The organism is Oerskovia sp. USHLN155 (genome assembly GCF_037145535.1).
Classification (GTDB): Bacteria; Actinomycetota; Actinomycetes; order Actinomycetales; family Cellulomonadaceae; genus Oerskovia; species Oerskovia rustica.
This window is the reverse complement of sequence record NZ_JBBCXG010000001.1, coordinates 458129-514809: the sequence shown is the minus strand read 5'-3', so window position 1 is coordinate 514809 and position 56681 is coordinate 458129. Positions and strand designations below refer to the sequence as shown.

The window sequence follows — 56681 nt, the reverse complement described above, 5'->3', positions numbered from 1 at the left end:
GAGGGCCCCCGCGAAGTCGTAGCCCGAGCCCTCGACGCCGTGACGCTCGAGCGCGTCCTTGTGCTGGAGATACTCGGGCCCGCCGGGAGAGTAGATGATGCTCGAGCTCGCGTCGTGGGTCACGAGCAGGACCGGGGCGAGGTCGGCGAAGTCTGCTGAGGTTGCCATGACCGCGATGCTAGCGAATCGCACCGACACGACCTCGCCCCGGGGTGCGGGTCCTCAGGACCAGCCGGGCGCCGGTACCTGCAGAGGCGCCGGCACGCCGTCGGTCGCAGCACGCTGGCCGGCGGACACCTCACGGACGATCTTGGCCCACAGCAGCGCCGCCACGACGACCGCTGCCGCTGCGACGCCGTCGAACACAGGCAGCGCGACCCAGACGTCCGGGTTGTCGGAACCCAGGAGCCGGGCGCTGGCGTTGGTCGCGAACCCGAAGGCCAGCCATGCCGCCCACCACCCGCCCGGGCCCTGCCCCTGCACGCGCAGCGTCGCAGCACGCACGTCCCGCACGACCTGGTACGGGAACCAGAAGGCCACGACGGGCACGAACCACCCGAGCCACACCCAGACACGTGATCGCGCATGGGGCCACCCGGGGCTCACCGTCTCGGCGAACGTCCGGCTCTTCCAGAGCCACACGATCGTCACGACCGCCGCAGCGATCTCGAGGACGACGACGAGCGTCGACAGGTTGTCGTAGGCGTCGAGCACCCCGGTCGACACCTGCTCCCCGGCGACGAGCGCCTGGAGCGTCGAGACGGCCGGGACGGACACCAGGAACTGGACCACGACCACCAGGGCGACGAGCGCGGCCAGCACGAGTGACGCCGTGCCCAGACCGGACGCGACAGGTCGCGGCGGCACCTGCCCCCAGGCCGCCGTGGGCGGCGGGTACCCGCCGGAGTACTGCGGGGCCGGGTGGGCAGGGAAGCCCGGCGGTGGCGGGTAGCCGCCCGGAGGCCGAGGTGCCGGAGGCATCCCCTGGTAGCCCTGCGACGGCGGGACGTCGGCAGGTTGCTGGTAGGACAAGGCGGCCTCCTGAGGCTCGGACGGAGCGCCAGGATAGCGCTCCGCCCGAGCCCGTCGGGCGCATCGTCCGGGAGGGACGACGCGCCCGGAAGGACCGTCAGGCCTCGACGACGACCGGGACGATCATCGGGCGACGACGAAGGCGGTTCGACACCCAGCGGCCGACCACGCGGCGCATGACCTGCTGGAGCTGGTGGACGTCCGTGGCACCCCCCGCGATCGAGTCCTCGAGGGCCTGGACGACCTGCGGGCGGACGTCCTCGAACACGGCGTCGTCCTCGGCGAAACCGCGCGCGAGGATGTGCGGGCCGGCGATGACCTTGCCGGTCGCTGAGTCGACCACGGCGAACAGCGAGATGAAGCCCTCCTCGCCGAGGATCTGACGGTCCTTGAGCTCCGCGTCCGTGAGCTCGCCGACGCTCGACCCGTCCACGTACACGTAGCCGCACGGCACCGCGCCCACGACCGAGGCCTTGCCGTCGACGAGGTCGACGACCACGCCGTCCTCGGCGAGGACGACACGGTCGGCAGGCACGCCCGTCTTGACCGCGAGCGCGCCGTTCGCGACGAGGTGACGGACCTCGCCGTGCACCGGCATGACGTTCTTGGGCCGCAGGATGTTGTAGCAGTAGATGAGCTCGCCCGCGCTCGCGTGGCCCGAGACGTGCACCTTGGCGTTGCCGCCGTGCACGACGCGCGCGCCGAGGCGCGTGAGGCCGTTGATGATGCGGAAGACCGCGTTCTCGTTGCCCGGGATGAGCGACGACGCGAGGATCACGGTGTCGCCGTGGCCGACCGAGACCTTGTGGTCGCCGTTGGCCATGCGCGACAGCGCGGCCATGGGCTCGCCCTGCGAGCCCGTGCACATGAGCACGATCTCGTCGTCGCGCAGCGAGTCGACCTTCTTGAGGTCGATGAGGACGCCGTCCGGCACCTTGAGGTAGCCGAGCTCGGCCGCGATGCCCATGTTGCGGACCATCGAGCGACCGACGAGCGCCACCCGGCGCCCGTGGTTGTGCGCGGCGTTGAGGACCTGCTGGACGCGGTGCACGTGCGAGGAGAAGGACGCGACGATGATCCGCTTGTCCGAGGCGCCGAAGACGCTGTCCAGGACGGGGCCGATCTCCACCTCGGGGGTCACGAAGCCCGGGACCTCGGCGTTGGTCGAGTCGACCATGAACAGGTCGACGCCCTTCTCGCCCAGGCGCGCGAAAGCGCGCAGGTCCGTGACGCGGCCGTCGAGCGGCAGCTGGTCCATCTTGAAGTCGCCCGTGTGCAGGACCGTGCCGGCCCCCGTGGTGACCGCGACCGCGAGGGCGTCCGGGATGGAGTGGTTGACCGCGACGAACTCGCAGCTGAAGGGGCCGAACGCGACCGTCTCGTCCTCCTTGACCACGCGGGTCACGGGGGCGATGCGGTGCTCCTTGAGCTTGGCCGAGATGAACGCGAGCGTGAGCTGCGAACCCACCAGGGGGATGTCGCGGCGCAGGCGCAGCAGGTACGGCACGGCACCGATGTGGTCCTCGTGGCCGTGCGTCAGGATGATCGCCTCGATGTCGTCGAGACGGTCCTTGATGTAGTCGAAGTCCGGCAGGATCAGGTCCACGCCGGGCTGGTTGTCCTCGGGGAAGAGGACGCCGCAGTCGATGACGAGCAGACGCCCGTCGTACTCGAGGACGGCCATGTTGCGTCCGACCTCGCCGAGCCCGCCGAGGGCGACGATGCGCAGGGCACCTGCCTGCAGCGCGGGGGGAAGGGACAGTTCGGGGTGAGGGTGGCTCACGGGGCCTCCTGGCCTGTAGTTCAGCTTGTTCAGCGTGGCCGCGGGGTCGCCGGGTCCAGCAGGCCGGAGGCCTCCAGACCGGCGCGGACGACGGCGACCTCGTCGTCCGTGGCTGCGACGTACGGCAGCCTGAGGTATCGGTTCTCGGTGACTCCGAGGAGCTGGAGCGCGGCCTTGGCCATGACGGCCTGGAAGCCCGCTCCGTTGATGGCGTCGATCGTGGGGATCGCGGTGCGGAAGGCCGCGAGCGCGCCCGCGTGGTCGCCGGCGTCGAAAGCCGAGACGACCTGGGCGAAGCGCGAGCCGACCGCGTGGGCGGACACGGAGACGATGCCGACCGCGCCGTGCGCGAGGAACGACAGCAGCATGCTGTCGTCGCCGCTGTACCAGGCGAGCCCGGTCGACTCGATGAGCCTGGCCGCGGTGTAGACGTCGCCCGAGGCGTCCTTGTTCGCCACGATCCGCTCGTGCGCGGCGAGGCGCTCGATCGTCGCGGGGGCGATGCGGACGCCTGAGCGACCGGGCACGTCGTAGATCATGACGGGTAGCGGCGTGGCGTCGGCCACGGCCGTGATGTGGCGGTACAGGCCCTCCTGGGAGGGGCGCGAGTAGTAGGGGCTCACGACGAGGAGCCCGTGGGCGCCCGCCTCCGCGGCCTGCTCGGCCATGCGGACGGCGTGCTGGGTGTCGTTCGAGCCAGCGCCCGCGATCACGTGCGCGCGGTCCCCGACGGCGTCGACCACCGCGCGAACCAGCTCCGCCTTCTCCGGTGCGTGCGTCGTGGGCGACTCCCCCGTGGTCCCGCTCAGGACGATCCCGTCGTTCCCGTTGTCCACGAGGTGCTTCGCGACCTTGACCGCCGCGTCGAGGTCGACCTCTCCGGCGAGGGTCATCGGGGTGACCATCGCGGTCAGGACGGCGCCGAACGGTCGGGCCTGCGTGGGGGGAAGTGCCATGTGCACAAACTACCGCGCGCGCGACCGAAACGGCGTGTCGGTCCACGGGTCGCGCGGGCCGGGCGCGAGGTTCTGCGGTGTTCGAGGCACAGGTCACCTCGGCGGGTCGCCGACGGACGAGAACCCGTCGATGCGAACCCGCGCCGCGCGCGTGATACTCGAACCATGTCGCCCGCCACGAACGCCCTGTCCCCCGCCCTGGTCTCGCACCTGCCGACCGGGCTGCTGATCGGTGGCCAGTGGGGCCCGGCCGAGGACGGTCGGACGTTCGAGGTCGCCGACCCGGCGACCGAGGAGGTCCTGTTCGACGTCTCGGACGCGAGCCCCGCGGACGGTCTGCGCGCGCTCGAGGCCGCGCACGCCGCGGCCCCGGCCTGGCGTGCTGTCGCGCCGCGCGAACGCTCCGAGCTGTTGCGCGCGGTCTTCACGACGCTGACGGCCCGCGCGGACGACATCGCCGCGCTCATCACGGCCGAGTGCGGCAAGCCTCTCGCCGAGGCCCGCGCCGAGGTCGTGTACGGCGCCGAGTTCCTGCGCTGGTACGCCGAGCAGGCCGTGCGCACCGACGGCCTGGTCCGCACGGCACCGGGCGGGGCGAACCGGCAGCTCGTCTCGCGTCGCCCCGTGGGTCCGGCGCTGCTCATCACGCCGTGGAACTTCCCGATCGCGATGGCCACACGAAAGATCGGCCCGGCGCTCGCCGCGGGCTGCACGGTCGTGATCAAGCCCGCGCACCTGACCCCGCTCACGACGTCCCTGGTCGCGGAGATCATCCGTGGGCACCTGGAGGACCGTGGCCTGCCGGCGGGCGTGGTCAACGTCGTGCCGACGTCGTCGGCGTCGGAGGTGACCACTCCCCTGCTCGCGGACCCGCGCCTGCGCAAGCTCTCCTTCACGGGGTCCACGGGCGTGGGCCGCACGCTCCTCAAGGGGGCCGCGGACCAGGTCCTGCGGACCTCGATGGAGCTCGGCGGCAACGCGCCGTTCCTCGTCTTCGCGGACGCCGACCTCGACGCCGCGGTCGAGGGTGCGCTCGTCGCCAAGCTCCGCAACACGGGTCAGAGCTGCGTCGCGGCCAACCGCTTCCTGGTGCACGACGCGGTCGCGCGCGACTTCGGCCAGCGCCTCGCCCGGGCGTTCGGGGAGCTGCGCGTCGGGCCGGGCAGCGAGGAGGGCGTGCAGGTCGGGCCGCTCATCGAGGCCAAGGCCGTCGACAAGGTCGACGAGCTGGTCTCGGTCGCCTCCGACGAGGGCGCGCAGGTCCTCACGGGCGGCGACCGTCCGCGCTCGCCCGGGCACTTCTACTCCCCCACGGTCCTGACCGGTGTCGATGCCGGCTCGCGCGTGGTGACCGAGGAGATCTTCGGCCCGGTCGCCCCGATCGTGGCGTTCGCCGACGACGACGAGGGCATCGCCCTGGCCAACGACACCGAGTACGGCCTCGCGGCCTACGCCTACACCCGGGACCTCGCACGCGCCGTGCGCGTGGGCGAGGAGGTCGACGCCGGGATGATCGGGATCAACCGCGGCCTGGTCTCGGACGCGAGCGCACCCTTCGGCGGCATGAAGCAGTCCGGGCTCGGGCGCGAGGGCGGCGAGGCAGGGCTCGAGGAGTACCTCGAGACCGTGTACGTCGCGCTCTGACCCAGGTGACGATCTCTTCCGGGGCCGACTCACCCCTGCGCGCCGAGCCCCCGGCTAGACCCGACGAACGCACCGAGGTGCGTGCCGCCGTCCGGCAGGCCGTGTCCGTCTCGGTCGCCACGGGCCTGTACGGCATCTCGTTCGGGGCGCTGTCCGTGGTCGCCGGGCTGGACCTGCCGCAGACCATGGTCCTGAGCCTGCTCATGTTCTCGGGCGGCTCGCAGTTCGCGCTCCTCGGCGTCGTGGCCTCGGGCGGGACGTCGGCCGCCGCGGTCACGACTGCGGGCCTGCTCGGCCTGCGCAACACCCTGTACGGCGCCCAGCTCTCGCCGCTGCTCGCGCTGCACGGCTGGCGGCGCGTGCTCGCGGCCCACGTCACGATCGACGAGTCGACGGCCGTCGCGACCGCGCAGCGCAGCAAGGCGGCCTTCCGGGCGGGGTTCTGGTGGACCGGGATCGGGATCTTCGTCGTGTGGAACCTGCTCACGCTCGTCGGCGCTCTCGCCGGGGACGCGATGGGCGACCCCAAGGCGTGGGGCCTCGACGCCGCGGCGGGCGCGGCGTTCCTCGCGCTCCTGTGGCCCCGCCTCGCGAGCCGCGTCATGCAGCTCACCGCCGCGCTCGCGGTCGTCGTGGCGGTCGCGCTGCTCCCGTTCGTACCGCCCGGGGTCCCCGTGCTCGCGGCGGCCGCCGTGGCCATCGTGGTCGGGCAGGTCGCCCGGCAGCCGCGCCAGCCCGTGACCGTCACGGCGTACGTGCCCGACGGCGCCGCTCCCTCTTCGCCCGCTCCCTCACCCGAGGCTCCGCCCGCCAGCACGCGTCCGGCCGACCCGGCCGGACAGGGTGATCCATCCACCCCGACCGACCCGCCCACGACCGACCGCACCGAGGAGCCCTGATGTCCGACGCCGCCCTGTGGGCCACCGTGATCGCGGCCTCGCTCGTGTGCCTCGGGCTCAAGCTCGCGGGGCACCTGATCCCCGAGCACTGGCTCGCGTCCGACCGCGTCGCGCGCACCGCTGCCCTCGTCACGGCCTCCCTGCTCGCAGCGCTCGTCGCGGTCCAGACCGTCGGGGACGGTCAGGGGATCACGCTCGACGCGCGACTCCCGGCGCTCGGCGTCGCGGCGGTCGCGCTCGCCCTGCGGGCGCCGTTCCTCGTCGTCGTGATCCTCGCGGCGGCGACCGCCGCGGGGCTGCGGGCACTCGGCCTCGCGTGACGAGCCTCCCCGGCCACGGCCTCGGGTAGGGTCTGGCGAATGGCCCTCTTCAGCGAGTCGGCGGACGTCTCCGTCCGTCCGGCAGTCCCCGGCGACGAGGTCGCGATGACCGCGATCCAGATCGAGTCCTGGCGCACCGCGCACGCCGACGTGCTCGGTGCGGCCGTCCTCGACGCGCTCGACGTCCCCCGGATGCAGGAGCAGTGGGCCGGGGCGGTGTCCTCCCCGCCGGGGCCCGGCTTCGCGGTGCTCGTGGCCCTCGCTGCGGACCGCGTCGTGGGCTTCGCAGCCGTCGCCCCGGGCCAGCTCGTCGCGCTCGAGGTCCTGCCTGCTCACCAGCGCGGGGGGCACGGCTCGCGGCTGCTGTCCGCGGCCGTCGACCGGCTGCGCCAGGACGGCTCCGCGGAGGTCGTGGCCTGGATCCTGGACGGCGACACCGCGCGCGAGCAGTTCCTGGGCGGCGCGGGCCTGGGCCCTGACCAGCGGACCCGGACGCTGGCGACCGGGGTGCGCGACGTCGTCGAGCACCGGTGGAGCGCCACGATCTGAGGCGGTTCCGTAGGTCACCCGCGCGGGGTCCACGCCACCGTGCCCGACGGCGTACCCCACCCGGCCTTGCCGCTCGGCCGGGTGCGTCCCGTCCTAGCGGGAGGCCTTGCGCTCGGCCCGGTACATGCCCGCGGCCTTGCGCAGCATGGCGCGTGCCCGCTTGCGGTCCCCCGACGCGTCGTACGCGAACGCCACGTGGTACCAGGACCGCCAGTCGTCGGGGTGCTCCTCCGCGTGGGCCCGGTGCTCCTCGAACGCCGCGTCGGCCGCGGCGCGGTCGATGCGTCCGCCCGGTGAGCGCGGCAGGTCGTCGACGGGCAGCTCGCCCGCGGCGGCGAGCTCGTCGGCCATCTTCTGGACCGTGACCGCGAGCCAGAACTCCCACGCGATCAGCCCGATCACGAGGAGCGGGATGAGCAGGACGCCGATCCCGATCGCGATCCCCACGGGCTCGCCCGTCCCCACGAGCGCCTGCGCACGGCCCAGGATCGCCCACACGTAGATCGCGAGCAGGGCCGTGACGACGACGGCCCCGATCAGGCCCTTGCGTGACCTCACGAGAGGTCCATGACGTTCTCGAGCCCGACCGTCAGACCCGGGCGCGAGACGACCTCACGGATGCCGAGCAGCACGCCGGGCATGAACGACACGCGGTCGAACGAGTCCTGGCGGATGATGAGCTGCTCGCCCTCGTTGCCGAAGAGGATCTCCTCGTGCGCGACCAGGCCGCGCAGGCGCACCGCGTGCACCCGGACCCCGTCGACGTCGGCGCCGCGCGCCTCCCAGCCGGACTCGGTCGCGTCGGGGCTCGCGCCCAGCCCCGCCTCCGCACGGGCCTTGGCGATGGCGCCCGCCGTGTGCGTCGCGGTGCCGCTGGGGGCGTCGACCTTGTTCGGGTGGTGCAGCTCGATGACCTCGGCCGACTCGAAGTAGCGCGCCGCCTTGGCCGCGAACGTCATGGCGAGCACGGCCGACAGGCCGAAGTTCGGGGCGATCAGCACGCCGACGCTCGTACCCTCGGTCGCCTTGCGCCCCAGGTGCGCGACGAGGCGCCCGCGGCTCACGTCCGTCCATCCCGTGGTGCCCACGACCGCGTGCACGCCGAGGTCGATGAGAGCGTGCACGTTGTCCTCGGTGACCGCGGGGACCGTGAAGTCGACCGCGACGTGGGCGCCCGCGGCGGCGACCTGCGCGAGGTCGTCCCCCGCGTCGATCCGGGCGACGAGCTCCATGTCCGGGGCGGCCTCGACCGCCGCGCACACCGTGGCACCCATGCGCCCGGCCGCGCCGAGGACGGCGACCTTGATCGGTGTCGGGGCAGCGGTCTCGCGGGAGGGCTGGGGGGAGCTCTGAGGGGTCACGTCGTTCGAGGTCACGCGTCAACCCTAGCCGCAACGCGAGGAGGGCCGGGGCGCGTGAGGCGCACCGGCCCTCCTCGTTCACGCTGTGAGACTCAGTCCCCGAAAGGACCGACGCGCACGGTCGAGCGCGGGCGGGAGGCGAGCTCCTCCGCGAGCTTGCGCACGTCGTCGGACGTCACCGAACGGATCCGTTCGAGCGACTCGGCGACGCTCAGCAGCTCGCCGAACACGAGCTCCGACTTGCCCAGGCGGCTCATGCGCGAGCCCGAGTCCTCCAGGCCCAGCACCAGCCCGCCGGAGAGCTGACCGATGCTCCGGTCCAGCTCGGCCTGCGTGATGCCCGACTCCGCGAGCTTCTCGAGCTCGCTCGTCATGAGCTCGGTGACCTGGTCGACCTTCGAGGGCGCGCAGCCCGCGTACAGGCCGAACGTCCCGATGCCGCCATGCCCCGACGCGAACGAGTACGTCGAGTACGCCAGACCCCGCTTCTCGCGGATCTCCTGGAAGAGCCGCGAGCTCATGCCGCCACCGAGGACGGCGCTGAGCACCGAGAGCACGAAGCGGCGGTCGTCCGTCGCGGACAGGCCCGTGCCGCCGATGATGACGTTGGCCTGCTCGACGGTGCGGCGGATCGTGAGCTCGACGCCCTCGATCCCCACGCCCTGCACGTCCGCGTTGTCGCGGCGAGCGCGAGGCGTGCCCGCAGGGTCGAGGTCCCAGCCACCGGTCGTGAGCGCGGTCGCGACCTGCTCGCACAGCGTGTCGTGGTCGACCCCACCGGCCGCGGCGACGACGAGCGTCTCCGGGCGGTAGTGCCACTGGTAGTGCTCCCAGACGGCGCTGCGCGGCACGGCGTTGATGGTGTCCGGCGTGCCGCCGATCGGGCGCCCCAGGGGGTGCCCGGCCAGGACGGCCTGCGCGAACTCCTCGTGCACGACGTCCGACGGGTCGTCGTCGTTCATCGCGAGCTCTTCGAGGATCACCCCGCGCTCGGTCTCGAGCTCGTCCTCGTCGAGGCGCGCCGAGGTCACCATGTCGGTGATGACGTCGACCGCCATGGGCAGGTCGGAGTCGAGCACGCGGGCGTAGTAGCAGGTGTGCTCCTTGCCGGTCGCGGCGTTGGCCTCACCGCCGACGGCGTCGAACGCCTCGGCGATGTCCATCGCGGACCGGCGGGCAGTTCCCTTGAAGAGCAGGTGCTCCAGGAAGTGCGTGGAGCCGAAGTGACCGTCGGTCTCGTCGCGCGAGCCGACGCCGACCCATGCTCCGACGGTCGCCGAGCGCAGGCCCGGCATCGACTCGGTGAGGACCCGAACCCCGCCGGGCAGGACCGAGCGACGAATCGTCGCCCCGTCCTGCCCGGCGGTCAGCTCACCCTCGGGCGAACCCGAGGGGACGAGCGGAAGGTTCCAGGGCACGTCAGGCGTCGTCCCCGGCAGGTGCCTCGGCGTCGGCCGGAGCGTCGTCCGAGCCCTCGACGACCGCGTGCAGCGAGAGCTTGCCGCGCGGGTCGATCTCGCCGATCTCGACCTGGACCTTCTGGCCGATCGACAGGACGTCCTCGACGTTCTCGACGCGCTTGCCACCGACGAGCTTGCGGATCTGGCTGATGTGCAGCAGACCGTCCTTGCCCGGGGACAGCGAGACGAAGGCGCCGAACGACGTGGTCTTGACGACCGTGCCGACGAAGCGCTCGCCGATCTCGGGGACGTGCGGGTTGGCGATCGCGTTGATCGCCGCGCGGGCGGCCTCTGCGGAGGGGCCGTCGGTGGCACCGATGTACACGGTGCCGTCGTCCTCGATGGAGATGTCCGCGCCCGTCTCCTCCTGGATCTGGTTGATCATCTTGCCCTTGGGGCCGATGACCTCGCCGATCTTGTCCACGGGGACCTTGACCGCGATGACGCGAGGAGCGTTGGGGCTCATCTCGTCCGGCACGTCGATGGCCTCGTTGAGGACGTCCAGGATGGTCAGGCGTGCGTCGCGTGCCTGGGTCAGCGCGCCGGCCAGGACCGAGGCGGGGATGCCGTCGAGCTTGGTGTCGAGCTGGATGGCCGTGATGAACTCACGCGTACCGGCGACCTTGAAGTCCATGTCGCCGAACGCGTCCTCGGCACCGAGGATGTCGGTCAGCGCCGCGTAGCGCGTCTCGCCGTCGACGGTGTCGGAGACGAGGCCCATCGCGATGCCCGCGACCGCTGCGCGCAGCGGCACACCGGCGTTGAGGAGCGAGAGCGTCGAGGCGCACACGGAGCCCATCGAGGTCGAGCCGTTGGACCCGAGGGCCTCGGAGACCTGACGGATCGCGTAGGGGAACTCCTCGCGGCTCGGCAGCACCGGCACGATCGCACGCTCGGCGAGGGCGCCGTGCCCGATCTCGCGACGCTTCGGGCTGCCCACGCGGCCGGTCTCGCCGGTCGAGTAGGGCGGGAAGTTGTAGTTGTGCATGTAGCGCTTGCGCGTCTCCGGGGAGAGCGTGTCGAGCTGCTGCTCCATGCGGAGCATGTTGAGCGTGGTGACACCCAGGATCTGGGTCTCGCCGCGCTCGAAGATCGCCGAGCCGTGCACGCGGGGCAGGACCTCGACCTCGGCCGAGAGGGTGCGGATGTCCGCGAGCCCACGACCGTCGATGCGGAAGCCGTCCGTGAGGATGCGCGCGCGGATGAGCTTCTTCTGCACCGAGCGGTACGCGGCGGAGATCTCCTTCTCGCGGCCCGCGAAGTCACCGGCGAGCTCGGCCTGGATCTCGGCCTTGATCTCGTCGAGACGGTTCTCGCGGTCCTGCTTGTCGGCGATGCTCAGGGCCTCGCCCAGGCGGGCCGTCGCAGCGGCCTCGACCGCGGCGTAGACGTCGTCCTGGTAGTCCGGGAACGTCGGGAAGTCCTGCACGGGCTTGGCGGCCTTGGCCGCGAGCTCCTGCTGCGCCTCGACGAGCACGCGGATGAAGGGCTTGGCGGCCTCGAGGCCGCCTGCGACGACCTCTTCGGTCGGGGCGCCGACGCCCTCGTTCTTGATGAGGTTCCAGGAACCCTCGGTGGCCTCGGCCTCGACCATGGTGATCGCGACGTCGTCACCCACGACACGACCGGCGACGACCATGTCGAAGACGGCGCGCTCCTTGTCGGAGTACTTGGGGAACGCGACCCACTGGCCGTCGATCAGGGCGACGCGGACGGCGCCGATCGGGCCGGAGAACGGCAGGCCGGAGAGCTGCGTCGAGATCGACGCGGCATTGATGGCCAGGGTGTCGTACGCGTCGTCCGGGTGGATGGCGAGCACGGTGATGACGACCTGGACCTCGTTGCGCAGGCCCTTGACGAACAGGGGGCGCAGCGGGCGGTCGATCAGGCGGCAGGCCAGGATCGCCTCGGTCGAGGGGCGACCCTCACGACGGAAGAACGAACCGGGGATCTTGCCGGCGGCGTACTGCCGCTCCTCGACGTCCACCGTCAGGGGGAAGAAGTCGAACTGGTCCTTGGGGTGCTTGCCGGCCGTCGTGGTCGACAGCAGCATGGTCTCGCCGTCCAGGTAGGCGGCGGCGGAGCCACCGGCCTGGCGCGCGAGGCGTCCGGTCTCGAACCGGACGGTACGGGTTCCGAAGCGACCGTTGTCGATCGTTGCTTCGGTGAATTCGATCTCGGGACCCTCCACGGGTGCCCTCCTCACTCTCGAAGTGCCGCCTTCGGTGCCTGTCGAGGGTGCATCCACTCGACGCTCGGCGGTCTTCGATCGAGGCCCACGGTCTTCCCGCTCTTGGCGGGTTCCGGGAGCCACTACCGAGGACCGAACGAAAGGCTGGCGGCGTGGGTTTTCTTACGGGTGCTTCACACCGGACCAGCCCGGCCCCGTCCGGGGCCGGGCTGAGTCAGGGAATGTCAGCGACGCAGGCCGAGGCGCTCGATGAGGCTGCGGTAGCGGTTGATGTCGACCTTCTGCAGGTAGCCGAGGAGACGGCGACGCTGGCCGACGAGGAGCAGCAGGCCACGACGGCTGTGGTGGTCGTGCTTGTGCTCCTTGAGGTGCTCGGTCAGGTCCTTGATGCGCTGCGTCAGCATCGCGATCTGGACCTCGGGCGAACCGGTGTCGCCCTCGCTCGTGGCGTACTCGGTCATGATGCGCTGCTTGGTGGCAGTGTCGAGGGGCACGGCTCTCCTTGTAGTGTTCGTTGCGCGGCGCGCCAGGGCTTGATCCCTGGGCTCTTCGGCAGGCTTACCAGCCTCCGCGGCCGTTCTGACGGCGCCCATAGTCTAGCAGGGTTGCCCGGGGCACGGCCCTGACCTCGCGGGACGGCGAGCCCGGTACCTGGACGAGCGTACCGGTACGCGCCCACGGGACATCGGGGCTCACTCCCCCAGCAGCCCCCGCCTGCGCGCCTCGGCCACCGCGGCCGTGCGCGAGTCGACCCCGAGCTTCTCGTACACGTGGACCAGGTGGGACTTCACGGTCGCCTTCGACAGGAACAGCCGGCGCGCGACCTCGTCGTTCGAGCACCCCTGCGCGACGAGCCCGAGGACCTCGAGCTCGCGCAGCGACAGCGAGACGCCCGGTGCCCGCATGCGCCCGAGCAGCCGACGCTGCACGCTCGGCCCGAGCGCGACCTGCCCACCCGCCGCCGCGCGGATCGCGGCGGTCAGCTCGTCGGTCGGCGCGTCCTTGAGCAGGTAGCCGATGGCGCCGGCCTCGATCGCCGCGAGGATCTCCTGGTCGGAGTCGTAGGTCGTGAGGATCAGGACGGGCGGGCCGCCCAGGCGCGTGACCTCGCGCGCGGCCTGCGCACCGCCCATGCGCCCCTCGCCGAAGCGCAGGTCGAGCAGCACGACGTCGGCCTCGAGCCCGGCCCCGACCCGGCGCACGAGCTCCTCGGCCGTCGCGAGCTCGTCCACCACCTCCATGTCCCCCTCGGCGTCGACGACGGCCCGCAGGCCCGCGCGGACCACGGGGTGGTCGTCGGTCAGGACGACGCGGACGGTCGCCGGTCCTTGTGTCACCGAGTCTCCTGGGGGTCGAGCGGAAGGTGGACCGCGAGCGCCGTCCCGGCGCCCGGCTCGGTCTCGAGAGAGAACGTGCCGCCGAGCTCGGCGACGCGCGAGCGCATCGCGGTCAGGCCGAACCCTGAGCGAGGCGGGGGCGTCGCCGCTCCTGTCGCGCCGTCGCCACGCTCCTCCTGCCCGACGGCGGAGCCCCCGTCCGCGCCCGGGCGCGGTCCGGGGAGCGCGAGCGGGTCGAACCCGCGACCGTCGTCGACCACGTCGAGCGCCACGGCGTCCCCGAGGAAGCTGAGCGTGACCGCGGCCCGCGAGGCTCCCGCGTGCTGGACGACGTTGGCGAGAGCCGACTGCGCGATCCGCAGCAGCGCGGTCTCGACGGGCACGGGCAGCGGACGAGGTCGCCCGGACACGTCGACGGTCACGCGCAGGTCGTCGCCCGAGGCCAGCGCCGTGCGCTCGGCGACGCGCTCGAGCGCCCCGACCAGGGTCGCCGACTCGAGGTCCGCGGGTGCGAGGTCGCGCACGAAGCGCCGGGCCTCGGCGAGGTTCTGCTGCGCGGCGACCCGTGACCGGGTGACGTAGCCGCGCGCGGTGCGTGCCGCCGTCGGGCCGGGGGCTCCCTCGGCGAACGCTCCCGGCGCCTCGACCTCCGCCAGGGCCGTGTCCGCAGCGCGCAGCAGCAGCTCGATCGACGAGAAGCCCTGTGCGAGCGTGTCGTGGATCTCGCGCGCGAGGCGCTCGCGCTCGGTCGCGACCGCAGCCTCGCGCTCGGAGACCGCGAGGTCCGCGCGCGTGCGGACCAGGTCGTCGATGAGCTCCTGGCGGCCCTGCGACTCGCGCACGATCGTCTCGAAGCCGAGGACGACGGCGATCGCGACGAGGCCGCCGAACGTCGGGCCCAGGATCGAGCCCACGAGCTGCTGCCCGCCCAGGATCGCTCCGCCGATCGCGCACGCCGTGGTCGCGGCCACGGCCACGATCCCGCGGCGCGGGCCGAGGACGTGCATCTCGAGGAACATGAGCGGGAACGCGATCCACAGCGCGACCGGGGTCAGGAGCAGCAGGAGGGCCCACCCCACGATCAGCGCCGCGACCCACGCTCCCGTGGGCCACCAGGCGCCGCGCGGGGCGTCGACCGCGGTGTCGCGCACGTTGATCCGCGAGCGCCCCACGCCGTAGACGAGCAGGAGTCCCAGGCCGCACGCGAGCGCGCCCCACGCCCCGGCGTCCAGTCCCCCGTCGCTCAGGGCCTCGGCCCAGCGGGAGCCGACCGCGAGCCCGACGAGGGCCACCAGGAGCACGTCGAGCGCGATCTGGAGCCCGAGGGCGGCGGAGATCACGGCGCGAGGCTTCACATCGCCACCCTAGCGACGCGGCGGGCGCGCCGTGCCGCGCGCGATCCATCGAAAGGTTGATCCTCGGACCCACCCTGCGGCCACCGGAGAGCATCCACGGGCCCGATCCGCGCGAGCCCCTCCGGCGGGAGGCTGGACGCAGATCGATTCCACGCCAACCACCGGAGGCTCTTGATGTTCGTCGCGCTGCGCGACCTGCGCTTCGCCCGGGGACGCTTCGTCCTCATGTCCACCGTCATCGTCCTCATCACGTTCCTCGTGGGCTTCCTGGCCTCGCTGACCGCGGGACTGGCCCGCGCGAGCACCTCGGGCATCACCGACCTCCCGGTCGACAGCCTCGCGTTCACCGTCACCGGGGATGCGAAGCCCTCCTTCACCGAGTCCCAGGTCGACGCCGCGCAGTGGGACGCGTTCGCCGCTGTGGACGGTGTCTCCTCGGCCGAACCTCTCGGGATCGCGACGACGCGCGCGTCGGTCACCGCAGGCGCCGACGGCGAGGCAGGCACCACCGCCGCCGTCACCGCGTTCGGCTCGCGCCCCGGCTCGGGCCTCGTGCCCGACGGCGCCGAGGCCGCCCCCGGGACCGTGCTGCTGTCGAGCGGCGCGGCCGACGACCTGGGCGCCCAGAAGGGCGACGAGGTCGCCCTGGGCTCGCTGACCCTGACCGTCGCGGGCGTGCTCGACACACAGGCCGACTTCTCGCACACACCCGTCGTCTGGATGGACCTGACCGACTGGCAGACCGTCGGAGCCCGCGGCGGCGGCGCGTCCGGTGACGAGGTCGCGACCGTCGTCGCCATCACCGGGGACCCCAGCGACTCCGCCCTCGCCGCAGCCGAGTCCGAGACCGGCACCGCGACCCTGACCCCGATGGGCGCCCGCGCCGCGGTCAGCTCGTTCTCGGCCGAGAACATGTCCCTCACGATGATGCAGGGATTCCTGCTCGCGATCTCCGCCCTCGTCGTGGGCGCGTTCTTCACCGTGTGGACCATCAACCGGGCCGGCGACGTCGCGGTGCTCAAGGCGCTCGGCGCCTCGACCTCCTACCTGCTGCGCGACGCGATCGGCCAGGCGCTCGTCCTGCTCGTGCTCGGCGTCGGCATCGGGACCGCGCTCGCAGCCGGGGCCGGGGCGCTTGCAGCCCAGGTCATGCCCGTCGTCGTCTCCCCCGCCACGACCCTCCTGCCCGCGCTCGTCCTCGTGGTCCTCGGGACCGTCGGCGCCGTCGCGGCGATCCTGCGGATCACGCGCATCGACCCGCACGCGGCGCTCGCGGCCCGCTGAGGCGTCCGCCTGCTCGCCGCTCCTGCGGCGGGGTTGGCGCTCGCGACCGCTCCCCCTTGCTCCTGAAAGCTGCTCCTGAAAGGCACACCATGGACCTCACCCTCGACCACGTCACCCTCGTCTACCCCGACGGCGAGTCGACCGTCACCGCGGTCGACGACGTCTCCCTGACCGTCCCCGCCGGGACCACGACCGCGGTGCTCGGCCCGTCGGGTTCGGGCAAGTCGAGCCTGCTCGCAGTGGCGGCGACCCTCACGACCCCGACGTCCGGGGAGGTGCGCATCGGCGACGACGTCGTCAACGCGCCGGCGTCGTCAGCTGGTTCGGCCGTGTCCTCGAACGCGGCGCGGCTGCGGCGCGACCGGATCGGGATCGTCTTCCAGCAGCCGCAGCTCATCGCGTCGCTCACGGCGCTCGAGAACCTCGAGCTCATGAGCCACCTGCGCGGCGAGCGGCCCTCGGCGCACCGTGACCGGGCGCTCGAGCTGCTCGACGCCGTCGGGCTCCGGGACGTGGCCGCCAAGCGACCCGGCCAGCTCTCCGGCGGTCAGCGCCAGCGCGTCGCGATCGCCCGGGCCCTCATGAACCACCCCGAGGTCCTGCTGGTCGACGAGCCGACCTCGGCGCTCGACCACGAACGCGGCGTCCAGATCATCGAGCTCGTCACCCGGCTCACCCGGGAGACGGGCGCCGCGACCATCGTCGTGACCCACGACGAGGCCACGCTCGACACGGTCGACGCACGCGTGCACCTGGCGGACGGGCGGCTCCTGGAGGCGGACGAGGTGGCGACGCTCGGGGCCTGACCCGGCATCGGCGGACCGGGGCGTGGCGTCTCGACGTGGAGGCGCCGCCTCAGGACAAGCTCTGCCGGGCGAGCAGCGCCGTCCGGCCGAGCTCACGCCCCCACTCGCGCGCCCGCTCGACCTCGCCCGGGCACAGCGGTCCTTCCATGCCCTCCACGTAGAAGGAGTGCGGGGAGTCGGCAGGCGAGAGCCCGCGCCGGCGAACCACCCGGTCGGCTGCTCGGGCAGCGCTGCCCGGAAGGTGCTTGACGGACTTCACGCGGGTGTCGAACGTCGCGCCGAACCGCCCGGAGGCGTCGTCGACCAGGGCGTCGAGCCATTCGCGGATGCCCCGTTCGACGGTCGGGCTCCCCGGGCGCCGACCGGCCGCCTCCTCGCGTGAGGCCAGTCGTGACATGCCGAAGGCGTGCGTGGGTCCGCCGACCACGATGAGGTCTGCCCCCAGGACGTCGTCGGCCGGCGCTGTCGCGGACACCTCGACCGTCCGCACGGCCACCTGCTCGGACAGCCCTTCGGCCACCGCCCGCGCGATCTCGGCGGTGTTCCCGAACATCGACTCGTAGATCACGACTGCTTCCATGGCTCCCACTCCTGTCGTCAGGACCAGGTTGCTCGCGGAGCACCACCACCGCCAGTATCTTTGGTCCGGACGCCACGGGTCCTTCGACCCGGTCTGCCACGGTCCGCCTCGGCCAGCCCCGGTCAGCCCAGCAGCGGCTTGGCCCCCGTGGCCCGCACGTGCGAGGCCACGGCCAGCGCGATCCACACCGCGATCCCCTGGAACAGGACGAGGGTCAGGGTGGGCGCGCCCACGAGGAGGCAGATACCGAGCGGGATCGCGCTCAGCACGGCGACGTCGGGCCCCTGGGCGATCATCGACGCCGCGCCGGTCGGCAGCGCACCGGCGGGGGTCGCCACGAGCGGGCCGGACCAGTTCGGTGGCTTGCGGTAGGCGCCGCGGATCGCTGCCGCGCCCATGCCGACCGCGACGACGACCACCAGGGCGAACCACAGCCACTCCCCCGTGCCCAGCACCAGCGGCACGATCCCCACCACGAGCGCGAGGAGCGCGGTCAGCGTCGGCACGACGGTGCGGGCGAGCCGCGCGTCGCGCGCGGAGAGCGGCATCATCGCGTCGAGCGCGGGCACCATCTCCGCGGTGCGCGCGCCCTCGGCGCCGAGCTGGGCACCCCTGAACCCCGCGACCACGAGCAGGACGAACAACCCGAACCCGCCCTCGAACGCAGGGACCTGCTGGGCCACGATCACGAGCGCCGTGAGTCCCACGAGCTGGGCGACGGCCGACGGGCTGCGCCGCAGGAGCGTGAGGTCGGCAGCGACGAGCGCAGAGACCGGCCCTCGGACGGTCGCGAAGCGTGAGGCCCTGCGGGCCCTGCCGCCGCGGGTCGAGCCCGCGCGGCTCAGCGCACGGCCGAGCTCTCGCGTGTCGAGCGACAGGATCGCTCCGCCCGCCTGGTCGGCGACCGCGCTCTGCGTGCGCAGGACCTGCGCCCCGAGCGCCTCGAGCCGTCGCCACCACACGACCGCGAGGGCCAGCGCACCGGCTCCGACGACGACGACCACCCACGGGGGGACCGACAGCTCGCGCAGGTCGGACCAGCCCGCCGCCACGAGCACGACGCCGGCGACCGGGACCGCGGCGATGAGCACGTCACTCACCCGCGCGACCGTCGCGGCCACACGGGTCCGCGGCTGGATGAGCCCGGCGAGCCCCACGAGCAGCAGGCCCGCCGCGCCGCCGAGGGCCGCGCTGCGCCCGGCCACACCCGGGTCGGCACCGGAGGCGAGCGCGATCGCCGCGAGCCCTCCTGCGCCGACGACGACCGCGACCGCGACCCCGCGCCAGTACGACGGCGTGAGCAGGCCGCGCCGGTCGACGGGCATCGGGACCCACCAGCGCACGCCCGCGCTGCCCGTCCCGAGCGGCCCCAGCCGCACGGCCATGCCCGTCATGAGGGCCAGGAGCGCGACCGACGCGAGGGCCTGGATCGTGGCTGCCGTCAGGACCGGGGCACGCCCGTCGACGGGGTCGACGAAGATCGTCTCGCGGAGCACGTTCGCTGCACCGATCACGAAGCCGATCGAGATCGCGATCGACACCACGACGTAGGCGACGTTGCCGAGCAGCTCGCCGGGGCCCGCGTCGGCCCGTGAGGCCGTGACGCGTGCGGTGAGGCGCCGGATCTCCCGGCCGGAGAACTCCTCGTCCGGGTCGGCGACGAGCAGCGGCAAGGGAGCGTGCTCGACCACGGGCTCAGGCGTCACGGGTTCGGGCGCGGCGGGACCGCCCGGTGCAGCCGCGGCGTCGCGGGATCCCGGCTTCGCGCCGTGCGGGCGCTTTCTGCCCCTGCCCTGCGCCGCGTTCATCGCCGCGTCCTCAACGGACCTGGGCGAGCGCGGTGAGCGCGGCCTGGTGCCCGAGGCGCACGCACTCGTCGTCGCCGACGAGCAGCCCGCGGGCCCCGGTACGCTCGACGAGGTCGGGGTCGTGGGTCGCGAACACGACGGCGGCTCCGCGCCCGGCCTCCTCGACGAGGATCCGTGCGAGGTCGGCGCGCATGCCGGGGTCGAGGCGTTGTTCGGGCTCGTCGAGCACGAGGACCTCGCGGGGACGGGCGAACCCGGCCGCGAGCAGGAGACGTCGGCGCTGCCCCGAGGACAGCTCGGTCGGCATGGCTCCCGACTGCTCGCTCAGGCCGAAGCGGTCGAGGAGCTGGTCGACGACCTCGCCCGCCCCGGCGACGCCGTGGCCGCGCGCGGTCAGGACGAGGTGCTCACGGGCCGTGAGCCCGGGGAAGTAGGCGTCGTCGTCGAGGATACCGACGACCTTGGCGCGGAAGTCACGCTCGCGCTCGTCGACGTCCCGGCCGAACGCCAGGACCTTGCCCGACAACGGGGCGAGCACGCCCAGGAGCGCGCGCAGGAGCGTCGACTTGCCGCTGCCGTTGGGCCCGATGATCGCCCACAGCTCACCGGGGCGGACGGCCAGGTCGACGGGCGCGCACACGGGCGCCTCGGCGTACCCGACGCGCAGGGCTCGGGTCTCCAGGACGGGCTGCTTCTTGACCGACACGACTACTCCTCCGCCTCGGCCGGCGACACGTCCGGGTCCGGCCCGGCCGACCCCGCACCCGAGGCGAGGATCGCGCGGGCGCGCGCGACGTCGTCGTGCATGGTCTCCACGAGCGCCTCGATGCCGTCGAAGCGCAACGTGGGGCGCAGGTGCTCGACGAACTCCAGGACGACCTCCTCGTCGTACAGGTCGAGGTCGGTGCGGTCCAGGACGTAGGCCTCGACGCGGCGCTCGACGCCGTCGAACGTGGGGTTGGTGCCGATCGAGATGGCCGCGGGCAGCACGCCGTCGCAGTTCCCGGGCGCCGCCGCGAGGAGCTGGGGGCGACGCAGCCAGCCCGCGTACACGCCGTCGGCCGGGACCATGCCGGTGATCGCACCCAGGTTCGCGGTGGGGAACCCGAGCTCGCGGCCGCGCGCGTCGCCGTGGACCACGACGCCGCGCAGGCGGTGGTGCCGTCCCAGCAGCGCCGCGGCCTCGCGGACCTTGCCGTCCGTGAGCAGGCCGCGGATCTCGGTCGAGGACCAGCGCCCGCTGGGCACGCCGGCGTCCACGGCGACCGACGCGACCGTCCCGACGTCGTCGATCGCGCGGACCTCGAAGCCGTGCGTCCGGCCGAGCTCGATCATGGTCGCCAGGTTGCCCGCGTTGTCGCGCCCGAAGCGCACGTCGTGCCCCACGACGACCGTTCGGGCGCCCAGACCCTCGACGAGGTAGGTCCGCACGAACTCCTCGGGCGTCTGCTGCGCGAAGTCGAGCGTGTACTCGACGAGCAGCACCGCGTCGAGGCCCGTGGCCTCCAGCAGCTCCATGCGGTCGGCGATCCCGGTCAGGAGCTCGGGCGCCTGCTCGGGCCGGTGGACCGTCGCAGGGTGCGGGTGGAAGGTCACGGCGACCGCCTCGGAGCCGGACTCCCGGGCGAGGGACACGATGCGGCCGAGCACCTCGGCATGGCCGCGGTGGACGCCGTCGAAGTTGCCGATCGTCACGACCGACGGTCCGAATCCCGGCGGAACCTGGTCCAGGTCCGTCCACAGGTGCACGCGTACTCCTCGAGATATGTGTGAGGCGGGTCCGCTCAGGAGGCCCGACGACGGCGCGCACCCACGGCGCGCCTGGTCAAGGTTGCCACGACTCGGCCCCGGGTTCCCCATCGAACCGGACTGCGGTCGCCCGCTGTCCGCGCTCGTGCTCACGCCGGGGCGAAGACGATCACCGGCTTGGCCTTGTGCCTTCCCTCGCGCACCACGTTCTCGAGCAGCGCGACGAGGGAGCCGTCGTCACCGATCGCGGCCGTCGTGGCGTCCTGCGCGGACGGGTCGATCCACTTGCCGTAGGACAGCGCGGTGCGCTCCTCGGGCGTCAGGTCGCGCGCCGGGAACGTCGCGCGGGCCGCAGCGGCGAGCGGGAGCGTCGCGAGGACGCCGTCGCGCTCGACCTGCGCCTCGAGCTCGTCGAGCGTCGAGGCCCCGTCGAGCGCGTAGCCGCCCACGCGGGTGCGGCGCAGCACCGTGAGGTGTCCCCCGACGCCGAGGCCCGCACCCAGGTCGCGGGCGAGCGCCCGGACGTAGGTCCCCGAGGAGCACACGACCGTGACGTCGACGTCGAACGCGGGGACGTCGTCGGGCTCCACGGCCGGGACCGGTCGCACGTCGTGGACGTCGAAGCGCGAGATCGTCACCGGGCGGGCTGCGAGCTCGACCTGCTCGCCCGAGCGTACGAGCGCGTACGCGCGCTGCCCGTCGACCTTGATCGCCGACACCGAGCTCGGCACCTGCTCGATGGGGCCGGTCAGGAGCGCGACGCCCGCGTCGATCGCCTCGCGCGTGACGGCCGAGGCGTCCGTGCGTGAGGTGGTCTCGCCCTCGGCGTCGTCCGTCGTGGTGGCGGCGCCCAGGCGGATCGTCGCCGTGTACTCCTTGTCCGCACCCACGACGTACGTCAGGAGCTTGGTCGCGCGCCCGATCCCCAGGACCAGGACGCCCGTCGCCATGGGGTCGAGCGTGCCCGCGTGGCCCACCTTGCGGGTCCCCGCGAGCCGACGCAGGCGGCTCACCACGTCGTGGCTCGTGAGGCCCTGGGGCTTGTCGACGACCACGAGGCCGTCGGGGGCGGTGGGGCGGCGCTCGCGCACCGGCTTCTGGTCGTGCGTCATCGTGGTCCTCGTGCTCGGGGGTCGGAAAGAGAGGGCGTGCGGGTGGGTCGCGTCAGCGCCGGGAGGACTCCGGCCGCGGCGCGGCCCGGCCCGTGTCCGGTGCCTCCTGGGCGGCCGGGTCGACCGCGGGCAGCGCGTCGCCGAACGCGCAGAGCATGAGCTCGGCCAGGCGCGGGTCGTCCCCGAAGTGCTCGGGGGCGCCGATCGCGAGGAGGGTGTTGAGCAGCATGCCCTGGGCGAGGAAGTCGCGCGCCTGCTCGAGCGTGCCGCCCGTGCGGTCCTGGTAGATCTCGAAGATCTGGACGAAGATCTCGCGCGAGCGTGCCCCGAAGACCGGGTCCGCCCCGGCCGCGAAGCCGTGCATCAGGACGAGCAGGAGGTTGCGGTCGCCCAGGAGGCGGACGTAGGCCGCGCCGAGCTCGGCAGAGGCCTCAGTGCCTCGGGGCACCTGCGAGAAGGCCCCGACGATGCGCCTGCCGATGCGGTCGAACACCTCGGCGAAGAGCTCGTGCTTGGTGCCGAACATCCGCACGACGTAGGGCTGGGAGACTCCTGCGGCTCGGGCGACCTGGTCGGTGCTGGTCCCTGCGTAGCCGCCCGCGGCGAACACCGCGGTCGCCGCGTCGAGGATCTGCTCGCGGCGCTCGTCGCGCGACATGCGGCGCGTCGGCTCCCCCGCCTCGACGGACGGGGCCCGCTCGGAACTGGTGGCGCTCTCCATGTTGACAAGGTTATCAGTTGATAACTAGCGTCGGAATCCTAGTAATCATCCGATGCTTACCTCACCGAGGAGTTCTCATGTCCACGACCGCCCCACCCGACCGGCCCCCCACCCTCGACACCGCTGCCGCCGCCGGCACCGCCCTCCCCGCAGGCCTCACCACCGCGATCGACGACGCGCGAACCCCCGGTGCGCGCCGCCGACGGCCCCTCGCGCTGGTCCTGGTCGCGGCCTCGCTGCCCATGTTCATGGCCACGCTCGACAACCTCGTCGTCACCGGAGCCCTGCCCGTGATCGCCCGGGCCCTGCGGCCGAGCGTCGAGCAGCTCCAGTGGTTCGTCAACGCCTACACGCTCGCGTTCGCGACCCTCATGCTCGTCGCCGCCTCGCTCGGCGACCGGTTCGGACGGCGCCGCGTCTTCGTCGTCGGGATCGCCGTGTTCACGCTCGCGTCGGTCGCGTGCGCGCTCGCCGACACCCCCTCCGCACTCATCGCGGCCCGTGCGGTCCAGGGCGCTGGCGCGGCAGCGATCATGCCGCTGTCCCTCGCCCTCATCGCCGACGCCGTGCCGCGCGCCAGGCGAGCGCTCGCGATCGGGATCTGGGGCGGCGTCTCGGGCCTGGGCGTCGCGCTCGGGCCGCTCGTGGGCGGCGCGGTCGTCGAGGGCATGAGCTGGGAGGCCATCTTCTGGATCAACGTGCCCGTCGCGCTCGTCGCGGTCCCGCTCGTGTTCGTCGCGCTGCGCGAGTCGTTCGGCCACCGCGGACCGATCGACCTCGTGGGCCTCGCGCTCGCCGGGACCGGCGTCTTCGCGGGGGTCTGGGGCATCGTCCGCGGCAACGAGGACGGCTGGACGTCCGCCGTCGTGCTCTCGCTGCTCGCCGCGTCCGTCCTCCTGCTCGCGGCCTTCGTCGCCTGGGAGCAGCGTCTCGCCCGCCTCGGCGGCTCACCGCTCGTCCCCCTGCGCCTGTTCCGCTCGCGCAGCTTCGCGGTCGCGAACGTGTCCGGCTTCGCGTTCTCGCTCGGCATGTTCGGCGCGGTGTTCCTGCTCATCCAGTACTTCCAGATCGCCGAGGGCCTCTCCCCGCTCGAGGCAGGGGTCCGCACGCTCCCCTGGACGGCGGCCCCCATGCTCGTGGCCCCGCTCGCGGGCATGCTCGCGCCGCGCCTGGGCATCCGCACCCTGCTCGTGACGGGTCTGACCCTCCAGACCCTCGCGCTCGCCTGGCTCGCTCTCGTGTCCTCGGGCGCGACGTACGCCGAGCTCGTCCCGGCCTTCGTGCTCGCGGGCGTCGGCATGGGCCTGACGTTCGCGCCGAGCGCGACCGCCGTCCTCGTCGACATGGACGAGTCCGACAACGCGACCGCGAGCTCGACCAACTCGACCGTGCGCGAGGTGGGCGTAGCGCTGGGCGTCGCGGTCCTGGTCGCGGTCTTCCAGGCCGCCGGCGGGGCCTTGACCCCGGACCTGTTCACGGAGGGCCTGCCCGCGGCGCTCTGGGTCGGCGCGGCGAGCGTGGGAGTGGGCGCGATCGCGGCGACGTTCCTCCCCCGCCGCTCCGCCCGCCCGACGGCGTAGCGCGCGGCCGGGCCGCCACGTCGCCGGCGGCGGCCGGAACCCCCTCGAGTGTGCAGTTCGGGTCGTCACCGGCGCCCGACGACGACCACAGCTGCACACTCGACGTGCGGCAAGGCGGCGGACCGCTGCCCAGCCCCAGGGCAGCAGGATCCCGTCCCGGTCCGGGTCCGGCGAGCGCCGGATCCGCACAGCGGAACGGCCGGTCCCCTGAGGGACCGGCCGTTCCGTGTGCTCGTGGTGCAGCACCCACCCGATCGCTCGGAGGGTGCGGGTGCTCGCCGTCAGGCGGGCGCGACCTCGTCGGAGTCTGCGGACCCGTCGGCCTCGGCCGCGTCGTCAGCAGGCTTCTTGTACGGGTCGGCGTCGCCGGCGTACGTGGCCTTCTCGCGCAGCGCGGCGAGCTCGGCGTCGCGACGTGCCGCCTCGTGGAGGGCGACGTCGAGGTGGGCCGCGGTGTCCGGCACCGAGTCGAGGTGGAACTCGAGCGTCGGCGTGAGCCGGATACCGGTCTGCTTGCCGACCTCGGAGCGGATGATCCCCTTGGCGCTCTCGAGCGCCGCGGCGGTCCCTGCCCGCTCCTCGTCGTTGCCGTAGACCGTGTAGAACACCGAGGCGTTCTGCAGGTCACCGGTCACGCGCACGTCGGTGATGGTCACGAACCCGAGACGGGGGTCCTTGATCCGGGTGTCGAGCATCTGCGCCACGATGACCTTGATGCGGTCAGCGAGCTTCCGAGCCCTGGGCTTGTCGACCATGGTCCAGTCCTTTCATCAGGGTGAGCCCCCGGGGTTTCAGCCCGCGGTGGGCCCCTTCGGGCGACGTGCGTGAACGAACAGCTCCGCCGACGCCGTCCGCGAGGTGTGGCGGGTCGTGGTGGGTCTGGCACGGGCCGCCAGGCCCGCGGTAGACCCGCCACACCTCACGGGTAGGCGTCAGCGGAGAGGTACGTCAGCTACGCGGCTTCTCCCGCATCTCGAACGTCTCGATCGTGTCGCCGATCTGCAGGTCGTTGAACGACCCGAGGCCGATACCGCACTCGAAGCCCTCGCGGACCTCCGTGGCGTCGTCCTTGAACCGCTTGAGCGACTCGACCGTGAGGTTGTCGCCGATGACGGCTCCCCCACGCAGGACACGGGCCTTGGAGTTCCGTCGGATCTCGCCCGAGCGGACGATCGAACCGGCGATGTTCCCGAACTTGGAGGAACGGAAGACCTCGCGGATCTCGGCGGTGCCGAGCTGCGCCTCTTCGTACTCGGGCTTGAGCATGCCCTTGAGCGCAGCCTCGACGTCGTCGATCGCCTGGTAGATGATCGAGTAGAACCGGACGTCGACGCCCTCGCGCTCCGCCAGAGCCTCGACGCGCTCGCCGTACTTGACGTTGAACCCGATGATGATCGCGTTGTCCACGGTCGCCAGGTTGACGTCGTTCTGGGTGATCGCACCGACGCCGCGGTGGATGATGCGCAGCTGGACCTCGTCGCCGACGTCGATCTGCAGCAGCGCGTCCTCGAGTGCCTCGACGGCACCCGACACGTCGCCCTTGAGGACCAGGTTGAGGGTCTCGACCTTGCCCTGCTCGAGCGCCTGGGCGAAGTCCTCGAGGCTGACGCGCTTGCGGCGCTTGGCCAGGAGGGCTGCACGCTCGGCGGCCTCGCGCTTCTCGGCGATCTGACGAGCGGTGCGCTCGTCGGGTGCCACGAGGAACGTGTCACCGGCGCTGGGCACGGACGCGAGCCCGAGCACCATGACGGGGCGGGCGGGGCCTGCCTCGGTGACGTTGTTGCCGTGCTCGTCGAACATCGCACGGACGCGGCCGTGGGCGGTGCCCGCGACGATCGCGTCTCCGACGTGGAGCGTGCCGGACTGGACCAGGACGGTCGCGACGGCGCCGCGGCCCTTGTCGAGGTTCGCCTCGATGGCGACGCCTCGTGCGTCCTTGTCCGGGTTGGCGCGCAGGTCGAGCGAGGCGTCCGCCGTGAGGAGGACGGCCTCGAGCAGCGCGTCGATGCCCATGTTCTGCTTCGCGGACACGTCGACGAACATGGTGTCGCCGCCGTACTCCTCGGCCACCAGGTTGTACTCGGTGAGCTGCTGGCGGATCTTGGCCGGGTTCGCCGACTCCTTGTCCACCTTGTTCACCGCGACGACGATCGGCACGCCGGCCGACTGCGCGTGGTTCAGCGCCTCGACCGTCTGGGGCATGACGCCGTCGTCGGCCGCGACCACGAGGATCGCGATGTCGGTGACCTGGGCACCACGGGCACGCATGGCGGTGAACGCCTCGTGACCCGGGGTGTCGATGAACGTGATGGGACGCTCGACGCCCTCGTGCTCGTGACGGACCTGGTAGGCACCGATGTGCTGGGTGATGCCGCCGGCCTCGCCCGAGATGACGTCGGTCTGACGGATCGCGTCGAGCAGTCGCGTCTTACCGTGGTCGACGTGGCCCATGACCGTGACGACGGGCGGACGAGCCTGGAGCTCGTCGTCGCCCTCGCCCTCGAGCTCGGCATCGAGGTCGATGTCGAAGGCACCGAGGAGCTCGCGGTCCTCTTCCTCCGCCGAGACCATCTCGATGACGTAGCCGAGCTCTGCCGCGAGCGAACCGAACGTGTCCTCGTCGAGGGACTGCGTGGCGGTCGCCATCTCACCGAGGTGGAACAGCACCGTCACGAGGCTCGCGGGGTTCGCGTCGATCTTGTCGGCGAAGTCGTTGAGCGAGGATCCGTGACGCAGGCGCACCACGGTCGAGCCGTTCCCACGGGGAACCTGCACGCCACCCAGCGAGGGGGCCTGCATCTGCTCGAACTCCTGGCGCTTCGCCCGCTTCGACTTGCGCCCACGGACGGGGCGCCCTCCGGCACGACCGAACGCACCCTGCGTGCTGCCACGACCGGCACCACCACGACCGCCACCACCGGGGCGACCGGCGAAGCCGCCGCCACCACCGGGAGCGCCACCGCCGCCGGGGCCGCCACCGGCGCCGCCGGGACGACCGGCGAAGCCGCCGCGACCGCCACCTGCACCGCCGCCACCGCCCGGACGACCGCCGGGAGCAGGACGGTCACCGGGGCGACCGATCGAGGTACGACCCGGCATCATGCCCGGGTTGGGGCGAGGTGCACCAGGACGCGGGGCGGGACGAGGACCACCGGGACGGGGTCCGCCGGAACGCTCCGTGCTGCCTGCTGCGGGGTTCGCGTTGGCCGCGGGGTCCGCGGCGCGCTCCGGACGCGCACCGGGCCGGGGCATGCCCTGGCTCGAGGCGAACGGGTTGTTGCCCGGGCGCGGGGAGCCGGAACGCGGCATGCCCTGGCTCGAGGCGAACGGGTTGTTGCCCGGGCGCGGGGCGCCAGGACGTGCGCCACCAGCGGACCCACCGGGGCGGGCTGCTGCGGGACGCGGGCCGGGCGCGGGGGCGTTGCCGCCACCGGCCGGCTTGGGCGATGCCGACGGCTTGCGCTCGGCGGCCGGCGCGGGCGCCGGTGCTGCGGGCTTCTTGGCCTCGGCAGCAGGCTCGACGAACGCGGGGCTCGCCGCGGCCTCCTTGGCGGGGGCCGGTGCGGGAGCCTTGGGTGCGGCGGGCGCCGGGGCTGCGGGGGCAGCCGGAGCCGGAGCAGCAGGCGCCGGGGCGGCCTCTGCTGCGGGCACGGGCTTGGGGGCCGCCGGACGTGCCGGCGCGGGCTTGGCGGGAGCGCTTGCGCTCTCCGTGCCACCGGCCGGGAAGGTGTCGCGCAGCTTGCGGACGACCGGCGGTTCGATGGTCGAGGATGCCGAGCGGACGAACTCACCGAGTTCCGTCAGCTTGGTCATGATGGTCTTGCTCTCCACCCCGAGCTCCTTAGCGAGCTCGTAGACGCGGACCTTTGCCACAACTCTCCTGTCTCGGCCCACCCGAAACAGGGAGGACCGTCTTTAGTGCTGGGTGCTCATCGCTGGGTACTCATCGGGTGCCCATCGGCTTCTAACCCGCTTCCTTGTCGACGATTCGTGCGGTGTTCGTGCGGTACTGGCGCGGTTCGGCCGCGACGCGTGGTGCGTCGCCGACCGGGACCGCCGACTGACGATGACTGGCGATGACTGACGACGGGTCAGCCTTCCCTGTCGAGATGGGCTCGGGCTTCGGCGAGATCCACGGGCCCTGCGAGACGCAGGGCCCGGGGGAAGGCTCGTCGACGCTCGGCCAGCTCGAGGCAACGCCGAGCATCGTGGAGCCAGGCGCCGCGCCCCGGGAGCGACCGGCCGACGTCGACGAGGAGCCGAGGCTCCGGGACGTCGGGCTGGTCCACCACGAGGCGGAGAAGAACAGACCGCAGGTCACGTTCCCGGCAGCCGACGCACGTTCGAACGGGCGCGTGAGCGCCTGAAGGGTCGTGTGACGGTGTCCGGACCCGTGGCCCAGTCAAGGACAGTCTAGCGCGCCCGCTCACCTGGTGTTACCCGTTTCCGTCACCGGTGCCCGACTCCTCCCCGTCGTCCGAGGCCTCCACGGCACGAGCGCTCGTCGCTCCGGCGTGGTCGACCTCGTCCGAACGGATGTCGATGCGCCAGCCGGTGAGCTTCGCGGCGAGCCGGGCATTCTGCCCTTCCTTGCCGATCGCGAGGGAGAGCTGGAAGTCCGGCACGACGACGCGGGCGGCGCGAGCCTCGGCGTCCACGACGGTGACTGACGTCACACGCGCGGGCGACAGCGCGCTGGCCACGAACGCGGCCGGGTCGTCGCTGAAGTCGACGATGTCGATCTTCTCGCCGTGGAGCTCGGCCATGACGGCGCGGACGCGTGCGCCCATGGGGCCGATGCAGGCGCCCTTGGCGTTGAGCCCCGCGACGCGCGAGCGGACCGCGACCTTGGACCGGTGGCCGGCCTCCCGGGCAATCGCCATGATCTCGACCGAGCCGTCCGCGACCTCCGGGACCTCGAGCTCGAAGAGCTTGCGCACGAGGTTGGGGTGGGTCCGGCTGAGCGTGATCTGGGGGCCCTTCATGCCGCGCGCCACGTCCAGGACGTAGGCACGCAGGCGCTCGCCGTGGACGTAGTCCTCGGTCGGCACCTGCTCGTGCGGCGGCAGGAGCGCCTCGGTGCCACCCACGTCCACGAGGACCATGCGCGGGTCGTTGCCCTGCTGGATGACGCCCGCCAGGACCTCACCCTCCTTGCCGCGGAACGTGCCGAGGATCTGGTCGTCCTCGGCGTCACGCAGGCGCTGCACGATCACCTGGCGGGCGGTCGCGGTCGCGATGCGACCGAAGTCCTTGGGCGTGTGGTCGAACTCGGGCCCGAACACCGGGGCCTTGTAGCGCCGGACCGGCTGGCCGTCCTCGTCGAGCTCGGGCTCCTCGTCCTCCTCGGCCGGGAGCTCCTCGCGCGCCCAGACCGTGACGTGGCCCGTGCGGCGCTCGAGCTCGACCCGTGCCCGCGCATAGGCGTCGGGGGTCCGGTGGTAGGCGGAGAGCAGCGCCTGCTCGATCGCCGCCACCAGGATGTCGAGGCTGATGTCCTTCTCGCGCTCCAGCAGGCGCAGCGCGCTCATGTCGATGTCCATCGATCAGACCTCCTCGTCGTGCGGGGCGTCGGCCCCGGGGTTCGCGTCAACAGCCATCTCCGGGCCGAGGTCCACCTCGAGGGCGCGCTTGAGCTCGACCTGGATCGCCCCACGGACCACGTCGGCGAGCGCGACGGACTCCACGGGGGCGTCGGTGAGCAGCAGGTTCCCGTCCTCGACGTCCGCAAGACGCCCCTCGACGGTCCCGCCGTCCTGCAGCGCGAGCCGCACGATGCGTCCGCGGGCGCGCTTGAAGTGGCGCAGCTCGGTCAGCGGGCGAGAGGTTCCGGGGGTCGAGATCTCGAGCGTGTAGGCGCCGGGGAAGGCGTTCGACGTGTCGAGCACGGTGTTGATGTCGCGCGAGACCTCGGCGACACGGTCCAGGCCGAGGTTGCCCAGGGCGTCCTCGGGGAGATCCAGCGTGATGCGGACGACCGAGCGGCTTCCGGCCAGGGTGACGGTCACGTCCTCCAGGTACAGGTCCGCGTCCTGTACGACCGGTTCCACGACCCGGCGGACCTTGTCCGCCCCGGCCTGCTTCGCCTTGTTCATCTCTCGGTCTCCCGTCGGCTCCCACTGCCCACCGGGCAAGGATTCGACCGGTGTGTTGTTGTACGGGATCAGCCTAACGACTCACCCACGCCGAACGTGACATCATCACCCTCGATGACTGCCGAACCTGCTCCGCACCCGCACCGTCCGCACCACCCGGACACCGCCTCAGCGTCCGCTTCGTCACGTTTTCCGCGGTGGAACGCCCCAGGGCGCCCTGTCGTGCGCCGTGGCGTGGTGGCGATCGTCACGTCGCTCGCGCTGCTCGCGGTCGCCGGATGCGGCCTGCGGCTCGAGACCCCGCCCCCGACCGAGCCCGTCCCGGACGCCCAGGAGACGCTCCGCCGCGTCGCCGTCGAGGGCGCGCTGCTCGTGGGCGACCTCGCCGACGCGGCGGCCGCGACGCCGTCGGGCCTGGACCAGACAGCCCTCGACGCCCTGGCGAGCACGAGCACCCAGGCCGACGAGCACGTGACACAGCTGGGGGGCGTCTACGACTCGGGCCTCCCCGAGCCCGACGCTGCCGCCGACGAGCCCACGACCGGCGCGACCGACCAGCCGACGGCTCCGGCGACCGCGACTCCCGCCGAGGTCGTCGAGGCGCTCGCGACGTCCGCCGTCGCGCTCCGTGGGGCGGCCGACGAGACCGAGGACGGGCCGTTCGCGCGCCTGGTCACGTCGATCGCGGCGTCCCAGGACGCCTCTGCGCGCCAGGTGGCCGCGACGACCGGCACTCCCCTGCCCGACTCGCTCCCCACCCCCACGGGGCTGCTCGTCCCCGAGGCCGCGCCGTCGGGCCTGAGCGCGACCGACCTGTCCACGATCGTCGAGGCCGAGGACGCCGCAGGGTACGCCTACGAGGTCCGTGCGGCGCTCGCCGACGGCGAGCTGCGCGACGCCGCGCTCGGACGCGCCCTGCTGCACCGCGCGCGGGCCGAGGCGTGGGCCCAGGCCGCAGGGACGGCGGGCGGGCCGCAGGACCCCCGCCGGGTCGCGTACACGATCCCGTCCGACGTCCCGACGCCGGAGCTCGCCGCGCAGCTCGAGACCTCGCTCGCGGAGTCGTACGCCGCGCTCACGGGCGAGGCCGGCGCCGGGTCGAGGCTCCCCCTCGTCGACCTGCTGATCGAGGCGAACCTCGCCGCGATCGGCTGGGGCGCCCCGGTGAGCGCCTTCCCGGGCCTGCCCGAGCAGGCGACGCAGACGCCCGCGGCCGGCTGACGGTCGCCAGCGCCAGGACGACGCACCACGCAGCACGAGACGGGCCGGGCCCGGGAGCGACGACCGCTCCCGGGCCCGGCCCGTCTCTGTCCGCCGCGCGCTACGCGAGCAGCTCGGCGACCTGGTCGGTCACGAGGTCGACCACGTCGGCGACGGGGACCTGCACGGCCTCGCCGCCCTGGCGCGGACGCACCTCGACGAGGCCGTCCGCGAGCCCGCGGCCCACGACCACGACGAGCGGGGCGCCCAGGAGCTCGGCGTCCTTGAACTTCACGCCGGGCGAGACCTTGGGGCGGTCGTCGTACAGGACCTCGACGCCGCGTGCCGAGAGCTCGGCCGTGAGCGACGCGGCGGCCTCGAAGACCGCCTGGTCCTTGCCCGTGGCCACGACCTGGACGTGCATCGGTGCGACGTGCGCGGGCCACGCGAGCCCCGCCTCGTCGTGGTTCGCCTCGGCCAGCGCGGCGAGCGCGCGGGTCACGCCGATCCCGTAGGAGCCCATGGTCACGACGACCTGCTTGCCGTTCTCGTCGAGGACCGTCAGGCCCAGGGCCTGCGCGTACTTGCGTCCCAGGGCGAAGATGTGGCCGATCTCGATACCGCGCGCGAGCTCGAGCGGGCCCGAGCCGTCGGGGGCGGGGTCGCCCGCACGGACCTCGGCGGCCTCGATCGTGCCGTCGGCGGTGAAGTCGCGGCCGGCGACCAGGTCGAACACGTGCCTGCCGTGCTGGTTCGCGCCCGTGATCCAGCGGGTGCCCTCGACGACGCGCGGGTCCAGGAGGTAGCGCACGGCCGAGTGCGACGACGCGGGCGTCCTGCCCTCGGCCGGCACGGTCACCTGGGGGCCCTGCGGGCCGAGCACCTCGGGGCCGATGTAGCCCTTGACGAGCTCGGGGTGCGCGGCGAAGTCGGCCTCGCCCGCGGGCTCGACCTCGGCGGGCTCGACCGACGCCTCGAGGCGCTTGAGGTCGACCTCGCGGTCGCCGGGCAGACCCACGACGAGCACCTCACGGCGGCCGTCGGGGTGCGTGAGCGCGAGGACCACGTTCTTGAGCGTGTCGGCCGCGGTCCACTCGCGGTCCGGGCGGGGGAAGCGCGCGTTGGCGAGCGCGACGAGCGAGTCGATCGTCGGGGTGTCGGGGGTGTCCTCGACGTGCGCCGCGGGCGCGGCGTCGAAGGGCAGGGCGTCCGGCGCGGGCGTGACGACGGCCTCGACGTTCGCCGCGTAGCCCCCGGGCGAGCGCACGAACGTGTCCTCGCCGATCGCGGTCGGGTTGAGGAACTCCTCGCTGCGCGAGCCGCCCATGGCCCCGGACGTCGCGGCCACGATCACGTACTCGAGGCCCAGGCGCGTGAAGATCCGCTGGTAGGCGGCGCGCTGGTTCTGGTACGAGGCCTCGAGCCCCTCCTCGGTCACGTCGAACGAGTACGCGTCCTTCATGATGAACTCGCGGCCACGGATCAGGCCCGCACGGGGGCGCGCCTCGTCGCGGTACTTCGTCTGGATCTGGAACAGCGTGAGCGGCAGCTCCTTGTACGACGAGTACATGTCCTTGACGAGGAGCGTGAACATCTCCTCGTGCGTGGGGGCCAGCAGGTAGTCGCCGTCCTTGCGGTCCGTGAGGCGGAACAGGTTCGCGCCGTACTCGTCCCACCGGCCCGTGGCCTCGTAGGGCTCGCGCGGCAGCAGCGCCGGGAAGTGGACCTCCTGGCCACCTGCGTCCTCCATCTCCTCGCGGACGATCGCCTCGACCTTGGCGAGCACGCGCAGGCCCAGCGGCAGCCAGGTGTAGATGCCGGGGGCGGCACGACGGATGTAGCCGGCGCGCACGAGGAGCTTGTGGCTCGCGACCTCGGCGTCGACCGGGTCCTCGCGCAGCGTCCGCAGGAACAGGGAGGTCATCTTGAGGGGCTTGACGGGGGGACCGACCACCCGGCTGGAGGCTGAAGACATGGGCCCGATCCTACCGTCGCGGGCGCCGCTCCCCCGCAGGGTTCGCTGCCTGCTCCTGCCCTCCGGTGCGCTCCGGCGCACGAGCGGGCACCATGGAACCGTGCCCGAGCTGCCCGAGGTCGAGGCGCTCGTCCGATTCCTCGACGAGCGTGCGACCGGTCACGTCGTCGTGGCGGCGGACCTTGCCTCGATCGTGGCTCTCAAGACGTTCTCACCCCCGCTGTCCGCGCTGGTGGGCGGCACGGTCACGGGGGCCGCGCGCCACGGCAAGTGGCTCGACCTGGCGGTCCGCCCGGGGGCCAGCGCGGGCAGCACGAGCAGCACGAGCGGCGTGCCCGACGGCGACCTGCACCTGGTCTTCCACCTCGCCCGGGCCGGGTGGTTGCGCTGGTCCGAGGACGCACCGACGACGCCCGTGCGGCCCACGTCGAGCCGTGGCGGCGTGCGGGCCGTGCTCGCGCTGCGGGTCCGGTTCGAGGACGGCTCGGGAATCGACCTCACCGAGGCCGGCACGCGCAAGCGGCTCGCGGTCCACCTGGTCCACGACCCCGACGAGGTGCCCGCGATCGCGACGCTGGGCGTCGAGCCGCTGGGGCCCGACTTCACGCGCGAACGTCTCGCCGAGCTGCTCGGCGCGCGCAACCAACAGCTCAAGGGGGTCCTGCGCGACCAGCGCCTGATCGCCGGGATCGGCAACGCCTACTCCGACGAGATCCTGCACGCGGCCCGGACCAGCCCGTTCCGCCTGACCCGCAGCCTCGACGCCGAGGACGTGGCCCACCTGCACGACGCGATCCGGGACGTGCTCACCGAGGCCGTCGCGACGTCGTCGGGCAGGCCCGCGGCCGAGCTCAAGGACGCCAAACGCCGCGGGATGCGCGTCCACGGGCGCACGGGCGAGGCCTGCCCGGTGTGCGGGGACGTCGTGCGCGAGGTGTCGTTCGCCGACCGCAGCCTGCAGTACTGCGCCACGTGCCAGACCGGTGGCCAGGTCCTCGCGGACCGGCGCATGTCGAAGCTCCTGAAGTAGGTCTCAGAACAGGACGGTCGCGAACGTCCCGACCTGCTCGAACCCCACGCGACGGTACGTCGCGAGCGCGCGCTCGTTGTACGCGTTGACGTAGAGCGAGACGATCGGCGCGATCTCCCGGCGCGTGATCTCCACGACCGCGGCCATGCCGGACTCGGACAGGCGTCGCCCCCTGAACCGGGGGTCGACCCACACGCCCTGCACCTGCGCGACCTCGGGCGTGACCGCACCGAGCTCGGCCTTGAACACCACGACGCGCTCGGGTGCGAGACCGGCAAGGGGGTCGCCCACGAGAGGGGCACCCGTCCCGGGAGGCGGCGGGGCGGCCGCTGCTCCGCCGTCGACCCGCACGAACGAGCGCCCCGACGTGATGAGCCCGCGCACGCGGTCCGCGTAGGCGTTGCCGCCCGCGGCGACCGGCGAGTACCCGACCTCCTCGACGAACATGCGCACGCACGCCGGCAGGACCAGCGGCAGCTCGGCCGGTACCGACCGGCGGACCGCCGGGTCCGGCTCGACGTCCGGCGCCCGGTCGATCATGAGCGACGGCTGGTCGTCCCGGATGTCCCGGGCCGCGGGCCAGTGCTCGGACAGCCTGTCCCACAGCCCCAGCGCGGCGGAGCGCTCACCCACGATCGACGACGCCCGGCGCCCGAACCTGCGCGCGAGCGCGGCGAACGCGTCGAGCGCCTCTGCGCGGTCCGCGCCCTGCGACGGGACGACGGGCACCAGGTTGGCCCCTGCCCAGCAGATCGCCACGAGAGGCCCCTGCGCGGGGAAGCCCCACACCTGTCCGCCGCTGTGCGAGAGCCGGGTCGCCTCCACGATGCGCGAGGCCGCGAGCACCGACCCCACCGGGTCCAGCGCGCACACGCTCAGCGCCTCGGCGACGTCCCCGTCGCCCAGGACCCGGGCAGCCTGGGGCCGGGACCACGGCCCCGGGGGGTGCCAGCGCGCCATGGCCGTCGACTCAGCCGACGGTGACGACGGGCGGACCGGCCTGTGCGTCGTTCTCCGGCGTCATGGTCTCGGCGATACGCATCGCCTCCTCGATGAGCGTCTCGACGATCATCGACTCCGGCACGGTCTTGACGACCTCGCCCTTGACGAAGATCTGCCCCTTGCCGTTGCCCGACGCGACACCGAGGTCCGCCTCACGAGCCTCTCCCGGCCCGTTCACGACGCAGCCCATGACGGCGACGCGCAGCGGGACCTCCATGCCCTCGAGGCCTGCCGTGACCTTCTCCGCGAGCGTGTAGACGTCCACCTGGGCGCGACCGCACGAGGGGCACGAGACGATCTCCAGCTTGCGCGGGCGCAGGTTGAGCGACTGCAGGATCTGGATGCCGACCTTGACCTCCTCGACCGGCGGCGCGGACAGCGACACGCGGATGGTGTCGCCGATGCCCTTGCTCAGCAGCGCGCCGAACGCCGTGGCCGACTTGATGGTGCCCTGGAACGCCGGACCGGCCTCGGTCACGCCGAGGTGCAGGGGCCAGTCACCGCGCTCGGACAACAGCTCGTAGGCCCGCACCATGACGACCGGGTCGTTGTGCTTGACCGAGATCTTGAAGTCGTGGAAGCCGTGCTCCTCGAACAGCGACGCTTCCCAGACGGCCGACTCGACGAGCGCCTCCGGGGTGGCCTTGCCGTACTTCGCGAGCAGGCGAGGGTCGAGGGAACCCGCGTTCACGCCGATGCGGATCGAGGTGCCCGCGTCCGCGGCGGCGCGGGCGATCTCCTTGACCTGGTCGTCGAACTTGCGGATGTTGCCCGGGTTCACGCGCACCGCGGCACAGCCCGCGTCGATCGCCGCGAACACGTACTTCGGCTGGAAGTGGATGTCCGCGATGACAGGGATCTGCGACTTCTTCGCGATCGCCGGCAGCGCGAGCGCGTCGTCCTGGCTGGGCACCGCGACGCGCACGATGTCGCAGCCGGACGCGGTCAGCTCGGCGATCTGCTGGAGGGTCGCGTTGATGTCCGTGGTCGGGGTCGTGGTCATCGACTGGACGCTCACGGGGGCGTCACCGCCGACGTCGACCTTGCCGACCTTGATCTTGCGGGTCTTGCGGCGTGGTGCGAGGACAGGCGGGGGTGCTGCTGGCATGCCAAGGCTGATGGGTACGCTCACGGACCTAGTATCCCCCGTCCGACCCCTCGCCCGCGCCCGACGCCGTTCCCCGCCCCGCTCCGCACACGACTCTTCGCGAGATCTTCACGGGACCGGAGGCGCAGGTCAGGTGAGGCGGATCGGGTTGGCGATGTCCGCGTAGATCAGCAGCACGCCCATGCCGAGCAGGACGACCCACATCGCCAGACCGAGCGGGACGAGCTTCGCGACGTCCGCGTGCGCGGGGCGCGGGCGGCCGCGGACCTTGGCGACCTGCCGCTTGGCCCCCTCGTACAGCGCACCCGCGATGTGCCCGCCGTCGAGCGGCGGCAACGGGATGAGGTTGAACGCGAACAGAGCGATGTTGAGCGAGGCCAGGAGGCTCAGCATGATCGCCACCCGGTCGACCACGTCGACCTGGTCCGCCCCCACGACGTCCACCGCGATCCGCCCCACGCCCACCGGGCCCATCACCGAGGCCGGGTCCCGCTCCTCGCCGCCGAACGTGGACTGCACCACGTCGACCAGCTTGGCCGGCAGCTCGACGATGACCGCCGCCGTGCCCGAGACCTGCGCCCAGATGGCCTCCGGCACCGCGCTCAGCGGCTCCGAGACCCGTTCCTGGGTCGGCGCGATCCCGACGTAGCCCGCGGGCTTGAGCACCGGCTCGCCGTCGTCGTCGGTCACGTACTGCCCGTCGTCACCGACGACCGGACGGTCGACCTCGGTCGGGGTGATCTCGAGCGTGACCTGCTCACCCGCGCGCTCGACCACGACCGGGACCGTCTGGCCCGCGGCACCCGTGATCTTGCCGACCAGCGAGTCCCAGGACGTGACCGGCTCGCCGTCGAACGACACGACCGAGTCTCCGGGCTCGATCCCCGCCTCGGCGGCAGGGGTCGCAGGGTCGCTCGCCGTGCACTCGTAGTCCGCCGGGGCCGAGGCCGGTGCCACGCACGCGGGCACCGTCGCGACCGTCGTGGTCGCCTGCGGCGACCCGATACCGACCAGCACCACGGTCATGAGCACGAACGCGATCACGAGGTTCATGAACGGCCCGCCGAACATCACGACGACCTTCTTGGGCACCGAGAGGTTGTAGAACGCGCGCGGCTCCTGACCCGGCAGGATCTCCTCGGCGCTCATCTCCCGCGCGTCCTGCACCATGCGACCGAAGAAGCCGTTCGACTGCTTGGCGCCGGGAGCAGCGGGCGGGTACATGCCCACGAGGCGCACGTAGCCACCGAGCGGGATCGCCTTGAGCCCGTACTCGGTCTCCCCCTTGGTCCGGGACCAGAGGGTCGGGCCGAAGCCGACGAAGTAGTGGCTGACCCTGACACCGAACTTCTTCGCCGGGACCATGTGCCCGACCTCGTGCAGGGCGATCGACACGAGGATGCCGACCAGCACGACGAGGATGCCGATCACCGCGGCCATGAGTACTCCGTTCGGGGGTGCTGCGAGAAGACGAGGAAGACCAGTGCTGAGGGTCCGAACCTACCGCCGGTTCCTGCGGGCGGCCTGAGTCCCGTCAGGACCTGGACCGGTCCGTGGAGGCCCGGGGCTCCAGGGGCTCAGCGGCGGGCGAGGATCTCGTGAGCCCTGGCCCGGGCCCACCCCTCGGCGCCCGTCACGTCGTCCAACGTGACCGCGGCGCGCGAGGTTCCCGAGTGCTCGCCCAGGACCTGCTGCACGGTCTCGACGATGTCCAGGAACCCGATGCGACCCGCCAGGAAGGCCGCGACGCACTCCTCGTTGGCTGCGTTGTAGACCGCGGGGTGCGTCGCCGACGCCGACACCGCCGCACGCGCGAGGCCCACGGCCGGGAAGAGCTCCTCGTCGAGCGGCTCGAACGTCCACGCGGTCGCACCCGACCAGTCGCAGCCCGCGGCCACCTCGCCCAACCGGTCCGGCCAGCTCAGCCCGAGGGCGATGGGCAGCCGCATGTCCGGCGGCGAGGCCTGGGCGATCGTCGAGCCGTCCACGAACTCGACCATCGAGTGCACCACCGACTGCGGGTGCACCACGACCGTGATGTCCTGCGTCGGCACGTCGAACAGCAGGTGCGCCTCGATCAGCTCGAGCCCCTTGTTCATGAGGGTCGCCGAGTTGATGGTCACGACCGGGCCCATGGCCCACGTCGGATGCGCCAGCGCCTGCTCCGGGGACACCGCCTTGACGTCGTCGCGCGCCCACCCGCGAAAGGGGCCGCCCGACGCCGTCAGCACCAGTCGGCGCACCTCCTCGGGACGTCCCGAACGCAGCGCCTGGGCGATCGCGGAGTGCTCGGAGTCGACCGGGACGATCTGGTCCGGACGCTGCTTCGCGTCCTGGACCAGCACGCCGCCCACGACGAGCGACTCCTTGTTGGCCAGCGCGAGCGTCGAGCCCGCGGCGAGCGCGGCGAGGGTGGGGCCCAGCCCCACCGAGCCCGTGATGCCGTTGAGCACGACGTCGGAGCCTGCCCCCGCAAGATCTGTCGCGGCGTCCGGACCGACGAGCACCTCGACCGGCCGCGCGCCCGCACGGGGAGCCTGCGCTGCCAGGGCGGCCTCGACGTCCGCGGCCCGCGCAGGGTCCGCGACGCCTACCCTCGCCACACCCAGCTCGATCGCCTGGCGCGCGAGCAGGTCCGCGTTCGCGCCACCTGCCGAGATCGCGTCCACGCGGAAGCGGTCGGGATGGCGGGAGATCACGTCGATCGCCTGGGTGCCGATGGAACCGGTCGACCCGAGAAGGGTCACGCTGCGCACACTCATGCGGACATCCTCCCAGGTACCGGGACCGTCCGAGGCGAGCGACGCCGTCGGGCAGCCGTGGTACCCCGCGTCACTCGACGCCGAGCAGCACCTCGATGGCCCGGGCGAAGAACGCGTCCACGGGGCCCTCCGCGTAGCCGTCCTTGCCGCGACGACGCGCGAAGGTCGAGCTGCGGATCTCGGCGGCGGTGATGGGCTCCTGGCGGTCGAAGTACGCCACGAGGCGGTCGCACAGGTCGTCGACGTCGTCCATGTCGTAGCCCCACTCGCCACGCCCGGCCGGCGCGAAACGCTCACCGTCCGGACGCCCCAGGCGCCCGTACAGGCTGCGAGCCCGCTCGGCGAGCGCGTTCATCCACGCCTGCTGGCCGTTGACGGCGACGTACTCGGCACGCTGACGGGCGATGAACGCACCCTCCAGGCGGTCGAGGGCCGCGTCGACCTCATGGGTGTCGTACCCGCCGCGGACCAGGTCGAACATCGAGACCTGGATGTCCGTGCTCGTCAGACGCTCCGGCTTCCTGCCCTCGTAGACCTGTCGCGCGTGGTCGAAGAACTCGTCCACCTCTTCCGGGTCGTACCCGTTGCGCACCTTCGAGACGGTGCTGAACAACGCACTCACGCTTCCTCCTCAGCTGCCAGCTGCCCGCACGCACCATCGATGTCGCTGCCGCGTGTGTCACGAATAGTGGTCGGAATCCCGTGCCCACGCAAGCGAGCCACGAACTCGTCCTCCACCTCGCGCTCGCTCGCCGTCCAGATCGAGCCCGGGGTCGGGTTGAGCGGGATGGGGTTCACGTGCACCCAGCCCGAACCGCGAGCCGTGAGCTTCTCGCCGAGGAGGTCCGCACGCCAGGCGTGGTCGTTCATGTCCTTGATGAGCGCGTACTCGATGCTGACACGGCGCCCCGTGACCTCGAAGTAGTTGCGTGCCGCGTCGAGCGTCTCGTCGACCGACCACCGGGTGTTGATCGGGACGAGCTCGCTGCGCAGGTCGTCGTCGGGCGCGTGGAGCGAGAGCGCGAGCGTGACCGGGATGCCCTCGGCCGAGAGCTTGTTCATGGCCGGCACCAGGCCCACGGTCGAGACCGTGATGTTGCGGGCCGACATGCCCAGGCCCTCGGGGGCGGGCGCGATGAGCTGGCGGATGGTCCCCATGACGGCCTTGTAGTTGGCCATGGGCTCACCCATGCCCATGAAGACCAGGTTGTTCAGACGCGCGGGCCCGCCCGGGATGTCACCGTCCGCGAGCGACTTGGCGGCAGAGCGCACCTGCTCGACGATCTCCGCGGTCGACAGGTTGCGCGTCAGACCCAGCTGGCCGGTCGCGCAGAACGGGCAGGCCATGCCGCAGCCCGCCTGGCTCGAGACACACAGCGTCGACCGGTTCGGGTAGCGCATGAGCACCGACTCGACCTTGGCCGCGTCGAAGAGCTTCCAGAGCGTCTTGACGGTCGTCCCGCCGTCGGCCTGCATGACGCGTGCGGGCGTCAGCAGCGGCGGCATGAGGTTCTCGACGAGCAGGTTCCGCGTGGCCTGGGGGAGGTCGGTCATGTCCTCCGCGTCGTTCGTGAAGTGCGCGTAGTAGTGCGTCGCGAGCTGCTTGGCGCGGAACGGCTTCTCCCCCAGCTCGACGACCGCGGCCGTGCGCTCCTCCGGGGAGAGGTCGGCGAAGTGGCGCGGAGGCTTCCCGCGGCGGGGTGCCGACATGACGAGCGGCAGCGGCTTCGATTCGACGGACGGGCGAACAGACATGGAGGATCCAGAGGTTGGAGCGGGTGGAGCAGGTCAGTGCACCGCGTCGACGCACGACGCGGTGCACTCGAGCGAGCACGCCGGTGCGTCGGGCGACACATCGGCACGCGCGCGTGCGTCCGCGCCTGCGCTCGCCCTCACGGGACCGCCTCAGAGCGAGACGGAGAGCAGCAGGTACACGAACGGAGCGGTCAGGAGCATGGAGTCCAGGCGGTCGAGGACGCCGCCGTGCCCCGGCAGGAGCGACCCCATGTCCTTCAATTCTAGGTCGCGCTTGATCATCGACTCGGCCAGGTCTCCCACGGTCGCCGTGAGCGGCACCATGATGCCGAGCAGGACACCGATGACGGGGCTCACGCCGAGCCCGTAGACGGCACCCAGGACGCCGATCGCCGTCGCCAGGACGAACGAGCCCGCCAGGCCCTCCCAGCTCTTCTTCGGACTGATCGACGGCGCCAGCGGATGACGCCCGAACAGGACCCCGGCCACGTACCCCCCGACGTCGTTCGAGACGGCCAGCAGGATGAACAGGAGGACCTGGATCCGACCGTTGTCCGGGTTCGCCAGCATCATCATCACGAACCCCGCCATGAACGGCAGGTACGCCGTCGCGAACGTTCCCGCGGCGGCGTCACGCACCGCCGCTGTCCCCGAGCCGTCGATGACCCGCCAGACCACGACGCCGGCCACCGTCAGGACGAACGAGACCATGAGGGCCTCGGGTCCCGAGTAGTAGGACGAGATCAGGATCCCCGCCGCGCCGACCAGGAGCGGCAGGAGCGGCAGGTGGATGTCACGACGGAGGAAGGCCTGCTTCAGCTCCCACAGCGCCGCCCCGACCGCAGCGGTCGCCAGCAGCACGAACGGCTCGGGGCGGAAGGCCAACGAGGCCCCCACCAGCACGAGGAGCCCGATCCCGACGGAGATCGCCTTGGGCAGGTCGCGCCCGGCCTTCGGCGTGCGCCGGGGCCTGGACGCGACCGCATCACTTGTCATCGGTGCGTACGGACTTCTGCATCAGACCTCGAGGAGCTCGCTCTCCTTGCCGGCGAGCAGCGCGTCGATCGTGTCGACGTGGCTCTTGGTGAGCGCCTCGAGCTCCTTCTCGGCGCGCGTGCCCTCGTCCTCCCCTGCCTCGCCGTCCTTCACGATACGGTCGAGCTGCTCCTTGGCACGGCGGCGCACGTTGCGCACCGAGACGCGGGCGTCCTCGGCCTTGCCCTTCGCGAGCTTCACGTAGTCGCGGCGGCGCTCCTCGGTCAGGACGGGGAGCACGACACGGATGATGTTGCCGTCGTTGCTGGGGTTCACCCCGAGGTCCGAGTCACGGATGGCCTTCTCGATCGCGCTCAGGGCGGTCTTGTCGAAGGGCGAGATCACGATCGTGCGGGCCTCGGGCGTGTTGAACGAGGCGAGCTGCTGCAGGGGCGTCGGAGCGCCGTAGTACTCGACCGTGATCTTGTTGAACATCGCGCCGCTCGCACGTCCCGTGCGAATGTTCGCGAAGTCCTCCTTGGCGACCTCGATCGCCTTGTCCATCTTCTCTTCGGCCTCGAGGAGGGTCTCGTCGATCACCAGTGCTCCTTCGTCGTGCGTTGCTGGGCTAGCCGTCCTGCGCCGCACGAGGCGGCGCACCCGGGGACGCGGTGCGGCCCGGGTCGTTCGTCGGTCGTCCGGTCAGTTCGTCGTGACCAGTGTCCCGATATTGTCCCCCAGCAGCGCGCGGGTCACGTTGCCCGGCTCGCCCATGCCGAAGACCCGCATGGTCACGTCGTTGTCGCGGCACAGGCTCAAGGCCGTGGCGTCCATGACGGCCAGGTCGTTGACGAGCGCGTCGGTGTACGTCAGGTGGTCGAGCTTGACGGCGTCCGGGTTCGTGCGCGGGTCCGCGGAGTAGACCCCGTCGACGCCGTTCTTGCCCATGAGGACCTCCTGGCAGTGCGTCTCGAGGGCACGCTGGACGGAGACGGTGTCGGTCGAGAAGTACGGCATGCCGGCGCCGGCGCCGAAGATCACGACACGGCCCTTCTCCAGGTGGCGGATGGCGCGCAACGGGATGTACGGCTCGGCGACCTGGCCCATGGTGATGGCGGTCTGCACGCGCGTGTCGACACCGGACTGCTCGAGGAAGTCCTGAAGCGCGAGGCAGTTCATGACCGTGCCCAGCATGCCCATGTAGTCGGCGCGGGCGCGGTCGAGGCCCCGCTGGGACAGCTCGGCGCCACGGAAGAAGTTGCCGCCGCCCACGACGATCGCGACCTGCACGCCCTGACGCACGGCCTCCGCGATCTCGCCCGCGACGCGCTGGACGACGTCCGGCGCCAGGCCGATCTGTCCGCCACCGAAGGTCTCACCGGAGAGCTTCAGCAGAACTCGTCGTGCCGGGGTCGTGGTCTCGATGTTGTCGCCCATGTGCAGCGCCACCTGTTCTTCGTCGTTCCGAGCTCCCGAGGTCTGCCCCAGGACGTTCCGGGGACGGTCCTACGAAGGTCCCCGGGGTGTTGCGTGGTGCGCCAGGACCTGGCCTGGTCCCGGTGCGCGGTGGCGGGGGGCGCCGCCGCGGGGGCCCCGCGGCCCCGGGCAGGGGGGGGGGGGCGCGGGGGCGGGCGGCGCGGCCCCCGGGCCACCGGAGGAAGGCGTCAGGCGCCGACGCGGTACCGCACGAACTCGGTGACCGTGCCACCGGCCTCGGCGAGGACCTGACCGACGGTCTTCTTCGGGTCCTTGGCGAGCGGCTGGTCGAGCAGCACGACGTCCTTGAAGAAGCCGTTCAGGCGGCCCTCGATGATCTTCGGCAGCGCGGCCTCGGGCTTGCCCTCGTTGCGCGAGGTCTCCTCGGCGATGCGGCGCTCGCTCGCGACGACGTCCTCCGGGACGTCCTCACGGGTCAGGTACGTCGGGGACATCGCGGCGACGTGCTGCGCGATCTCCTTGGCGACGGCCTCACCGGCGACGTCCGTGGCGACGACGACGCCGATCGACGGCGGCAGGTCCTTGGCGGTGCGGTGCAGGTACGCGGTGACGCGCTCACCGGCGACACGCGTGGTGCGGCGCAGGACGATCTTCTCGCCGAGCGACGCAGCGGTGTTGTCGATGACGAGCTGGACGGACTCACCGTCGGCGTCCGCAGCGAGCGCTGCGTCGACGTCGGCCGCACCCGAGGCCGCGACGGCCGTCAGGACGCGGGCCGCGAGGTTGAGGAAGTTCTCGTTCTTCGCGACGAAGTCGGTCTCGGAGTTGAGCTCGATGAGCGTGGCGACCTGGCCACCCTCGGTCTCGGAGACGTCGACGGCCACGAGGCCCTCGGAGGTCGAACGGCCCTCGCGCTTGGCGACGCCCTTCAGCCCCTTGACGCGGATGATCTCGAGCGCCTTCTCGGAGTCGCCGTCGGCCTCGTCGAGCGCCTTCTTGACGTCGAGCATGCCGGCGCCGGTGCGCTCGCGCAGCGCCTTGATGTCGGCTGCGGTGTAGTTCGCCATGGTGGTGTCCTTACCTGTCTGGGGTCCCGGGGCTCCCCGGGGAGAACGTGGAGCGGGCGGTGCGGCGGGGGGGCGCCCCCCCCCCGGGGGGGGCGCGCACCACGTCGTCACTTGGACTCGTCGGCCTCTTCGGCGGCGGCCTCGACGGCAGCCTCAGCCTCGACCTCGGCCTCGACGGCGACCTCGGCAGCAGCCTCGGCCACGACCTCGGCCTCGACTGCCGTCTCGGCAGCAGCCTCGGCCACGACCTCAGCAGCGGCCGCGGTCTCCACGGCAGCCTCGGCCTCGGCACCGGCGAGGAGCTCGCGCTCCCACTCGGCGAGGGGCTCTGCCTCGGTGGCGGAGCCGGCCTCGGCGCCCGTGCGGCCCGAGTGGCGCTGGAGCAGGCCCTCTGCGGCGGCGTCGGCGATCACGCGGGTCAGCAGCGTGACGGCGCGGATCGCGTCGTCGTTGCCCGGGATCTTGTAGTCGACGACGTCGGGGTCGCAGTTGGTGTCGAGGATCGCGACGATCGGGATGTGCAGCTTGCGCGCCTCGTCGACGGCCAGGTGCTCCTTGTTGGTGTCGACGATCCACACGGCGGAGGGGACCTTCGCCATGTCGCGGATGCCGCCCAGGGTGCGGGTCAGCTTGTCCTTCTCGCGGCGGAGGACGAGCAGCTCCTTCTTGGTGAGCCCGGAGCCTGCGACGTCGTCGAAGTCGATCTCCTCGAGCTCCTTCATACGCTGCAGACGCTTGTGCACCGTGGTGAAGTTGGTGAGCATGCCACCGAGCCAGCGGTGGTTCACGTAGGGCATGCCGACACGAGCGGCCTGCTCGGCGACGGGCTCCTGCGCCTGCTTCTTCGTGCCGACGAAGAGGATCGTGCCACCGTGGGCGACGGTCTCCTTGACGAACTCGTACGCGCGGTCGATGTAGGACAGCGACTGCTGCAGGTCGACGATGTAGATGCCGTTGCGCTCCGTGAAGATGAAGCGCTTCATCTTCGGGTTCCAGCGGCGGGTCTGGTGTCCGAAGTGGACTCCGCTGTCGAGGAGCTGGCGCATGGTCACGACGGCCATGGCACTTCCTTTCAGGCGTGACGCGGGATCCTCCCGCTGCTCACGCTCATTCGTCCGACCGGTCGCAGTGCGTCCGGTCGGTGCATTCCGGTTGTCGGTGCCGGCCGGGATTGGCCCTGCACCCCTGGCGCCACACCATGGTCCGACGCCGGGCCCTGGCGAACGAGGGTCCGGACCGTTGTCGGGATGGCCCCTGACGGCGACCTGGAGAGGTCGGGAGTCGGAGACGTGACGCGCGAAGTCGACGGCGCGCAGCGGGGGGTTCGCGGTGTCCGTCCGGTGACCTCTGGGGTGACCGTCGGGAGTGCCGTGAGCCCGTCCGAGTGAACGTGCCGATCGCGGCGTTAAGTCTACCTGATCGCGGGCCGCAGCCAGACCCGTGCACAGGCCGGGCGGACGGGGTCTCCTCCACAGGCCTGGGAGGCGGCCCCTCGCGCCGCGCCCGGTCTGCGCGAGGCTCGGACCGTGCTCACGTCCCGTTGGTCCTCGCCTCAGTCCGCCTCGACCTCGCGCCGCGCCCGACGCCGTCGCGTGGGTCCGCTCCACGGCCCCCCGCGCGCGGCGCCCGAGCCGGCAGGAGAGAGGACGGGTGCGCGGGGCGGCGGGCCGACAAGGGTGCGGGCCGGCGCGCTCCTGCGCGCGCCGGGGGCGGCGCTGGTCGTCGCCGGCCTGGTGGTCACCGTGGTCGCCGGGCCTCCTGCCCGAGGCGCCGAGGGCGAGACTCCGGGCGAGGCGGGATGGACGTCACCGGTCCCCGGCGACCTCGTGGTGCTCCGCGAGTTCCTTCCGCCCGACCAGGACTGGCTGGCCGGGCACCGCGGGGTCGACCTCGAGGTTCCGCCCGCGAGCGCCGTCGTGGCCCCCGAGGACGGGGTCGTGACGTTCGCCGGGACCGTGGTGGACCGTGGGGTCCTGGTCGTCCTGCACGACGGCGGCCTGCGCAGCTCGCTGGAACCGGTCGACGGCTCGGTCGCCGTGGGGACGACGGTCGGCCGCGGGCAGGTCGTGGGGACGGTCCAGGTCACGGGCGACGGGGCCGACGGCTCCGCCGGGGCCGGTCCCGCGGCGGCCGGACACTGTCTGCCGGAGTCGTGCCTGCACTGGGGCGTGCGCCGCGACGACACGTACGTCGACCCCCTCGCGCTGCTCGGGCCACGCGAACCGATCGTGCTGCTCCCGCTGCGCTGAGCGGCGTCCGGCCCCGGTACAGGTCGTCGACGTGGTGCGGCCCGGTGCCGCGTGATCCCGACAGGCTGGCCCGGCACCCCCGTATCCCCGCCCCTCGCGCCCGCGGGTCCCTCCCGGAGGCCGGTCGGTGCCGCACTGCGCAGAGTCGCGCAGATCCTCGTCCACGCAGAGCCTCGCTCACCGCGAGACGAGGCCATCGGGGGGTCGTGCGCCGTCCCGACCCCCGTTGGCCGCATCTCGCCGGCCCGAGGTCGTGCGAACGGCACGGGCACCTTCTCGGGGCCCGAAGGTTCCACGTCCCGGCAGTCGCACACATCATGCCCGTGGGAAGGCCTGCTCGAACGAGGCCCTCAGGCGGTCGGCGCTGACGTGCGTGTAGCGCTGGGTCGTGGAGAGCGTGGCGTGGCCCAGCACCTCCTGGACGCTGCGCAGGTCGGAGCCTCCCTGGAGCAGGTGGGTCGCCGCGCTGTGCCGCAGGTCGTGCGGCGCGACGTCGTCGACCCCGGCCAGGGCCGCGAGACGGTGCACCGTCTCGCGTGCCTGTCGCTGCCCCCACCGGCGGCCGCGGTCGCCGAGGAGCAGTGCAGGCCCGGAGTCCGCGACCACCAGGGCCGGCCTCCCTACGTCGAGCCAGCGGCGGAGCGCGCGCCCCGCGGGAACGCCGAACGGCACGACACGTTCCTTGTCGCCCTTGCCGACCACACGTAGCGTCCGCTCCCCCAGGTCCACGTCGTCGACGTCGGTGCCGACGAGCTCGGCGACGCGCAGGCCCGAGGCGTAGAGCACCTCGACCGCGACCCACTCGCGCAGGCGCGCCGGGGCGCCGTCCGCGGCCGCGTCGCGCGCGGTCTCCATGAGATGGGTGGCGGCGTCGACGGCGAGAACGGTCGGCAGGTGACGGGCGACCTTGGGGCTCGCGAGGCGCAGCGCCGGGTTGTGCGTCGTGCGCCCGGTGCTCGTCGTCCAGGCGAAGAAGGCGCGGGCGGCCGCGCCGCGCCGCGCCATCGTGGTGCGCGCGAGGTCACGAGCACCGAGGTCGGCGAGCCAGTCGCGCAGGACCGCGATGTCGACGTCGTCCAGGCTTCGCACACCCGTCGCCACCGCGCGCGCCAGCAGCGACCGGACGTCGCCCGTGTAGGCGCGCACAGTGTGGGCCGACAGTCCTCGCTGGACGTCGAGGTGCAGCTCGAACTCGGCGACGGCCACGGCCAGCGCGGGCGGAAGAGGCGCCTCCTTCGGGGTCGAGCCGTCGGCCAGGCCGGGCTCCGTGCCGGTGCGACCGCTCCCGTTCGCGCCGCTGTCGCCACCGGTGCCGTGCCGCTGGGTGTCGCTCATGGTCCCAGTGTCGCTGCTCACCCCCACCGCGCGGTGGAACCCACGCGCTGTGGTGGCCGGGCCGCCCGACGCCACCTGCCGCCGGACTGCTCCGCGAGACCTGCGAGCTCGAGGTGACCGAGGCCCCCGAGCGTCTCGTCGAGCCCGAGCCCGGCCGCGCGGGCGACCGAGTCCACGGCTGCGTGCGCACGCAACGGCAGGGCGTCCCACAGCCTCCTGCCCAGCTCGTCGAGGTCGTCCTGGGGTGCGGGGCGCCCGGCCCGCGGGGTCGGTGCGTCCGTCCCGACGTCCCCGGCCAGCTCCGCGGCCTCGTCGGCGTCGGTCACGCACACGGCCTTCGCCTCGCGCAGGAGCTGGTGGCACCCGCCCGAGGCCATCGAGGTCACGGGCCCGGGCACGGCCCCGACAGGCCGCAGCAGCGCGCTCGCGTGCGTCGCGGTGCTCAGGGCCCCCGAGCGCCAGGCCGCCTCGACGACGACCGTCGCCCGGGAGAAGGCGGCGATGAGACGGTTGCGCTGCAGGAAGCGGACCCTGCTCGGGACGGATCCCGGCGGCACCTCGCTGACGATGCTCCCCTCGTCCAGTACGGCCTGCAGGAGGTCGGTGTTGCCGGCCGGGTAGAGGCGATCGACGCCTCCCGCGAGGAATGCGACCGTGCGGCCGCGCGCTGCGATCGCCCCCCGGTGCGCCGCGGCGTCGATCCCGTACGCGCCGCCGGAGACGATCGTGAAGCGACGGTCGACCAGTCCCGAGGCGAGGTCGGCCGCGACGTGGCGGCCGTACTCGGTGCACGCGCGAGCGCCCACGAGGGCGACCGACCGTCGGGCAAGGTCCCCGAGGTCGGTCTCGCCTCGGACCCACAGCGCGAGGGGCGCTGCGTCACCCAGGTCGTCGACCGCCGTCGGCCACCGCGGGTCCCCGGGCACCAGGAGTGCACCACCAAGCCGGTCGAGGGCGCGCAGCTCGCGACCGGGGTCGAGGGTCGCGAGGCGACCACGCCACCGTTCCACGGCCCGCTGCACGCGGCCGACCGACGGTCGTTCCGGGTGCTGCTCGAGCCGTCGCGGCACCACGGGGCTCGTGCCCGACGCGGCGTCGTAGAGCCACGCCAGGGCGTCCCCGGCGCCGAGGTGCGTGACGAGCGCGCCGGCGACCTGGTCCCCCGGTTCGGCGATCCGGCTCCAGGCCGCGCGTGCGAGCACGGGGTCGTCGACGTCGAACGCCGGCCCGGGCTCAGCCATGGTGTCCTCGCGTCCGGAGAGCGAGCCCCTGCCCCACGTCTCCTGCGTTCGGTGCGGCACGACCGGCCAGGTCGGCCACGGTCCAGGCGAGCCGGAGGACCCGGTCGGCGCCGCGCAGCGAGAGGGTGCCGCGGTCGAGGGCCGTGTCGATGCCTGCGAGCAGCCCGGGGTCCGGCCCGAGACGCTCGCGCAGCCAGGTGCCGGGCACCTCGGCGTTCGTGCCCCACGGGGTCCCCGCGAGCCTGGTCCTGGCGGCCGCGCGAGCAGCCGCCACGCGCGCCGCGACGGTCGCGCTCGACTCCACGTCGGCCCCTCCCGCCCGGTCGACGCGCGACACCGGACGCACCTCGACCTGGACGTCGACGCGGTCGAGCAGCGGGCCCGACAACCGGGCGAAGTACCGTCGCCGGACCAGCGGGCTGCACGAGCACTCGAGCCCCTTGCCGATCCCGAGACCGCACGGGCACGGGTTGGCGGCCAGCACGAGCTGGAAGCGGGCCGGGTAGCGCGCGGACCCGGCCGCGCGGTGGATCACGAGCTCGCCGTGCTCGAGCGGCTGTCGCAAGGTCTGCAGGACCCGCGACCCGAACTCGGGCGCCTCGTCGAGGAACAGGACGCCGCGGTGCGCGCGGGACGCGGCGCCGGGTCGTGGCAGCCCGCTGCCGCCGCCGACGATCGAGGCCGGGGTCGCGGTGTGGTGCGGGTCCTCGTAGGGCGGGCGGCGGATCAGCCCCTGTCCCGGGTCGAAGACCCCCGCGATCGAGTGCACCGCCGTGACCTCGACCGCCTCGGACTCGTCGAGGTCCGGCAGGATGCCGGTGATCCGGGAGGCGAGCATGGTCTTGCCCGCCCCGGGCGGTCCGACGAGGAGCAGGTGGTGACCGCCTGCGGCCGCGACCTCGAGCGCACGACGTGCCTGCTCCTGTCCCAGGACGTCGCGCAGGTCCCCCGCGGCTCGACGCGGCCCGGCGGTGCGGGTCGGGCGCGCCGCGGGCGTCGGTGTCGTGATGCCCGGCACCTCGGCGCCGTACAGGGCGGCGATCTCGGCCAGGCTCGCGACACCGACGACCCGGGCCCCGGGGACGAGCCGGGCCTCGTCCGCGTCCTGCACGGGCACGACGACGTCGCGCAGCCCGGCAGCGACGGCGGCGGCGACCGCGGGGAGCACCCCTCGCACGGGCTGGAGCCGTCCGTCGAGCCCGAGCTCGCCGATGTGCACGACACGCTCGGGGTCCCCGACGGAGATCTTGCGGGCCCCGGCGAGCATCGCGACCGCGATGGCGAGGTCGAAGCCCGATCCCGCCTTGGGCAGCGAGGCCGGGGACAGGTTGACCGTGATCTTGCGCTGGGGCCACTCGATGCCCGACGAGGCGATCGCGGCACGGACGCGGTCCTTCGACTCCGAGAGCGCGGCGTCGGGGAGCCCGACGAGCGTGAAGCCCGGGACCGAGGCGGCAAGGTGGGCCTGCACCTCCACGAGGTGACCCGAGAGACCGACGAGCGAGACCGCGAACGTCGTCCCGAGCGACATCAGCTGACACCGACGAGGTGCTCGACCTGCGCGGCCCCGGCCGCGGGCAGGACCACCGCGACGACGTCGATCCGTATCGACGCCGGGCGGACCGGGTGCGTCGCGACCCACTCCCCGGTCAGGCGACGCAGCCGGGCCAGCTTGTCCGGGGTCACGGCCTCGGCGGGGTGCCCGAAGCCGGTCCCTCGCCGGGTCTTGACCTCGACCGCCACCAGCACGTCACCGTCACGGGCGACCAGGTCGAGCTCGCCCCGGGTGCCCCGCCAGTTGCGGTCCAGGACCACCCATCCGGCCTCGACCAGGTACGTCGCAGCGACCTTCTCCCCGTACCGCCCGACAGCGTCCTTCGCTCTCATGTCCCACCTCCGGCTCACACCCTGGCCCGTTCGGGGCGTTGGTGGGAGCACACAGGTGCCGGTTGTGGAGAGGTGCCCACGACCGGGTCCTGTGCATGGCTCGGCCGGGCGGGAGCAGGACAGTCCTGCGGCCCGGCCGGATCGGGGGGCCACAGGACTGCTGCTGGAGCGAGGACTAGAGCTGGAGCTCGGCCTTGGCCAGCTCCTCGACGTTGACGTCCTTGAACGTGACCACGCGCACCGACTTCACGAAGCGCGCGGAGCGGTACACGTCCCACACCCAGGCGTCGGCGAGCCGCAGCTCGAAGTACACCTCGCCTGCGGCCGACCTGACCTGGAGGTCCACCTGGTTCGCCAGGTAGAAACGTCGCTCTGTCTCGACCACGTAGGAGAACAGGCCCACCACATCGCGATACTCGCGGTAGAGGGCCAGTTCCATCTCGGTCTCATAGTTCTCGAGGTCTTCGGCGCTCACTGCACCATCATGGACCATCGAGTGCCACAACCCCGGATCGCCGGTCCTGCCGCGCGCCGCGCCCAGGCCGGCCGCGCCCAGGCCAGCCGCGCCCAGGCCAGCCGCGCCCAGGTCCCGCCGCGTGGTGCGCGCTCAGGCCTCGTCGCGCTCGGGGAGCCGCCAGCTCCGCCGGTGCTGCGGCGTCGGGCCGTGAGCCTTGAGTGCCTCGACGTGCACCGCGGAGCCGTACCCCTTGTTGCCGTCCCACCCGTACGCCGGGTACTGGCGGGCGAGGCCCGTCATGAGGCCGTCGCGCTCGCACTTGGCCAGGACGCTCGCGGCCGCGACCGACGCGCACTGGAGGTCGGCCTTGACGAGCGTGCGCACGGCCGGGTCCGGCAGGGCGAGGTCGTCCTCGGGGTCGAGGTCGAACGCCTCGAAGAGGTCGACGCCCGGGCGGGTCAGCCAGTCGTGCTTGCCGTCGAGCAGGACCGCGTCGACCGGGCCGAGCGAGCGCCGCACCTGGGCCAGCGCCCGGCGCCCGGCGAGCCGCAGCGCCACGACGATGCCGTGCGCGTCGATCTCCGCCGGTCCGGCATGCCCGACGGCCCACGCCAGCCCCCAGTCACGGACCGCGGGCAGCATGGCCTCGCGGGCCGCAGGCGTGAGCATCTTGGAGTCGGTCAGCCCCTTCGGGAACGTGCCCGTGCTCAGGTCCACCACGACGACGCCCACGCTCACCGGACCCGCCAGGGCCCCCCGCCCCACCTCGTCCATGCCCGCGACGAGCCGGGCGCCCGAGTCGAGGATCGCGCGCTCGTGGCGCAGCGTCGGCGGCTTGGGCCCGGTCGATCGCCTGACCGACGCCTTGCGCGGAGCGCGCCTGGCCGGCGCGGTCTCCGGCTCGCCCGCGACGAGCGGCGCACCGAGGTCGGTCGTCACGGTTCCGGCACCTCCGCGAACACGTCGCCCGGGTTGCGCATCAGCGTGAGGTCGCTGAGCGGCCACACCTTGACGAAGGTCGTCCCGACGACGTTGCTGATCGGCACGAACCCGCCGCCCGGCTTGCCGGTGTTGTACCGCGAGTCGGCCGAGTGCTGCCGGTTGTCGCCCATGACGAACAGCATGCCCTCCGGGACGACCACGTCGAAAGGGTCCTGGCTCGGGACGGAACCCGGCTTGATGTACGTCTCGTCGATCGGCTGGCCGTTGACGCTCACACGCCCCTGCGCGTCGCAGCACACGACCCGGTCGCCCGGTGTCCCGATCACCCGCTTGATGAGGTGCTCCCCGGTGTCCTGCGGGAGCAGCCCGACGAACGTCATGGCGGACGTCACGGCGTTGCCGACGGGGCCACGGTCGGGCGCGACGTACGGCGGGAGCCAGCTCCCCGGGTCCTTGAAGACGACGACGTCGCCGCGATGCACGTCGAACGCGTCGGGGACGAGGCGCGAGACCATGACGCGGTCCCCCTCGACGAGCGTGTCCTCCATCGAGGCGCTCGGGATGAAGAACGCCTGCACCAGGAACGTCTTGATCAGCCAGGACAGCACCAGCGCGCTGAGCAGGATGATGACGGTCTCGCGCAGCAGCGAGCCGCGCCGGGGCGCCGGCCGCGCACGGGACGAACCCACGTCCATCTGGCTCCTCGTGTCCGTCTCCGTCGTGGGTGCCGCGCCGGGCGCGGGGTCGGGGCGGGGTGCTGCCTGTGCGGCGCTGTCTGTCACGCGCTCACTGTGCCACTGCGCGGGCCCTCGGGCGAAACCGGGAGCGGCCGTCGCGGGCCGGCCGACAGGCGCCGGAACGCCGACGGGCGGCCACCTGGAGGTGGCCGCCCGTGGACGCGTGACGAGGCTGACGCGGGGTCAGGCTCGGATCACTTCGAGGGGAGCGCGTCGCGCTTCTCCTTGATCTTCGCCTTCTTGCCGCGCAGCTTGCGCAGGTAGTACAGCTTGGCGCGGCGGACGTCACCGCGCGTGACGAGCTCGATCGACTCGAGGGTCGGGGAGTGCACCGGGAAGGTACGCTCCACGCCGACGCTGAAGCTGATCTTGCGGACCGTGAAGGTCTCGCGGATGCCGCCACCCTGGCGACCGATGACGACGCCCTGGAACGCCTGGACACGAGAGCGGTTGCCCTCGACGACCTTGACGTTGACCTTGACGGTGTCTCCGGCCCGGAAGACCGGGATGTCGCTACGCAGCGATGCTGCGTCGACGCTGTCCAGCGTGTGCATTGATCTCTCCCCGCCCTGCCACAGGTCAGACGCGTTCTCGTGGCCCACCGCGAGGTGGGTCCGGTTCAGTACGTGGGTGGTGCTCGCATGTGATCGGTCGCGCACGCGGACGTGCGGTGGGCTTCCCCTGTGGCAGAGGCCCGACCGGCGCACACCAAGGGTCTATTCTGCCACACCGCCGACAGTGGCTCCGGGGACGGGTTCGGCGCTGCCCGGGGCTCGGTGCAGGGCTCCCCCGCGCACCTCCCAGCCGAGCGAGGCGAGGAACGCCCGGTCGTGCTTGTCGAGGGTGCTCGCGTCGAGCGCCGCGATCAGGTCGGGTCGGCGGGCGGAGGTCTTCTCGAGGGCCCGGTCGCGGCGCCAGCGACGGATCTTCGCGTGGTGCCCCGAGAGCAGCACGTCGGGCACCTCGAGGTCCGACCAGACGGGGGGCTTGGTGTACACGGGGTACTCCAGGAGGCCGGCCGCGCCGTGGGACTCCTCGACGAGCGACTCCGGGTTGCCGATCACCCCGGGCAGCAGGCGGGCGACGGCCTCGACCATGACGAGCGAGGCGACCTCCCCCCCGTTGAGCACGTAGTCGCCGATCGAGAGCTCGCTCACGCGGTGCCCGGCGGCGCGGTAGTGCTCGGCCACGCGAGCGTCGATCCCCTCGTAGCGCCCGCACGCGAAGACGAGCTGGTCCTCGGTCGCCAGCGCTTCCGCGGTGCGCTGGGTGAACGTCGCGCCCGACGGCGTCGGCACCACCAGGTGCGCGGGTCCGGTCGCGGTCAGCTCGTCGATGGCCTGCCCCCAGACGTCGGGGCGCATGACCATGCCCGCTCCCCCGCCGAAGGGCGTGTCGTCGACCGTCCGGTGGCGGTCGGTGGTCCAGTCGCGCAGGTCGTGGACGCGCAGGTCGAGCAGACCAGCGACGCGCGCCTTGCCCACGAGCGAGAGGTCCAGGGCCGCGAGGTACTCCGGGAAGATCGAGACGATGTCGATGCGCACGTCAGTCGTTCGTCCCGTCGGTCGTGTCGTCGGTCGTGTCGTCGCCGGAGCCCGGCGTCGGCTCGGCGACCTCGAGCAGGTCGGCGTCGCGCGCCAGGAGGCCACCCGGCGGGTCGAGCACGACCCGCCCGCCCGGCACGTCGACGACGGGCACGATCGCGTGCACGAACGGAACGAGCGTGCGTGTGCCGTCGGTCTCCTTGAGCACGAGCAGGTCGTGCGCCGGGAGATGCTCGAGCCCCAGGACCTCTCCCACGACCGTGCCGTCCTCGAGCTCGGCGCGCAGCCCCACGAGCTCGTGCGGGTACCAGGCGTCCTCCTCGTCGGAGACGTCGGCCTCGACGACGAGCGTGATGCCACGCATGCGCTCGGCCGCCGAGCGGTCGGCCACGCCCGCGAACGTCACGAGCCACTTGCCCTGGTGCAGCCGCGCGCGCTCTATCGTCAGCGGTCCCGCCTCGGCGGGCTCGGTGTCGATCGTGGACCCGACGACGAGACGCGCCTCGGGGTTGTCGGTGCGCATGTCCAGCGCGACCTCGCCGCGCAGTCCGTGGGCGCGGCCGATACGGGCCACCGTGAGCTGCATCGTGTGCTCCTTCTCGTCGTGTTCGTGCTCGTCGTGCGTGGGTCGTGCCGGAGCCCGCGACCGGGAGCTCCCACGGTGTCACCCGTGGGGCGCGGACGCACGTCCTGACCGCGCCCCGTCGGCGGGTGCCGAGACGGCGCCGAGCGGTCAGCGGCAGGTGTTGGGCAGACGACGAGGCCCGGTCCACCCTGAGGGGGACCGGGCCTCGTCGGCGTGCGGTCGGCGGACCGACCGTCACGTTCGTGCTGTGGTTCGGCTTGCGCTCAGCCGTCGTCAGCGGCGGTCGACGTCGACGACGTCGACACGCACCGGACCGTCGACCGACAGGGCTCCGATCACCGTGCGCAGGGCACGGGCCGTCCGCCCGCCGCGGCCGATGACGCGACCGAGGTCCTCGGGGTGGACCCGGACCTCGAGCAGCTCGCCCCGACGCAGCGGCTTCGCGTTGACCCGGACGGCGTCCGGGTTGTCCACGATGCCGCGCACCAGGTGCTCGAGCGCCTCGCCGAGCATCAGGCCTGCTCTTCGGCTGCCTCAGCCGCGTCAGCGGACTCGGTCTCGACCGGCGCAGCAGCCTTCTTCTCGGCAGCCTTCGCCTTGACCTTCTCGGCGTCCTTGGCGGCGGCCTCGATGGCGGCGGCCGGGTCGACCTTCTCGCCCTTGACGCGCAGGGTGCCCTCGGCACCCGGCAGGCCCTTGAACTTCTGCCAGTCACCCGTGATCTTGAGGAGCACGAGAACCTGCTCGGTCGGCTGTGCGCCGACGCTCAG

Annotated in this window: 56 protein-coding genes (2 of these 56 running past the window's edge); 10 read left to right on the top strand and 46 right to left on the bottom strand. The window is 72.7% G+C overall.

Annotated elements, in window-relative coordinates:
• The 4 genes from WFH32_RS02285 to dapA all read right to left on the bottom strand — a co-directional run.
• Positions 1 to 168 carry the 5' end (the start) of an Imm51 family immunity protein gene (locus WFH32_RS02285; RefSeq protein ID WP_336706108.1) on the bottom strand. The gene continues 198 nt to the left of window position 1, outside the view, so only the first 168 of its 366 coding nucleotides appear in the window; it begins with the start codon at positions 166 to 168; the stop codon falls past the left edge of the window.
• A 54-nt stretch (positions 169 to 222) separates the two neighbouring features.
• The gene (locus WFH32_RS02280) at positions 223 to 1032 is read right to left on the bottom strand and encodes a DUF4328 domain-containing protein (protein WP_336706106.1); all 810 of its coding nucleotides are present in this window, start codon (positions 1030 to 1032) and stop codon (positions 223 to 225) included.
• Between the two features lie 97 nt (positions 1033 to 1129).
• Positions 1130 to 2815 carry a ribonuclease J gene (locus WFH32_RS02275; protein WP_191795621.1) on the bottom strand — a complete coding sequence of 562 codons (1686 nt, stop codon included), beginning with the start codon at positions 2813 to 2815 and terminating at the stop codon, positions 1130 to 1132.
• Between the two features lie 29 nt (positions 2816 to 2844).
• Complete coding sequence (dapA, locus tag WFH32_RS02270) at positions 2845 to 3771, bottom strand: 4-hydroxy-tetrahydrodipicolinate synthase (protein ID WP_336706104.1); 927 nt, start codon at positions 3769 to 3771, stop codon at positions 2845 to 2847.
• A gap of 165 nt (positions 3772 to 3936) precedes the next feature.
• On the opposite strand from dapA, the gene WFH32_RS02265 reads away from it, so the two are divergent.
• Genes WFH32_RS02265 through WFH32_RS02250 form a run of 4 tightly spaced genes read left to right on the top strand, consistent with a single transcriptional unit; the run spans position 3937 to position 7183 of the window.
• Positions 3937 to 5415 (top strand): NAD-dependent succinate-semialdehyde dehydrogenase, encoded by a 1479-nt coding sequence (locus WFH32_RS02265; protein WP_191795619.1) that lies wholly within the window; start codon positions 3937 to 3939, stop codon positions 5413 to 5415.
• A 5-nt stretch (positions 5416 to 5420) separates the two neighbouring features.
• Positions 5421 to 6314, top strand: a complete 894-nt coding sequence (locus WFH32_RS02260) for an AzlC family ABC transporter permease (protein WP_404822005.1) — start codon at positions 5421 to 5423, stop codon at positions 6312 to 6314.
• Positions 6314 to 6634, top strand: coding sequence for an AzlD domain-containing protein (locus tag WFH32_RS02255; protein WP_138824775.1), 321 nt, complete (start codon positions 6314 to 6316; stop codon positions 6632 to 6634). Before WFH32_RS02260 ends, WFH32_RS02255 begins: the two co-directional genes overlap by 1 nt.
• 39 nt (positions 6635 to 6673) lie before the next feature.
• Positions 6674 to 7183, top strand: a complete 510-nt coding sequence (locus WFH32_RS02250; protein ID WP_191795618.1) for a GNAT family N-acetyltransferase — start codon at positions 6674 to 6676, stop codon at positions 7181 to 7183.
• Between the two features lie 93 nt (positions 7184 to 7276).
• Here WFH32_RS02250 and WFH32_RS02245 read toward each other — a convergent pair whose 3' ends face one another.
• From WFH32_RS02245 to WFH32_RS02215, 7 genes are all read right to left on the bottom strand, one after another.
• Positions 7277 to 7741, bottom strand: coding sequence for a hypothetical protein (locus tag WFH32_RS02245; RefSeq protein WP_138824777.1), 465 nt, complete (start codon positions 7739 to 7741; stop codon positions 7277 to 7279).
• Positions 7738 to 8457 carry a 4-hydroxy-tetrahydrodipicolinate reductase gene (dapB, locus tag WFH32_RS02240; RefSeq protein WP_442946294.1) on the bottom strand — a complete coding sequence of 240 codons (720 nt, stop codon included), beginning with the start codon at positions 8455 to 8457 and terminating at the stop codon, positions 7738 to 7740. The genes WFH32_RS02245 and dapB overlap by 4 nt, the downstream gene beginning before the upstream one ends.
• A 179-nt stretch (positions 8458 to 8636) precedes the next feature.
• Positions 8637 to 9962 carry a M16 family metallopeptidase gene (locus WFH32_RS02235; protein ID WP_191795617.1) on the bottom strand — a complete coding sequence of 442 codons (1326 nt, stop codon included), beginning with the start codon at positions 9960 to 9962 and terminating at the stop codon, positions 8637 to 8639.
• Between the two features lies 1 nt (position 9963).
• Positions 9964 to 12195, bottom strand: coding sequence for a polyribonucleotide nucleotidyltransferase (locus tag WFH32_RS02230; RefSeq protein ID WP_191795616.1), 2232 nt, complete (start codon positions 12193 to 12195; stop codon positions 9964 to 9966).
• 224 nt (positions 12196 to 12419) lie between these two features.
• Positions 12420 to 12689, bottom strand: a complete 270-nt coding sequence (gene rpsO, locus WFH32_RS02225; RefSeq protein ID WP_030150575.1) for a 30S ribosomal protein S15 — start codon at positions 12687 to 12689, stop codon at positions 12420 to 12422.
• A gap of 198 nt (positions 12690 to 12887) precedes the next feature.
• Positions 12888 to 13532: a response regulator transcription factor gene (locus WFH32_RS02220; protein WP_318244020.1), complete on the bottom strand. Its 645-nt coding sequence runs from the start codon at positions 13530 to 13532 to the stop codon at positions 12888 to 12890.
• On the bottom strand, positions 13529 to 14887 hold the full coding sequence (locus WFH32_RS02215; protein WP_336706099.1) for a sensor histidine kinase: 1359 nt from the start codon (positions 14885 to 14887) through the stop codon (positions 13529 to 13531). The genes WFH32_RS02220 and WFH32_RS02215 overlap by 4 nt, the downstream gene beginning before the upstream one ends.
• A 174-nt stretch (positions 14888 to 15061) precedes the next feature.
• Here WFH32_RS02215 and WFH32_RS02210 point away from each other — a divergent pair, with 174 nt between their 5' ends.
• Both WFH32_RS02210 and WFH32_RS02205 read left to right on the top strand, forming a co-directional pair.
• Entirely contained in the window at positions 15062 to 16171 is a 1110-nt protein-coding gene (locus tag WFH32_RS02210; protein ID WP_336706097.1) for an ABC transporter permease, read from the top strand.
• Positions 16172 to 16260: 89 nt separating this feature from the next.
• Complete coding sequence (locus WFH32_RS02205; RefSeq protein ID WP_336706095.1) at positions 16261 to 16977, top strand: ABC transporter ATP-binding protein; 717 nt, start codon at positions 16261 to 16263, stop codon at positions 16975 to 16977.
• Between the two features lie 49 nt (positions 16978 to 17026).
• On the opposite strand, the gene WFH32_RS02200 is transcribed toward WFH32_RS02205, so the two are convergent.
• The 6 genes from WFH32_RS02200 to WFH32_RS02175 all read right to left on the bottom strand — a co-directional run bounded on the left by WFH32_RS02200 (position 17027) and on the right by WFH32_RS02175 (position 22947).
• Positions 17027 to 17557: a flavodoxin family protein gene (locus WFH32_RS02200; RefSeq protein WP_336706093.1), complete on the bottom strand. Its 531-nt coding sequence runs from the start codon at positions 17555 to 17557 to the stop codon at positions 17027 to 17029.
• A 122-nt stretch (positions 17558 to 17679) separates the two neighbouring features.
• Entirely contained in the window at positions 17680 to 19263 is a 1584-nt protein-coding gene (locus WFH32_RS02195; RefSeq protein WP_336706091.1) for a DUF6297 family protein, read from the bottom strand.
• 112 nt (positions 19264 to 19375) lie between these two features.
• Positions 19376 to 20071: an ABC transporter ATP-binding protein gene (locus WFH32_RS02190; RefSeq protein ID WP_191795610.1), complete on the bottom strand. Its 696-nt coding sequence runs from the start codon at positions 20069 to 20071 to the stop codon at positions 19376 to 19378.
• 2 nt (positions 20072 to 20073) lie between these two features.
• Positions 20074 to 21114 (bottom strand): bifunctional riboflavin kinase/FAD synthetase, encoded by a 1041-nt coding sequence (locus WFH32_RS02185; RefSeq protein ID WP_336706089.1) that lies wholly within the window; start codon positions 21112 to 21114, stop codon positions 20074 to 20076.
• 149 nt (positions 21115 to 21263) lie between these two features.
• Entirely contained in the window at positions 21264 to 22226 is a 963-nt protein-coding gene (gene truB, locus WFH32_RS02180; protein WP_336706088.1) for a tRNA pseudouridine(55) synthase TruB, read from the bottom strand.
• A 52-nt stretch (positions 22227 to 22278) separates the two neighbouring features.
• Complete coding sequence (locus WFH32_RS02175) at positions 22279 to 22947, bottom strand: TetR/AcrR family transcriptional regulator (RefSeq protein WP_225227866.1); 669 nt, start codon at positions 22945 to 22947, stop codon at positions 22279 to 22281.
• Positions 22948 to 23024: 77 nt separating this feature from the next.
• Between WFH32_RS02175 and WFH32_RS02170 the strand changes: the two genes are divergently transcribed.
• Entirely contained in the window at positions 23025 to 24527 is a 1503-nt protein-coding gene (locus tag WFH32_RS02170) for an MFS transporter (RefSeq protein WP_336706087.1), read from the top strand.
• A 281-nt stretch (positions 24528 to 24808) separates the two neighbouring features.
• Here the strand turns inward: WFH32_RS02170 and rbfA are convergent, their stop codons facing one another.
• From rbfA to rimP, 5 genes are all read right to left on the bottom strand, one after another.
• Positions 24809 to 25282 (bottom strand): 30S ribosome-binding factor RbfA, encoded by a 474-nt coding sequence (gene rbfA / locus WFH32_RS02165; protein WP_191795606.1) that lies wholly within the window; start codon positions 25280 to 25282, stop codon positions 24809 to 24811.
• A 193-nt stretch (positions 25283 to 25475) separates the two neighbouring features.
• Positions 25476 to 28400: a translation initiation factor IF-2 gene (gene infB / locus WFH32_RS02160; protein ID WP_191795605.1), complete on the bottom strand. Its 2925-nt coding sequence runs from the start codon at positions 28398 to 28400 to the stop codon at positions 25476 to 25478.
• A gap of 218 nt (positions 28401 to 28618) precedes the next feature.
• A complete protein-coding gene (locus tag WFH32_RS02155) occupies positions 28619 to 28816 on the bottom strand; it encodes a YlxR family protein (protein WP_240666240.1) in 198 nt (65 codons plus the stop codon).
• 147 nt (positions 28817 to 28963) lie between these two features.
• Positions 28964 to 30070, bottom strand: a complete 1107-nt coding sequence (nusA, locus tag WFH32_RS02150) for a transcription termination factor NusA (RefSeq protein WP_336706086.1) — start codon at positions 30068 to 30070, stop codon at positions 28964 to 28966.
• A gap of 3 nt (positions 30071 to 30073) precedes the next feature.
• Positions 30074 to 30622 carry a ribosome maturation factor RimP gene (rimP, locus tag WFH32_RS02145; protein ID WP_191795603.1) on the bottom strand — a complete coding sequence of 183 codons (549 nt, stop codon included), beginning with the start codon at positions 30620 to 30622 and terminating at the stop codon, positions 30074 to 30076.
• A 237-nt stretch (positions 30623 to 30859) separates the two neighbouring features.
• Between rimP and WFH32_RS02140 the strand changes: the two genes are divergently transcribed.
• Positions 30860 to 31843, top strand: a complete 984-nt coding sequence (locus tag WFH32_RS02140; RefSeq protein ID WP_191795602.1) for a DUF4439 domain-containing protein — start codon at positions 30860 to 30862, stop codon at positions 31841 to 31843.
• Positions 31844 to 31943: 100 nt separating this feature from the next.
• On the opposite strand, the gene WFH32_RS02135 is transcribed toward WFH32_RS02140, so the two are convergent.
• Positions 31944 to 33797: a proline--tRNA ligase gene (locus WFH32_RS02135; RefSeq protein ID WP_336706082.1), complete on the bottom strand. Its 1854-nt coding sequence runs from the start codon at positions 33795 to 33797 to the stop codon at positions 31944 to 31946.
• A gap of 100 nt (positions 33798 to 33897) precedes the next feature.
• On the opposite strand from WFH32_RS02135, the gene WFH32_RS02130 reads away from it, so the two are divergent.
• Positions 33898 to 34827 carry an Fpg/Nei family DNA glycosylase gene (locus tag WFH32_RS02130; RefSeq protein ID WP_336706080.1) on the top strand — a complete coding sequence of 310 codons (930 nt, stop codon included), beginning with the start codon at positions 33898 to 33900 and terminating at the stop codon, positions 34825 to 34827.
• Positions 34828 to 34830: 3 nt separating this feature from the next.
• On the opposite strand, the gene WFH32_RS02125 is transcribed toward WFH32_RS02130, so the two are convergent.
• The 11 genes from WFH32_RS02125 to rpsB all read right to left on the bottom strand — a co-directional run bounded on the left by WFH32_RS02125 (position 34831) and on the right by rpsB (position 45994).
• Entirely contained in the window at positions 34831 to 35787 is a 957-nt protein-coding gene (locus WFH32_RS02125; RefSeq protein ID WP_191795600.1) for a GNAT family N-acetyltransferase, read from the bottom strand.
• A 10-nt stretch (positions 35788 to 35797) separates the two neighbouring features.
• Positions 35798 to 36937 (bottom strand): flavodoxin-dependent (E)-4-hydroxy-3-methylbut-2-enyl-diphosphate synthase, encoded by a 1140-nt coding sequence (gene ispG / locus WFH32_RS02120; RefSeq protein ID WP_191795599.1) that lies wholly within the window; start codon positions 36935 to 36937, stop codon positions 35798 to 35800.
• Between the two features lie 129 nt (positions 36938 to 37066).
• Positions 37067 to 38377: a M50 family metallopeptidase gene (locus WFH32_RS02115; protein WP_336706077.1), complete on the bottom strand. Its 1311-nt coding sequence runs from the start codon at positions 38375 to 38377 to the stop codon at positions 37067 to 37069.
• Between the two features lie 137 nt (positions 38378 to 38514).
• On the bottom strand, positions 38515 to 39699 hold the full coding sequence (gene dxr / locus WFH32_RS02110; RefSeq protein WP_336706075.1) for a 1-deoxy-D-xylulose-5-phosphate reductoisomerase: 1185 nt from the start codon (positions 39697 to 39699) through the stop codon (positions 38515 to 38517).
• A 70-nt stretch (positions 39700 to 39769) separates the two neighbouring features.
• The gene (locus tag WFH32_RS02105) at positions 39770 to 40321 is read right to left on the bottom strand and encodes a DivIVA domain-containing protein (RefSeq protein ID WP_030150597.1); all 552 of its coding nucleotides are present in this window, start codon (positions 40319 to 40321) and stop codon (positions 39770 to 39772) included.
• A complete protein-coding gene (rlmN, locus tag WFH32_RS02100) occupies positions 40318 to 41454 on the bottom strand; it encodes a 23S rRNA (adenine(2503)-C(2))-methyltransferase RlmN (RefSeq protein WP_138824800.1) in 1137 nt (378 codons plus the stop codon). The genes WFH32_RS02105 and rlmN overlap by 4 nt, the downstream gene beginning before the upstream one ends.
• A gap of 150 nt (positions 41455 to 41604) precedes the next feature.
• Positions 41605 to 42450 (bottom strand): phosphatidate cytidylyltransferase, encoded by an 846-nt coding sequence (locus tag WFH32_RS02095; RefSeq protein WP_191795596.1) that lies wholly within the window; start codon positions 42448 to 42450, stop codon positions 41605 to 41607.
• Positions 42451 to 42471: 21 nt separating this feature from the next.
• Positions 42472 to 43029, bottom strand: a complete 558-nt coding sequence (gene frr, locus WFH32_RS02090) for a ribosome recycling factor (protein WP_030150600.1) — start codon at positions 43027 to 43029, stop codon at positions 42472 to 42474.
• Positions 43030 to 43131: 102 nt separating this feature from the next.
• Positions 43132 to 43866, bottom strand: a complete 735-nt coding sequence (gene pyrH, locus WFH32_RS02085) for a UMP kinase (protein WP_191795681.1) — start codon at positions 43864 to 43866, stop codon at positions 43132 to 43134.
• Positions 43867 to 44093: 227 nt separating this feature from the next.
• Positions 44094 to 44933, bottom strand: coding sequence for a translation elongation factor Ts (gene tsf / locus WFH32_RS02080; protein ID WP_336706073.1), 840 nt, complete (start codon positions 44931 to 44933; stop codon positions 44094 to 44096).
• Positions 44934 to 45040: 107 nt separating this feature from the next.
• Positions 45041 to 45994 (bottom strand): 30S ribosomal protein S2, encoded by a 954-nt coding sequence (rpsB, locus tag WFH32_RS02075; RefSeq protein ID WP_191798137.1) that lies wholly within the window; start codon positions 45992 to 45994, stop codon positions 45041 to 45043.
• 465 nt (positions 45995 to 46459) lie between these two features.
• Between rpsB and WFH32_RS02070 the strand changes: the two genes are divergently transcribed.
• Positions 46460 to 47182 carry a murein hydrolase activator EnvC family protein gene (locus WFH32_RS02070; RefSeq protein WP_336706071.1) on the top strand — a complete coding sequence of 241 codons (723 nt, stop codon included), beginning with the start codon at positions 46460 to 46462 and terminating at the stop codon, positions 47180 to 47182.
• Positions 47183 to 47497: 315 nt separating this feature from the next.
• Here WFH32_RS02070 and WFH32_RS02065 read toward each other — a convergent pair whose 3' ends face one another.
• From WFH32_RS02065 to rpsP, 12 genes are all read right to left on the bottom strand, one after another.
• Positions 47498 to 48517 (bottom strand): tyrosine recombinase XerC, encoded by a 1020-nt coding sequence (locus WFH32_RS02065; RefSeq protein WP_191798135.1) that lies wholly within the window; start codon positions 48515 to 48517, stop codon positions 47498 to 47500.
• A 17-nt stretch (positions 48518 to 48534) separates the two neighbouring features.
• The gene (gene dprA / locus WFH32_RS02060) at positions 48535 to 49758 is read right to left on the bottom strand and encodes a DNA-processing protein DprA (RefSeq protein WP_336706069.1); all 1224 of its coding nucleotides are present in this window, start codon (positions 49756 to 49758) and stop codon (positions 48535 to 48537) included.
• The gene (locus WFH32_RS02055; protein ID WP_336706067.1) at positions 49751 to 51289 is read right to left on the bottom strand and encodes a YifB family Mg chelatase-like AAA ATPase; all 1539 of its coding nucleotides are present in this window, start codon (positions 51287 to 51289) and stop codon (positions 49751 to 49753) included. Before WFH32_RS02055 ends, dprA begins: the two co-directional genes overlap by 8 nt.
• Complete coding sequence (locus WFH32_RS02050; RefSeq protein ID WP_030150607.1) at positions 51289 to 51645, bottom strand: YraN family protein; 357 nt, start codon at positions 51643 to 51645, stop codon at positions 51289 to 51291. The genes WFH32_RS02055 and WFH32_RS02050 overlap by 1 nt, the downstream gene beginning before the upstream one ends.
• Before the next feature lie 175 nt (positions 51646 to 51820).
• Entirely contained in the window at positions 51821 to 52120 is a 300-nt protein-coding gene (locus WFH32_RS02045; protein ID WP_024840525.1) for a DUF2469 domain-containing protein, read from the bottom strand.
• Between the two features lie 132 nt (positions 52121 to 52252).
• Positions 52253 to 53041 carry a ribonuclease HII gene (locus tag WFH32_RS02040; protein ID WP_336706063.1) on the bottom strand — a complete coding sequence of 263 codons (789 nt, stop codon included), beginning with the start codon at positions 53039 to 53041 and terminating at the stop codon, positions 52253 to 52255.
• Entirely contained in the window at positions 53038 to 53739 is a 702-nt protein-coding gene (gene lepB / locus WFH32_RS02035; protein WP_336706173.1) for a signal peptidase I, read from the bottom strand. Before lepB ends, WFH32_RS02040 begins: the two co-directional genes overlap by 4 nt.
• Positions 53740 to 53975: 236 nt before the next feature.
• A complete protein-coding gene (gene rplS, locus WFH32_RS02030; RefSeq protein ID WP_030150610.1) occupies positions 53976 to 54335 on the bottom strand; it encodes a 50S ribosomal protein L19 in 360 nt (119 codons plus the stop codon).
• A gap of 162 nt (positions 54336 to 54497) precedes the next feature.
• A complete protein-coding gene (trmD, locus tag WFH32_RS02025) occupies positions 54498 to 55325 on the bottom strand; it encodes a tRNA (guanosine(37)-N1)-methyltransferase TrmD (RefSeq protein ID WP_191798096.1) in 828 nt (275 codons plus the stop codon).
• Position 55326: 1 nt separating this feature from the next.
• A complete protein-coding gene (gene rimM / locus WFH32_RS02020) occupies positions 55327 to 55911 on the bottom strand; it encodes a ribosome maturation factor RimM (protein WP_336706062.1) in 585 nt (194 codons plus the stop codon).
• Positions 55912 to 56184: 273 nt separating this feature from the next.
• On the bottom strand, positions 56185 to 56424 hold the full coding sequence (locus WFH32_RS02015) for an RNA-binding protein (protein WP_030150613.1): 240 nt from the start codon (positions 56422 to 56424) through the stop codon (positions 56185 to 56187).
• Positions 56424 to 56681 carry the 3' portion of a 30S ribosomal protein S16 gene (gene rpsP / locus WFH32_RS02010; protein WP_030150614.1) on the bottom strand. It continues 177 nt past the right edge of the window, so only the last 258 of its 435 coding nucleotides appear in the window; the start codon falls outside the window, past its right edge; the stop codon is at positions 56424 to 56426. Before rpsP ends, WFH32_RS02015 begins: the two co-directional genes overlap by 1 nt.

Bases quoted from the DNA above. Each gene is read 5' to 3' on its own strand.
- dapA (WP_336706104.1), bottom strand. From the start codon at position 3,771: ATGGCACTTCCCCCCACGCAGGCCCGACCGTTCGGCGCCGTCCTGACC.
- WFH32_RS02265 (WP_191795619.1), top strand. From the start codon at position 3,937: ATGTCGCCCGCCACGAACGCCCTGTCCCCCGCCCTGGTCTCGCACCTG.
- WFH32_RS02255 (WP_138824775.1), top strand. From the start codon at position 6,314: ATGTCCGACGCCGCCCTGTGGGCCACCGTGATCGCGGCCTCGCTCGTG.
- WFH32_RS02250 (WP_191795618.1), top strand. From the start codon at position 6,674: ATGGCCCTCTTCAGCGAGTCGGCGGACGTCTCCGTCCGTCCGGCAGTC.
- dapB (WP_442946294.1), bottom strand. From the start codon at position 8,457: ATGGGTGCCACGGTGTGCGCGGCGGTCGAGGCCGCCCCGGACATGGAG.
- WFH32_RS02210 (WP_336706097.1), top strand. From the start codon at position 15,062: ATGTTCGTCGCGCTGCGCGACCTGCGCTTCGCCCGGGGACGCTTCGTC.
- WFH32_RS02205 (WP_336706095.1), top strand. From the start codon at position 16,261: ATGGACCTCACCCTCGACCACGTCACCCTCGTCTACCCCGACGGCGAG.
- WFH32_RS02200 (WP_336706093.1), bottom strand. From the start codon at position 17,557: ATGGAAGCAGTCGTGATCTACGAGTCGATGTTCGGGAACACCGCCGAG.
- truB (WP_336706088.1), bottom strand. From the start codon at position 22,226: ATGACGCACGACCAGAAGCCGGTGCGCGAGCGCCGCCCCACCGCCCCC.
- WFH32_RS02175 (WP_225227866.1), bottom strand. From the start codon at position 22,947: ATGGAGAGCGCCACCAGTTCCGAGCGGGCCCCGTCCGTCGAGGCGGGG.
- WFH32_RS02170 (WP_336706087.1), top strand. From the start codon at position 23,025: ATGTCCACGACCGCCCCACCCGACCGGCCCCCCACCCTCGACACCGCT.
- rbfA (WP_191795606.1), bottom strand. From the start codon at position 25,282: ATGGTCGACAAGCCCAGGGCTCGGAAGCTCGCTGACCGCATCAAGGTC.
- nusA (WP_336706086.1), bottom strand. From the start codon at position 30,070: ATGGACATCGACATGAGCGCGCTGCGCCTGCTGGAGCGCGAGAAGGAC.
- rimP (WP_191795603.1), bottom strand. From the start codon at position 30,622: ATGAACAAGGCGAAGCAGGCCGGGGCGGACAAGGTCCGCCGGGTCGTG.
- WFH32_RS02135 (WP_336706082.1), bottom strand. From the start codon at position 33,797: ATGTCTTCAGCCTCCAGCCGGGTGGTCGGTCCCCCCGTCAAGCCCCTC.
- WFH32_RS02125 (WP_191795600.1), bottom strand. From the start codon at position 35,787: ATGGCGCGCTGGCACCCCCCGGGGCCGTGGTCCCGGCCCCAGGCTGCC.
- ispG (WP_191795599.1), bottom strand. From the start codon at position 36,937: ATGCCAGCAGCACCCCCGCCTGTCCTCGCACCACGCCGCAAGACCCGC.
- WFH32_RS02115 (WP_336706077.1), bottom strand. From the start codon at position 38,377: ATGGCCGCGGTGATCGGCATCCTCGTCGTGCTGGTCGGCATCCTCGTG.
- dxr (WP_336706075.1), bottom strand. From the start codon at position 39,699: ATGAGTGTGCGCAGCGTGACCCTTCTCGGGTCGACCGGTTCCATCGGC.
- rlmN (WP_138824800.1), bottom strand. From the start codon at position 41,454: ATGTCTGTTCGCCCGTCCGTCGAATCGAAGCCGCTGCCGCTCGTCATG.
- WFH32_RS02095 (WP_191795596.1), bottom strand. From the start codon at position 42,450: ATGACAAGTGATGCGGTCGCGTCCAGGCCCCGGCGCACGCCGAAGGCC.
- pyrH (WP_191795681.1), bottom strand. From the start codon at position 43,866: ATGGGCGACAACATCGAGACCACGACCCCGGCACGACGAGTTCTGCTG.
- tsf (WP_336706073.1), bottom strand. From the start codon at position 44,933: ATGGCGAACTACACCGCAGCCGACATCAAGGCGCTGCGCGAGCGCACC.
- rpsB (WP_191798137.1), bottom strand. From the start codon at position 45,994: ATGGCCGTCGTGACCATGCGCCAGCTCCTCGACAGCGGAGTCCACTTC.
- WFH32_RS02065 (WP_191798135.1), bottom strand. From the start codon at position 48,517: ATGAGCGACACCCAGCGGCACGGCACCGGTGGCGACAGCGGCGCGAAC.
- dprA (WP_336706069.1), bottom strand. From the start codon at position 49,758: ATGGCTGAGCCCGGGCCGGCGTTCGACGTCGACGACCCCGTGCTCGCA.
- WFH32_RS02055 (WP_336706067.1), bottom strand. From the start codon at position 51,289: ATGTCGCTCGGGACGACGTTCGCGGTCTCGCTCGTCGGTCTCTCGGGT.
- WFH32_RS02050 (WP_030150607.1), bottom strand. From the start codon at position 51,645: ATGAGAGCGAAGGACGCTGTCGGGCGGTACGGGGAGAAGGTCGCTGCG.
- lepB (WP_336706173.1), bottom strand. From the start codon at position 53,739: ATGGACGTGGGTTCGTCCCGTGCGCGGCCGGCGCCCCGGCGCGGCTCG.
- rplS (WP_030150610.1), bottom strand. From the start codon at position 54,335: ATGCACACGCTGGACAGCGTCGACGCAGCATCGCTGCGTAGCGACATC.
- rimM (WP_336706062.1), bottom strand. From the start codon at position 55,911: ATGCAGCTCACGGTGGCCCGTATCGGCCGCGCCCACGGACTGCGCGGC.
- WFH32_RS02015 (WP_030150613.1), bottom strand. From the start codon at position 56,424: ATGCTCGGCGAGGCGCTCGAGCACCTGGTGCGCGGCATCGTGGACAAC.